Source organism: Paramagnetospirillum sp., assembly GCF_058402745.1.
Genome location: NZ_JBZVFI010000016.1, coordinates 1 through 57,671, shown reverse-complemented (window position 1 = coordinate 57,671; position 57,671 = coordinate 1). Strand labels below are relative to the sequence as shown.

The following is a 57,671-nucleotide window of genomic DNA, read 5'->3' as shown; positions in this document are numbered from 1 at the left end:
ACAGCGTGCGCAGCGGTACCCAGATTCAGGCGGATTCCCAGGCTATCCGGGGCGGTTCCCTATCGGGAAGTAACCTGCAGGGCTATTGGAATTTCAGCAACGCCAGCAATGGAGCCATTTCACCGACGGCCGGGACGGGCTCGGTAGCTTCGGTGAACAACGCCACGGCCTTCACCGAGGTGCTGACCGGCGCTACCGGCGCGGCGCTGACCGGCTCGGCCGCGGCTGAGACCCTGGACGTCGGCAGCGGATTCGCCACCATCAATGCCGGTGACGGCAACGATGTCATCAGGATGGGGGCCGCCGATCTTCAGGCTGCCTCTACGGTGATCGGCGGCCTTGGGTCAGACACCCTGGTCGTGACCGGCAGCGGCACCCTGGGGCCGAGCGAGTTCAACAAGCTGAGCGGTATCGAGCAGGTCGCCTTTACCGGGGCCGGCCCCTTCACCGTGCTGGGCGGTTCGGGCGCCGACACCATTTCCGGCAGCTCGGGCAACGACATGTTCAACGGCGCCGCCGGGGCCGACGGCATGGCGTATTCCGGCGCCATGGCCGGGTATCGCCTGGCCGTGTCCGGCAATTCGCTCAAGGTCACCGACGTCAACACCGTCGATGGCAATGACGGCACCGATTCGCTTCGCAATGTGGAGACGCTGCACTTCTCCGACGGTTCGCTTTCCATCTCGGGCGGCGTCTCGGTCAGCGCCACCGGCGCGGCCACCCTGGTCAACACCTTTGTCACCGACAACCAGTGGCGGTCGGCGGTCACCGGGTTGAAGACCGGCGGCTATGTGGTCACCTGGGACAGCGTCAATCAGAACGGGGACAGCCTCACCGGCGTCTACGGGCAGGTCTACAATGCCGACGGCACGCCGCTCGGCGGCGAGATCCACCTGAACACCCATTATACCGGCGAGCAATGGTCCGTCCATCTGGCGCCGCTCGACAATGGCGGCTTCATGGCCGTCTGGCACAGCAGCAGCCAGGACGGCGACGATTACGGCACCTATGGCCGGATCTACGGTGCCGATGGTTCTCCCGTCGACGGTGAATTCCGCATCAACGATCAGGCTTCTGGCTGGCAGGGCTGGCCCGAGGTGACGGAACTGGCCAACGGCAATATCGCCGTGGTGTTCTCGGCCGCGGACTCCTATGGCGGGCAGACCTTCACCGGCCAGAAGATGAGCTTCGTCAAGGTCTACGACCCGGACGGCGTGGTCGTGGTCAACGAGTTCCCGGTCTCGACCTCCAACCTCTGTTCCAGTGGGACCGATGCCACACCAGCCATCGCGGCGCTGTCCGATGGCGGGTTCGTGGTTTCCTGGACCACCGGCGGCGGTGCCACCGCGGACGTTTTCGCCCATCGCTTCAACGCTGCGGGCCAATCCCAGGGCGGCGACATCGCGGTCAATACCACCACGGCGTCCGACCAGTGGGCCCAGAAGGTGGTCGGGCTGGCCGGCGGCGGCTTCGCCGTGGTCTGGCACAGCTTGGGCCAGGACGGAGCGAGCAATTTTGGCGTCATCGGCCGGGTCTTCGACGCCAGCGGCAATCCGGCCAGCAGCGAGTTCATCGTCAACACCACCACCACCGGCTGGCAGGCCTATCCCGTCATCACGGCGCTGCCCGACGGCGGCTTCCTGGCGGTGTGGGACAGCACGACGGATAATGTAAACCACAATGTCTACGCCCAGCGTTTCGACGCCCTGGGCAACAAGCTGGGTGGCGAGATCGCCGTCACCAGCGATGCGTCCTACGCCGGCGAGCGCCATCCCGCCGTCACCACCCTGGCCGACGGCAGCGTGGAGATCACCTGGACCGGGGCGGATGCCAGTGGCAGCGGCACCTACTCCCGCCACTTCGCGGTGGACTATGCCACCATCACCGGCGGGGCCGGCAACGACACCATCTACCTCAATGGCGGCCATGTCGCCGTTCTGGACGGCGGGGCCGGCAGCGACCGGCTGGTGGGCGATGCCGGCGACAACCTGTTCAAGCTGACGGATCTTTCCAGCGGCGATACGGTAACCGGCGGGGCGGGCCACGACCTCCTGACGCTGAACCTGACGGCCGGCGGCACGGTGGCGGACAGTACCTTCGCCAATGTGAGCGGCATCGAGGAACTGAGTCTGTCCGCCATGTCGGCGACGACCCTGACCCTGGGCACCAACGCCACCGCCGCCGGCATCGGGCTGCTCGATGCGTCGGGCTCCAGCGGCAGCATCACCGTGAACCACGCCAGCGGGACCGATACGCTTTATGTCTACGGCGGCGCGGGCAACGACACCATCACCGGCTCGACCCTGGCGCCCGGCCTGGGCGACGTGGTGGATTTCAGCCATGCCTCCGGGGCGCTTACCGTCAACCTGACCACCGGGACCGCTTCGGGAATCGGCGTCGGCACCGACACGCTAAGCAACATCCATGCCGTGGTGGGCGGCAATTTCGGCAACACCCTGATCGGGTCGTCGGGGGCCGACATGTTCTTCCTGACCGGCGGCGCGGCGCTGGGGGCCAACAACACCTTCACCGGCGGCCAGGGCGCCGATCATCTGACCTTCGACGCCACCATGGACCTGCGGGGCGCCTCGGTGTCGGGAATCGAGGTGATCAATTCCCTTGGCGCCCTCGATCTGACCGTCGGCATGTCGCAACTGGTGGCCTGGAAGAACTCCGTCCTGGCCGAGGGGACCTCGTTGGCGGCCACGATTGATTTCGGCAGCTATGTCGGCGCCAAATCGCTGACCGTCACCGTGGACGGGGCGGGCAGCCTGAACGACATGGTGGCCTCGGGCCAGCTTGCGCTGAACAATCTGACCGTCACCGACCGTCTGGTGATCGATGGCTCGGCCATGGGGACCGGCCTGACCCTGGTGGAAAACGCCGGGATGGCTCTCACCACCATCCTGGGGGGCAGCGGTGGCGACACCCTGACCCTGGCCACCGCCTTTACCGCCCAGGCGGGCACCACGCTCAACGGCAATGCGGGCGCCGATACCCTGGTTCTGGGCGGCGGCGGAGGGGCCTACGACCTCAACCTGGCGGCCATCAGCAATTTCGAGACCCTGACCGCCGGGGCGGGCACCACCACCCTGTCCGTCGGCATGGGACAGCTGGCCGGTCTGGCCATCGACGGCGGCGGCACCGGCGCGGCGCTGATCCTGGACCTGCACCTGCCCAATGGCGGCGCCAGCTTCGACGCCAGCAACCTCAATCTGGTGAATTGGGGGGCGGAGGATACGCTGCGCATCACCGGCGGCGATGGCAACGACACCATTACCGGCTCGGCCCAGGGCGACGTCTTCAAGTTGAGCGACGGCACCGATACCATCAACGGCGGCGCCGGCGACGACATCCTGGACCTCTACGGCATGACGGCCGGCGTCACCGCCGACCTCTCCACCGGCACGGTGATCACCGGCAGCGGCACCACGGTGCTCAATTCGGTGGAAGAGATCGCCGACACCGGCTTCGTCGATAGCCTGACCGGCGGCACGGGCGGCGATGTGTTCCGCCTGCACGTCGGGACCCACGAGGCGGATACCGTCAATGGCGGTGCCGGCGGCGATACCGTGCAGATTCTGGGCAGCGGCGACCTGCGGGCGGTCCAATTCGACAGCATCGAGACGCTGGCCATCGGCGGCGGATACTCTACCGTGGTGACCCGCGCCGCCCAGTTCGGTGCCGGGCTGGCCACGACCCTGGCGCTGCAGGGCATCGGCCAGCCGACCGGCAGCCAGCTGGAGATCAACGTCACCACCGCCGGCTTCGACGCCTCGGGCTTCACCTTCGCCAATTGGGGGGCGCTGACCGACTGGACCCCCGCCGACGGCAATTACGTCAAGCTGAACGCCTCGGAGGCCAGCGGCGTGGTCACCCTGACGGGCGGCACCGGCGCCGATTACCTGTTCGGCTCCAGCTACAACGACACCCTGATGGGCGGCGTGGGCGTCGACAAAATGATCGGCGGCGACGGCAACGACGTCTTCAAGTTCATGGCCAATCACGCCGAGGCGGGCGAGATCATCGACGGCGGCGACGGCAACGACACCATCCTGCTGCAGGGCGGCAACAACCTGCGCGGGGTGAGCATCACCGGCGTCGAGACGCTCAGCCTCAACGGCTATACCGCCTTCATGAACACCGCCGACGTGCCGACCACGTCCATCTCGGTGGTGGCGGGTTCGGGGGTCGATACCTTCGCCCTTTACGGCGACGAGGTGATCGGCACCGATTTCCGGACCAAGCTGGGCTACCTCGCTTTCACCGGCTTCAACGGCGCCGGCGGGGACAAGATTTCCTTCATCGGCGGTTCCGGCGACGACGTCCTGAAATCCACCCTCAACATGGACGTCCTGTCGGCGGGCGACGGTAACGACACCCTGATCGCCACCGGCGGGGCCGACACCATGCTGGGCGGCGAGGGCGACGACGTCTTCGACTTCACCGTCGGAACCCTGAATGTGGGGACCAATTCCACCATCGAGGGCGGCAACGGCTACGATACCCTGCTGCTCAGCGGCACCGGCCTGTCGGGCATGGGGTATTATAATTTCGGCGGCAGCTATCTCACCCAGATCACCGGGATCGAGAAGGTCCAGCTGGGCACCGTCGCCAATTACTACTTCGACGGCGGCGTGCTCAATGGCCAGGCCATCGAGTTCGCGGGAACCAACGCCTATACCCTGAACCTTCAGGGGACGGCGACGGTGATGGATGCGTCGCAGTTCACCTTCACCGGCACCCAGCCGACCAAGGTGAACTTCACGGTCACCGGCTCGTCCGCCGCCGATTACACCCTGGTGGGTCATGACGGCGCCGACAGCATGTCCGTCGTCACCTCGCTGACCGGCAACCATACATTCACCGGCGGGCTGGGCAACGACACCATCACCGGCAGCACGCTGAGCGTCGGCGACATCGCCGTCTATGCCGGCCCGGCCGCCGGCTACCGCATCGTCGGCGGCACCTATCTGATGGTGACCGACACCGATACGGTCGGCTTGGACGAGGGCACCGATTCCCTGACCTCGGTGGATGTCCTGCGCTTTGGCGACACCACGCTGGGAATCGCCGGCAGCGACACCAACCTGACCGTGACCGGCGGCGTGGGGGGCGATACCTTCACCATCGGCGCGGGCGTGGTCTCGGTCGAGGGCGGCAGCGGCACCGACCGGGTGACCCTGGCCCATGCCACCAGCGCCAACACGGTGCTGGGCACCAGCGGCACCACGCTGACCGCCGTGGTGAGCGGCGTCACCACCACGCTCACCAATGTGGAGACGCTGGTTCTCTCGGACGGCGTCAGCATCCAGGCCGGCTCCACCTCCATCATGGGCGGCAGCGGCAACGACATCATCAATCTGGGCGACGGCTTCACCTATGCCGACGGCGGGCTGGGCAACGACACCATCACGGCGTCGGGCGCCACTCCCGTCACCCTGGACGGCGGGTCGGGCTCCGATACCCTGGTGGGCGGTTCGGGAACCGACCAGTTCCGCCTGGCCGATTTCAGCGCTTCCGATTCCATGGATGGCGGCCTGGGCGCCGATACCCTGACGCTCAGCTTCACCGCCGGCGGCGTGGTGGCGGCCTCCGCCTTCACCAACGTGCACAACATGGAAACGCTGATGGTGCTGGCGTCCGGCTCGCCGGTCAGCATCGAGTTCGGTTCGCTGGCCTCGGGGGCCGGGTTCAATACCCTGGACGCCCATCTGTCCTCGGCCGACGTGGCGGTGAACGCCACGGGCTTCGGCGGTCCGGTCAATTTCATGGCGGGCCTGGGCAACGACACCTTCGCCGGCGGAGCGGGCTTCGCGTCGGTGCATCTGGGCTACAGCCTGGCCGCCAGCTCGTTCGCCTCATCGGGCGGCACCCTGTCGCTGGTCAACGGCGGCCAGACGGACAAGCTGTCCGGCGGCACCCTGAACCTCACCTTCACCGACGGCGCGGTGACCGTGGTCAACGGCGCCACGCTGGTCGGCAGCGGCGGCAACGACACCCTGACCATCGGGACGGGAATCGATTGGGTCCAGGCCGGCTTCGGCAACGACAGGATCTGGTCCACCAGTGGCAACCACACCTTCCAGTTCGGCTGGAACGAGCTGGACCAGAACGACACCATCTCGGCGTCGGGCGGGACGAACACCATCATGTTCGTCGCGACCTCGGGCAATCTGAGCATCAGCGACATCCAGTTCACCGAGGTCACCGGCGTGCAGACCATGAAGGTCAATGCCGGGGCCAACAACGCCAGCCTTCTGTTGGGCAGCGAGGCCCAGGCGGCGGGCATCACCCGTGTGGATGCCTCGGGGACCAGCGGCACGGTCTCGCTCGATACATCGACCATGACCAACGGCCTGGTCCTGGACGCCGGATCGGGCACCACCAGCTTCATGGGCGGCACCGGCACCGACGCGGTCCAGTTCCAGACGACGGAGGCCTCCGCGGTCTTCAGCGGTTCGGCGGGCAGTCTGCACGTCAGCGGCGGCAGCCAACTCTACGCCACCGGCGTGGAGCAACTGCGCTTCGGCGACGGCAACACCCTGACGGTCAGCAATAATGCAAGCCTGCTGACCCTCACGGGCGGCAGCGGCAATGATGCCATCACGGTGCTCGACGGCATCGCCAGCATCGATGGCGGGCTGGGCAACGACACGATTTCGGCGGCCAGCGCGGTGACCGCCCTGACCATCGACGGCGGGTCGGGGTCCGATACCGTGATCGGCAGCTCGGCCTCCGATCAGATCCGTCTGTCCGATTTCACCTCGGCCGATTCGATCAATGCCGGTCTCGGCAACGATACCCTGACGCTCTCCTTCACCGCCGGCGGCGTGGTGGTGGATTCCGCCTTCACCAACGTGCAGAGCGTGGAAGCGCTGCGGGTGGCGGCGTCGGGCTCGCCGGTCACCATCAATTTCGGCGCGCTGGCCTCGGCGGCCGGCCTCAGTGCCGTGGACGCCAGCTGGTCCACCGCCAACGTGACGCTGGATGCCTCGGGCCGGGGGACGGGCGCCACCTTCACCGGCGGCAGCGGCGCCGACACCTTCATCGGCGGCGGCGGGATCAACACCTTCTCCATCCAGGGCGCGGCCAACACCACCATCACGGTGAGCGGCGGCACCACCACCGTCATGAAGAACGGCGGGCCGGCCGATACGCTGTCCGGCAGCAACATGTGGGTCGATTACGGCGCGGGCGACCACGTGTCGGTGAATTCCGGCGCCAGCCAGATCATCGGCGCCATGGCCGACGACAATCTGGTGGTGGGGGCCGGCGTGACCTATGCCGACGGCAGCTTCGGCAACGACACCGTGACCCTGATGAGCGGCGGCCGGACCCTGGCCGTCGATGGCGTCGAGACCCTGATCGGCGGCACCGGCGACGACAAGGTGACGCTCAACGGCATGTTCACCGGCGGCTCCATCGACATGGGCGCCGGCAACGATACCCTGATTCTCACCAACCTGAACGCCAACAGCCTGTCCGACAGTGCCTTCGCCAACGTCCACGGCGTGGAGACCCTGACCCTGGGCGGCGGCCTGTCCACGGCCACGCTGAGTCTGGGAGCCCAGGCGGCGGCGGCGGGCGTCGTCACCCTGAACGCCGTGTCGGTTTCCGGCACGGTGGCGGTGAATGCCTCGGCGATGACCTCGGGCCTGACCGTACAGGCCGGCAACGGCACCACCAGCCTGATGGGTGGCGCGGGCAACGACAGGCTTGCCCTGCTGTTCTCCGAGGGGGCGGCAACCATCAGCGCCTCGGCTGGCAGCCTCGCGGTGACCGGCGGCGGATCGCAGTTCGCCTCGGGTGTCGAGCAACTGACCTTCGGCGACGGCAAGACCCTGGGGGTGAGCACCAATGGCGCGGTCGTCACCCTGACCGGTGGGACCGGCGCCGACGTCATCCGGGTGGGCGGCGGCATCGCCACCATCGACGGCGGGACAGGAGCCGACACCCTGATCGGCGGCGCGGGGGCCGAGAGCTTCCGTCTGTCCGATTTCACCAACGGCGATTCCGTCAATGGCGGCCTGGGCAATGACACCCTGACGCTCAGCTTCACCTCGGGCGGCGTCATCGCCGATTCCGCCTTCGCCAATGTCCAGGGGATCGAGTTCCTGGCCGTGTCGGCGAGTGGCGTGGCGACCTCGCTGACTCTGGGCACAAATGCGTTCAACGCCGGGATTGTGGCCGTGGACGCCCAGTTCTCCACGGCGGCCGTCACCCTGAACGCCCTGGCCGACGCCACGGTGCAGACCCTGATCGGCGGGTCGGGCGCCGATACCCTGATCGCCGGCAGCGGCGGCGACACCCTGACCGGCAATTCGGGCGGCGACGTCTTCACCTTCAGCGCGGGCACCGTCTCGACGGCGGCGTCCACGGCGGTGGTCACCGACTTCGTCTCGGGGGCCGACAAGATCGATCTGTCGGCCGGCGGCGCGCTGACCTATGTGCAGACCATGCCCTGGCAGGGCACGACTTCGGCTACCACCGCGCTGTTGAACAGCCTGGGCGGCGGCACCATGGTCGGTTTCATGACCGATGGCACCGACGGCTGGCTGGCGGTGAAGGGCGGCACCCTGGACGGCACCCTGATCAAGCTGGCGGGCGTCACCACTCCTCCCGCCCAGACCGACATCACGGGGGTCACCGGCGTCTACGGCGGCGCCAATCCCACCCTGAGCGCCGAGCATCACGCGGTGGCCTTCAACGGCTACAACTATCTGTCCTCGCTGGCCAATATCAGCACCCAGACCGACAACGTCACCATGGAGGCGTGGGTCAAGTGGGACGGCACCAACCACGGCGCCGGCCAGTTCATCGCCTATACCGGTGACGGCTCGAGCCGCGGCTACGGCCTATACGCCAGCCCCAGCGGCGCGCTCGGCTTCATGGCCGGCGGCGTGGTGGTGTCGGCTCCCTCCACCGCCCAGCTGATCGCCGGGCAGTGGCAGCACGTGGCATTGGTGCGCACCAACGGCGTGTTCAGCATCAACCTGGACGGCACCTCCCATACCGTGCCCAGCTCCACCGCCTCGGTCGGCGCGATCAATGCCGGCTCGGACCGCACCTATGTGGGCAATGCCGGCATTGGCGGCAGCGAGGGCTTCCACGGCGAGATCGCCGATTTCCGCCTGTGGAACACCGCAAGGACGGACGCCGAGATCTCCGCCTCCATGAACGATGTGGTGACCAATACCGATCCCGATTGGACCGCCCTGGCCGCCTATTGGCGCATGAATGCCGGCAGCGGCGTCACCATCGCGGATTCCTCGGGCCACAATTATGTCGGCGTCTTCGACGGCGGCGGCCTGACCGGCCCGGCCCAGGCCCAGTGGATCGACGACGGGGCGTGGGCGCTGTCCAACACGGTGAGCGGCCACGTGCTGGTGGATTCGCCCCTGCCGGTCAGCCTGAGCATCGCCACCGGCACCCTGGCGCCCGCCAACGGTTCGGTGACCATCAATTCCACCACCGGCGTCTGGCAGTACACGCGCAGCAATTTCGGCGCGGCCAGCGACACCTTCGTCGTCAAGGCCGACAACGGCTTCGGCGGCGTCACCCAGCAGACCATCACCCTGTCGTTCAACGACCAGCCGGTTCTCAATGGGCCGAGCGTCAACGTGACGGCCATCGGCGAGGACCCGGTGAGCAATCCCGGCATGCTGGTGTCCGCCCTGCTCGCCGGTCAGGTGACCGACACCCATATGGCCTCCAGCCACGGCATCGCCGTCACCGATGCCTTCAGCGCCAACGGCACCTGGCAGTACAGCCTGGACGGCGGCGGGACCTGGGCGGCCATGGGCGGCAGCCTGACGGCGGATTCGGCGCGCCATCTCGACGGGGCCGCCAAGGTGCGCTTCGTGCCCAACGCCGATTTCAGCGGCAACGCCACCTTCTCGTTCAAGGCCTGGGACGGCACCAACGGCGCCGTCAGCGGCGGAATGCAAAGCACCAACGCCTATGGCGGAACGCTCAGCGCCTATTCCAGCACCCAGGCCACGGCCAATCTCATCATCGGGGCGGTGAACGACGCGCCGTCGGCGGCGCAGCCGGGCGGCTCCATCTCCTACACCGAGGGAGCCGTGGGCGTCAGCCCGTTCGGCTCGGTCACCATCACCGATATCGACAGCGCCTCGCTGAGCAGCGCCACCATCGCCATCAGCGGCGCGGCGGCGGGCGACACCCTGTCCTTCGCCAATCTGTACGGCATCACCGGCGCTTTCGCCAACGGCACCATGGTGCTGTCGGGCTCGGCCAGCCTGGCCAATTATCAGGACGCCATCCGCTCGGTAACCTATTCCAACGGCAGCGACACCCTCGGCAGCGGCCTGCGCAATCTCAGCCTGACGGTCAGCGATGGCACCGCGTCCAGCAGCGCGGTCTCCTCGACCATCACGGTGACCGGCGCCAACGACGCGCCGCAATTGGCGCCGCTGACCAATACCGTGGGAACGGCGGTGCAGCTCAACTCGGTCAACTGGGCCTATTCCGACCATCTCGCCCGTCTCAGCGACGGGTCCATGGTGGCGTCGTGGGGCGGCTCCATGGCCGGATTCCGCCTGATCGACCAGACCGGCACGCCACAGGGCACGAACATCCAGCTGACCGGCGCCATGGCGCCCTCGGCCAATTCCTGGGTGCGGGCCACGGTGGCGCCGCTGTCCGGCGGGCGCTTCGTGGTGGTGGCGGACAACGAGTTGCAGGTGGACGCCTTCATCTTCAGTTCGTCCGGAGTTCTGGAGGGCAGCCGCATCACCATCTCGGCGGCGGCCAGCAACACCAACCATCACCATCCCTCGGTGACGGCGCTTTCGGGCGGCGGCTTCGCGGTGTCGTGGCGGAATCTGGATTCCAACGGCACCCCCACCGGCAGCGTCTCGCTCAAGGTCTACAGCGACGCCGGCACCGGGGTGGCGAGCGTCTCCCAGGTCAACACCAATGCCGCGCTGGTCAATTATCCGACCAATTCCGTCATCGATCTCGGCAACAACAAGATCGCCGTGCTGTGGGCCACCTCCAACTCGACGGGGGGCAACGCCCAGGATATCGACGGCCAGATCTTCTCGCTGAGCGGCGGCTCGCTCACCCCCCTGGGCGGCGAGTTCCGCGTCAATTCCAATGTCGTCGGGGATCAGGTCGAGCCTCAGGCCACCGCGCTGGCCGACGGCAGCTTCGTGGTGGCCTATGCCGACGCGTCGCCCCATTTCCGCCACTTCACGGTGGACGGCAGCGGCAACGTGACCGGTGGGGCCGAGATCACCCCGACCGCGGCCATCTCCCCGGCGCCGTCCAATGTCGGTTTCCCGACCGTGCTGGGGCTGGCCGACGGTTCCTTCGTGGTCGCCTGGCGGGCCTATGTGAGCAGCCCGGCGGAAACCAAGGTCATCGTGCAGCATTTCGCCGCCAACGACGCCCAGATCGGCGACACCGTGGTGATCACTCCGCCGTCCAGCATCAATTGGGGCGAGCCGGTCGGCATGGTGCAGATGGCCGATGGCAAGGTGGCCCTGGTCTATCCGGGCGATGCCAACAGCAACGGCCACGCCGATGCGCTGTTCCGCACCATCGAGTTCGGCGGCCCGACGGTCAGCACCTGGACCATGGCCGAGGATGCCGCCCCGTCGGTTCATCTGGTCTCCGAGCTTCTGGCCAAGGTGACCGATCCCGATGGCACCGGGCTGCCCAAGGGCATCGCCATCACCAGCGCGAGCACGGTCAGCGGCCTTTGGGAATACAGCATCGACGGCGGCACCAACTGGGCGGCCTTCGGCACGGTGTCGGGGGCGGAGGCCCTGCTGCTGGCGTCCACCGACAAGGTGCGCTTCACGCCCAACGCCAATGCCTATGGCGGCGGCGTGACCTTCTCCTGGCGGGCCTGGGACCAGAGCGACGGCTCCGTCCACGGCACCAAGGCGAACATCACCCTCACCGGCGGCACCTCGGCGTTCAGCGCCGACACCGGGACGGCCAACCTCACCATCACCCCGGTGGAGGATGCCCCGGTGTGGCAGGGTGCGCTGGTCGCCGGTTCCACCGTGACCTCGTTCTCGGTGGCCAACGGCGGGACCGTCGGCGGCAGCCTGCTGGCGACCGATTCCGACGGCGACGTGCTGACCTTCGCCCTGTCGGGCGGCACCAAGACCGCCCACGGCACCCTGACGGTGACCGCCGGCACGTTCAATTACCAGGCCGATGCCGGCTATGCCGGCAGCGACACCTTCGTCGTCAACGCCAGCGACGGGCACGGCAACACCGTCGCCCAGACCTTCACCGCCAATGTGGGCTATGACGGCCACACCATCACCCTGGCGCCGCCTTCGCTGATCATGGGCCAGTCGGGGACCTTCACCCTCAACGAGGCCTATCTGCGTCCGAGCAACGGCATCCAGGTGGGCGATTCCAATCTGGTCTACACCCTGGGCTCCGTCCCCGGCTCGGGCACCCTGCTGAAGAACGGCGTGTCCCTGGCGGCCGGCGGCACCTTCACCCAGGCCGACGTCAACGCCGACCTGATCAAGTACGTGGCGGCGGGCACCACCGGCACTTCGTCGTTCAACTTCACCATCAGCGACGGCATCGGCGGCACCATGGCCACGGCCAGTTCGGTGTCGTTCACGGTGAACGCCACCAATGCCGATCCGGTCCTGACCCTGGGCACCGGCGTCTTCGCCGCCCGGGGCGCCGTCGCCAGCATCATGAGCGGCGGCATGGGGCTGAACGCCACCGATGCCGATGGCGGCCCGGCCGCCCAGCTCAGCTACATCATCACCGACCTGCCCGATCACGGCGTGCTGGTGAGCAACGGCCGCGTGCTGGCGGTGGGCGACGCCATCAACGCCGCCGACCTCAATGCCGGCGGCACCCTGGGCCTCAACTATTACAACGACGCCTCGGCCCACATGTCGGATTCGTTCCAGGTGCGCCTGAGCGACGGCCAGAACACCCTGGCGCCGCAGACCGTCTCCATCACCGTGCAGCCCATCAACCAGGCGCCGGTGGCGGGAGCGGGGGTGGGCTATGCCCTGTCCATGACCGGCAGCGATGCCGGCGCGCTGACCGTCAACGACGGCGGCAAGCTGGCCTTCGCCGACGCGGTGACCCTGGAAGCCTGGGTCAGGCCGCAAGCGGCCGAGGTGGCCGACCGGATGCATGCGGTGGTGGCGCGCGGCGTCACCGGCGGCGGCGTCGAATACGGCCTGTACATCAAGGAAGGTGTCACGGCCGGAACCTATACCCTGGTTCCGGTGGTGGGCGGGGTGGCCCTGACCGTTACCGGCGGCACCACCTTCACCGGCACCTGGCACCACGTGGCGGCCAGCTTCGACAGCGCCGGGGTGGTGACCCTGTACCTGGACGGTGCCGCCTACGGCACCGCCACCATGGCCGCCGCCCCGCTGCCGGTCAGCGACAACGGCAATCTTGGCATCGGCAAGCCCGTGGGCAATCTGGGCTATGCCTATAACGGCGAGATCGACGAGGTGCGGGTGTGGCATGGGGTGCGCACCCAGGCCGAGATCGCCGCCAACATGAACGCCACCCTGCACGGCTACGAGGCGGGCCTGTCGGGCTACTGGCGCTTCGACAGCGGCAGCCAGAATCCCATGGACCACAGCGTCAACGCGCTGCCGGCCACGGGCGGCGGCAGCCTCGCCTATACCTATGCCGAGCGCGGCGCCCCCACCTTCACGGTGAGCAACGACGGCGCCCTGACCGGCACCCTGACCGGGTCCGATCCCGACGGCCAGGCGCTGACCTATTCCATCCTCAGCGGCTCCATCAGCGGCCAGCCCAGCCACGGCGTGCTGACGCTCGATCCCGCCACGGGGCAATTCGTCTACACCCCCGATTACGGCTTCTACGGCACCGACACCATCAGGTACACGGTGCGCGACGGTTCGCTGACCTCGATTCCGGCGGTGGCCAAGCTGGTGGTGCAGAGCCCCGGCAACCACGCCCCCATGCTGCGCGGCCTGTCGGCGGCCAACGATGCCGCCTATCTGGACGGCACCAGCAGCTATGCCGCCGGATCGCTGCTCAAGGAAGACACCGGCAACTTCACCCTGGAAGCCTGGATCAGCACCCGCGACACCACCACCGGCACCCGGATCATCCTCGGCCAGGGCAATTCCACCGCCGGGACCTCCGGCACCTTCGCCCTGGCCCTGGTGGACGGCAAGCTGACCTTCCTGTCGCCGGACACCTGGAACGGCACCACCTGGACGCTGCAGGGCAGTACGGCCCTGAGCGACGGCCAGTGGCACCACGTGGCCGTGGTCCGCGATGGTGGCGTCTACCGGCTTTACGCCGATGATCAGGTGGTCGACACCGTGGTGGTGGCGACGCCCACCGCCCAGCCGGCGGCCACCGACCTGATGGTCGGCGGCATGCACGGTGCCGCCCAGGTTCCGGTGGAAACGGCGACGGCGTTCAGGGGCCTGATCGACGACGTCCGGGTCTGGGAAACGGCCCGTACCGGCGCCCAGGTGGTGACCGGCCAGAGCCAGCAGCCCGGCGGGTCCGAAACCGGCCTGCTGGGGGCGTGGACCTTCGACCATGTGGGCGGCTCCGGGCTGGTTCCCGCCGTCAACGCCGCCGGGCCGGACCTGGTTCCGGTGGGCAGTGCCAGCGTGCCGAACATCGTCGACAGCCAGGCCATGCATTTCGATGGTTCGGCGTCGGCTGCCATCACCATCGGCAATTCCATCGCCCAGGGCAGCGGTCCGCTCACCTTCGAATCCTGGATCAAGACCAGCTCCGCCACCAACCAGACCATCGTCTTCGTCGGCCAGGATGGCGTGAATACCGGGATGTCCCTCTACGTGGCGTCCAACGGCAAGCTCGGCGTCGGGCAATCCCAGAACGGCGCCATCACGCTTGGCACCGCGACCGTGGCCGATGGCCAGTGGCACCATGTGGCCGGCGTCGTCGCCAGCAATGGAGTGGTTACCTATTACGTCGATGGGCAACTGGACGGTACCGCCACCATCAATGCCTACAACCTGACCGGTCCGGTCTATCTGGGCAATTCGGCGGCGCCGGGCACCTCCGCCCAGAACTTCAACGGCGACATCGCCGGGGTGAAAATCTGGAGTGCGCTCCGCACCCAGGCCGAAATCCAGTCCGACATGGGACCGGCCCTGCCCGGTACCCAGACCAACCTGCTTGGCGCCTGGACCATGCAGGACGACCAGATCGTCAACCTGACCGGTCCGGTCCCCACGGCGATCGGCTCCGTCACCGCCACCGACGGGCCGCCCACGGATTCGCCCACCGGCGGCGACCATCTCACCACCCTGGCCGGTCAGGCCGTCCAAGGCAGCGTGCTGACCTACGACCAGGACGGCGGCAGCCTGACCCTGAGCGTTCAGCCGAGCGGCTCGCCGCTGCACGGCACCCTCAGCCTGGAGGACGGGCACGGCTTCACCTACACCCCCGACGCGGGCTATGTGGGAGCCGACACCTTCACGCTGCGGCTGACCGATGGCACCGCCACGGTCACCAAGACCTATTCGGTGGACGTCGCCAATCCCGTGACCGTGGAGGGCGCCGCCGATCGCACCGGTGTCCTGTTCGCCGAAGGCACCGGCAAGGCGGCCAGCATTCATCTGCCCGGCGAGGTCTTCGCCGAGCAGCAGATGAGCATCGAATTCGACGTCAATCTGAGCGCCGCCGGAACCCAGACGCTGTTCAGCCTGGGCTCTGGCGCCATGGCGGTGCTGAAGGCCACGGTCGATGCTTCCGGCCATCTGGGTCTTTACGTGGATCAGGATGCCAGCGGCAACGGCGCGGCCCCCATCGGCGGCGCGAGCATCACCGCCTCGTCCTGGCATCACGTGGCCATCAACTATGATTCCGGCGTGGCGCGGCTTTATGTCGATGGCGATTTCGCGGGCATGGCCGTCGATACCACGGGCGGGACATCGGCCCTGACCTCGCTGTCCTCCATGGTGGTCGGTGGCGAGCTGACCGGCGGGACCGTGTTCAGCAAGGGCATGTTCGACAACCTCAAGATCTGGAACACAACCCTCTCGGCCGCCCGGATCGAGGCCGGCAGCACGCTGGATTCCCCGCTCACCCCCGGCCTGATCGGCCAGTGGGACTTCGACAGCGACCACGGCAGCGGCACCGGCAACGACGTTGATTCCAACGCCTACCTGAACCTGGGCAGCAGTGGCCACGTGGCCGTGCCGCCCCTCAGGGCCGCCCATTTCGACGGCAGCGACAGCGTGGGCCTGACCGGGCTGAATACCGGCTCGTCGCCCATCACCTACGAGGCGTGGTTCCGCACCACCTTCAATTCGGCGGGCGTGGCCGAGACCATCCTGGAGATCGGCACCAGCGGCACCAACAACGGCGCGGCGTCGCTCTACGTCAAGGATGGCCTGGTCGGATTGCTGGTCCAGGGCGGGACCTGGACTCCGTCCACCAGCATCGTCAATGACGGGTTGTGGCACCACGTGGCGGCCACCGTGTCGGGCACCACCACCACGCTCTACGTGGACGGGGCGCCGGAAGCGGTCAACACGAGCGCCACCTACGGCGCCGGCGCGCTGGCCATCGCCGGCGGCACCGGGTCCATCGGCAAGAATCTGGCCGGCGCTCAGGCCTTCACCGGCGACATCGGCGAGGTCCGGGTGTGGAACGAGGCGCGCGGCGCCTCCGAGATCCAGTCCAACATGAACGCCGATCTCAGTGGGCACGAGCATAACCTGCTCGGCTACTGGAAGCTGGACGAGGGGACGGGCACCACCGCCTACGACCTGACCGGTCTGCACAACGGCACCTATGCCGCCGGGGCGAGCTGGATCACCAGCGCGCATGTGGACGTGGTCGACAGCGACCGCCAGACCCAGGCCTTCACCTTCGACGGCGCCAGGTACCTGTCGGCGGGCGACGCGCTCGACCCCGGCGCCGGCGACTTCACCATGGAAGCCTGGGTGAACCGCGATGCCGCGACCGGGACCGGCGATTTCGTCATCCTGGCCAAGGAAGGGGCGGGCTCGACCGAGCCGGGACTGGCGCTTTACCTGCACAACGGCGTTCCCACGCTGCGGCTCAACGGCGTCGATGTCCTGCAGGCCGGCACCACCACCGCCGGCCAGTGGAGCCATATCGCGGTCACCCGCGGCGGCGACCAGTACACCCTTTACATCGACGGCCTGCCGGTGAAGAGCGTCTCGGCGCTGCAATCCGACGTCGCCAACAATTACGATCTCACCGTCGGCGGCCGCAGCAACCTGAGCGGCATCAGCCTGGATACCGCCACCGCCTTCAAGGGGCAGATCGCCGATATCCGCCTGTGGAACGTCGAGCGCAGCGCCGAGGACATCTTCCAGGAGATGCCCGGCAACGACGCCATGGACGAGGGCCTGCTGGCCTCCTGGCTGGGGACCGGCCTCGCCGACGCCTCGGGCAACGGCAACGACCTGATCCTGCCCACCGGCGTCACCAACGTGGTGCAGAGCGCCGCCACCCTGCAGGTCTACGACGACGGCATCAACGTGCCGCGCGGCGGCCAGTATCACGGGGCCCTGGTGGCCCATGACGCCACCGGCGCGTCCATCACCTATTCCGTGGGGACCCAGCCCACCAACGGCACAGTCACCATCAGCTCTGACGGCAGTTTCGTCTTCACGCCCAACAGCACCTACGAGGGGCTGGACAGCTTCACCCTGGTGGCCACCGCCGGTGGCGTGTCCACCAGTCAGGTGGTGGCGGTGCGGATCGAGGACCCCACCGAGATTCTCGGCGCCCGCCAGCACATGGGCCAGCTGATCCTGGACGGCACCAACCACGCGCTGGTGGATAGCACTGGCGATCTGTCCGGCCTGGGCTGGGGTGATTTTACCCTGGAGGCGTGGATCGATCCGACCGCGGCGGCCCTGACCGGCGAGGCGGTGATCCTGTCCAAGCAGTACAACCAGGGCAGCTATATTTCCCAGATGCGGCTGATCCTGATGGACGGCCATCTGGCGTTCATGGCCAACGATACCGCCCATGACGGAGGGCTCTACCTTTCCGGCACCGGCTATCTGCTGCAGACCACCCAGACCGTGACCGCGAACAGCTGGAGCCACGTGGCGGTGACCCGTTCGGGCGACACCTTCACCCTGTTCCTGGACGGCGAGGCCGTGACGTCCTATTCCATGGCCTTCAACAACCTGTCCAACAACGCCGACCTGATGGTCGGCCAGGCCATGGCCTCCGGCAGTGCCACCAACGGCTTCGAGGGGGCCGTCAGCGACGTGCGGGTGTGGAGCTACGCCCGTTCCGCCTACGACATGGCAACCAATTACAACCAGGTGCTGGACGGCGACGAATCCGGCCTGATCGGCTACTGGAACGGTCTGGGCGGCGCCCAGGACCTGTCGGGCAACGGCCATGATATGATCCTGCCGTCGAGCAATCCGCCGGTCCTGGCCGTGGTGCCCGAGATGGCGGCCCATTTCGCCGGCAGCACCCGCATCAATCTCGGCTCCTCGGTCGGCCAGGGCGCCGGGCCGTTCACCTACGAGGCGTGGATTCGCACCACCGACGTCTCGCAGGCGCAGATGATCTTCACCGCCGGCTCGAACGTGGACGGACAGGGCTTCTGGATCTACTCCAGCGTGGACGGAAAGATTCATCTGGCTGCCGCCGGGGATGCCGGATCGGTCGCGGGCAACAGCGTGGTGGCCGATGGACTTTGGCATCACGTCGCCGTCACCCTGACCAACATCAGCGGCACCGCCGCGGCCTATACCATCTACGTGGATGGCGTCGCCGACGGGACGGGAACCATCGGCGACTACAATGTCTCCGGCGCCGTTCAGCTTGCCACGCGCTATGACGGCCCAACGGCGCAATTCATCGGCGACATGGCCGAGGCCCGCATCTGGAACGGCATTCTGTCTCCGCCCCAGGTCACCGCCGCCATGAACAACGAGCAGACCGGGGCGGAATCCAGCCTGGCCGGCTATTGGCGCCTGGATACCGCCAGCGGCGGCGTGGTGCAGGACGCCACCACCGCCAGCCTCAACGACGGCACGGTCACCGGCGCCCTGACCTTCGTGCGGACCGACGCGCCGCTCTACGACGACGTGGTGCTGGCCGCCTATGGCTCGCCCTATCACGGCACGCTGGAGGCCATCGCGCCGACCAGCACAAATGGCGACGTCACCTGGGCGGTGGCATCCGGCGGCACGCCGGCCCACGGCACCCTGGCGCTCAATTCCGACGGCAGCTTCACCTATACCCCCAATGCCGGCTGGCACGGCGTGGACACCTTCAAGGTGGACGCGGTGGGCAGCGACGGCAACCACACCGTCAAGACGCTGACCATCCGCACCGGCAGCCCGGTGGACTTGGTTGGCGCCAGCGCGGCGGGCAAGGCGCTGCAGTTCGCGGGCGACGATTATGCCCAGGCGTCGGGCATCAGTCTGATGAACCAGTCGTTCAGCTGGGAATTCTGGACCAACAAGGACGCCCAGGGCGGTTCGCCCACCGCGCAGGTGGCCCTGGCCATGGGGACCGGCGGCAATGGCGGCCAGATTTTCGTCGGCTTCGATTCCAGCAACAACATCCGCTTCTCGCTGGACGGCAACAGCGGCGGCGTGACCTACAACGCCGGGGGCGATGTGGGCGCCTGGGTCCACTGGGCCGGCACCTACGACAAGGACGGCAACCAGCTGATCCTTTACCGCAACGGCTTCGAGGTCGGCCGGGTCACCGCCGGTTACGACTTCACCGGCAGCGGCACCCTGGAACTGGGTGGGGTTTCCGGAACCGGCAGCTATGTGGGCCTGATGGATCAGGTGCGCCTGTTCAGTGACGTGCGCACGCCGTACGAGGTCCTGCGCAGCGCCATCCGGGATCAGGCCTCCTCCGCCGACAACCTGATCGCCGAATGGGACATGAGCGCCCTCAAGACCCTGTCCGGCACCACCACGTCGCTGGTGATGGATTCGTCGGGCTTCAACCACAATCTGACCCTGGGCACCGGCGCCTTCGCCCCCGCCCTGGCCGACGTGGCCGGCAAGCCGCCCATCTACGCCGAGGTGGTCACCACCGCCGAGGACACCGCGCTGCAGGGAACCCTGTACGACACCTTCGGCGGCTCAACCTCCAGGCCCACCTGGGCCAGCATCGCCCAGGGGCCGCAGCACGGCACCCTGACCCTGAACGGCACCCAGACCCTGGGGACCCTGTCTCTCACCGGCGGCACCTACTTCCTGAGCGGCAGCGGGCTGGCCACGCCCGGAAGCTACACCTACACCCCGGACGCCAATTACTTCGGCTCGGACTACTTCGTGCTGGCCATCGACGACGGCAGCGGCAACCTGACCTACGGTACGGTGGGCGTCGGGGTGACCTCGGTGCGCGACGCGCCGGCCCTGTCCGGCCTGGCCGATTTCAGCGTGGCCCTGAACGGCAGCCACACCCTGGGCCTGCAGGTCTCCGACGAGGTGGGCGCCCTGGCCGGCGAGACCCTGTCCGTCACCCTGGCGGCCAATCACGGCGGCATCGAGCTGGTGCGGACCGGTGGTCTCACCTTCTCCACCAATACCGTCAACGGCGACCACACGGTCACCGTCACCGGCACGCTGGACCGCATCAACGTGGCCCTGCAGAACGCCGTCTACCATTCCGATCCCCTGTGGAGCGGCGGCGACACCATATCGCTCAGCGTCACCGACGCCTATGGCGGCCAGACCCTGACCTCCACCGGGACCATGGCGGTCAGCCTGTCGGGTTCCGGCAACATGGCACCGGTGATCATGCCGGTGCGCGGCTTCGCCACCCTGAGCAGTTCCAGCGCCCACATCACCGCCGGAACGGTGGCCAGCACCGCCGTCAGCAACGTCACCCTGGAAGCCTGGGTCCGCGAGGATTCCGGCTCGGCCACCAATGATCAGGCGATCATCGCCAACGGCAATACCGATACCAACGGCTACGGGCTGTTCATCAACAACGCGACCGACAAGCTGATGCTGATTGTCGGCAACAATGGCTATCACGAATTCGATGTCACCCTCAGCCACGGCAAGTGGCACCACGTGGCGGCGGTCCTGGAGGGTACCACCACCTGGAAGCTCTACGTGGACGGCGCCCTGGCCGGGACCTGGACGGGGGCGCCGGTGGCGACCGTTCCCGCCGGCAATTTCTACATCGGCAGCGACGTCACCACCACCAACGCCCTGCAGGGCGCCATCAGCGACGTGCGGGTGTGGAACACGGCCCGCAGCCAGTCCGAGATCGTCGGTTCCATGAGTACCTACCTCACCGGCGGCGAAGCCGGTCTGGCCGGATGGTGGAATTTCGAGAACGGCACCACGGCCGTGCCCAATCTGGCCTCGGCCGGGACCTCGGGCGGCGTCGCCCTGACCGGCGGCGCGGCGGTGACGTCGGGCAGCGCCCTGCAGGCCATCGCCGGCGGCGGTGCCGTCACGGGAACCCTGGCGGCCTTCGACGCCGAGGGAACCGCCCTGACCTACCACTTGAGCGGCAGCCCGACCGTGTCGGGCGCCACCGAGACCCTGGTCAGCAGCTATGGCACCATCGCGCTGAACACGACCACCGGCGCCTACAGCTATACCGCCACCTCGGGGCAGACCGGGCTGGACGTCCTCACCTACACGGTGACCGACGCCGCCGGGCGGGTTTCCACCCGGAACATCCGGGTCGCGGAGTACGACCACACGCGGACCTGGACGGGCTCGGCCACCCAGGCCTGGGACAACGCCGCCAATTGGGGCGGCACCCTGGCGGATTCCGGCGCCCTGGCCATCATCAGCGGCGGCACGGTCTACCATGTCGGCGGCAGCGACACGGTGGGCGGCCTGCGGCTGTCCGGTTCGACTCTTGGGCTGTATGGCGGCACCGTGGGTCTGAGCGTGGCCGGCGGGGCCGATTCCACTTCGACCCTCGACATCGCCGGCGGCACCCTGGCGCTGAACAACAGCGCCATGGTGTTCAAGGATTTCGGCGGCTTCAACTTCACCTCCGGCGGCCTGACCGGCGGCGGGACCATGATCACCTACGGCTCCGCCACCCTGGCCGGCAGCGGCATGACCGACCGCCTCGACGCCAAGCTGATGCTGACCAAGGGTGCCAACATGAACGGCGGCACGCTGACCGGCAGCGGCACCCTCAACCTGGCCGGCGGCACCATGGCGCTGTCCGGCATCGGCAACAATATCGGCGTGGCCTTCCAGAACGCGGCGGCGACCTTGCTGCTGGTGTCGGGCAATGCCTTGGACACCACGGCCTCCATCGAACACGCCTTCGAAAATCGCGGCACGGTCGAATTGCTGGGAACCGGCGGCGGGTCGGCTTCGCTGGCGGTTCACGACACCCTGACCAATTACGGCACCATCCAGGCCGACGCCGGGGCGACCTTCACCTATGGCCTGTCGGCCGAGGAGCTGATCAATTACGGCGTGATCAAGGTGAACGACGACCTGAGCCTGACCACGGGAACCTTCGACAACCACGCCACCCTGACCCTGGGCGGCACATCGTCGCTGACGGTGGGCGACGGGGGCGGCATCGGCCATGCCGTCTTCGACAACACCGGCAAGATCGAGGGCAGCGGCACCCTGCACGTCTGGGACGCCGACTTCGTCAACCACGGCTACCTCACCCCCGGCACGGCGGGGGCGGCGGGCACCATGACGGTGGCCGGCGACCTGACCCTGGCCGACGATTCCCATCTGCTCTTCGATCTTTGGAACGGCAGCGCCGACCGGCTGTCCATCTACGGCTCGCTGACCCTGGACGGCGTTCTGGACCTCAACAGCCACGGGCTGATGTCGGGCACGCAGACGGCCATGACCCTGATGAGCTGGGGCAGCGGCAGCGTGTCGGGCGCCTTCGACGTGATCCAGGGCATCGATTACGTGGACGGCAACGGCAGCGGCTGGATCTGGGATCCGGTGATGACCTCCACCAGCCTGACGGTCACCGGTCATTCCGCCACGCTGCTGGGCAGCAGCGGCTATTACAACGGCAGCGCCGGGGCCGATTACATCATCGGCAGCGGCGGCAACCAGATCGTCCATCTGAACGGTGGCGACGACGTCTATGTGGGCCGCGGCAGCTACAACACGGTCGGCGTCTCGGACATGAACTTCGACTTCCTGGACGGCGGCGCCGGTGGCGGCAACACCCTGCTGTGGGAGAATTTCAACGGCAACCAGTTCGACCTCTCGTCACTGTGGGCCAACGCCCTGCAGAATTTCGACGTCCTCGACCTGAGCGGGGCCAGCAACAACAGCGCCGTCCTCGACCTCGCCCATCTGCAATCCATGCTGAACGGCACCAACGCCATCACCGGCACCGCCAACGCCCTGGTGGTGATCGGCGCCGACCGGCTCAGCCTGAGCGACAGCGGATGGCAGGCCAGCGGTACCGCCCAACTGACCGTCAACGGCCAGCAGGACAGCTATACCCAGTATTCCAACGGCGACACCCACGTTTACGTGGAGAGCCACACCCACGTCGGCTGAAGCCGGCATCAGGCGCCGCCCGGTTTCAACGGGCGGCGTTTTTTCTGTCCTGAATCCGACAAGCGTTGCTTTTTGGCAACGGTGCGGCGCATTGCGCACGGTGTGGCCGCCATGCGGCGGAATCAGGGTTGCCTGCCTAATAATCACTCATGTATGACAGTCCTGCTTACGAATTCGGCATGGTGCCGGCGCGGTGAAGCGCGAAGGCTAGGCAATTCGGGCGGATATGGTTTGGCATGAGGGTTGCTACATTCCCGGCAACTCTGACAGTTCATCGAGGGGGTCAATGATGTATCGACACAATCTTCGTCGCCGTTCCCTGGTTTCGGGCGCGATTCTTTCGGCGGTTCTCGGTCTGGCGGCGACGCCGGCCTCCGCCGATTTCTCGCTGTATGAGCAGGGTGGCCTGAAGATTGACGGCGCCTTCGCCGGCGGCGTCACCCTGTTCACCAGCCCGGGCGCCCAGTTCGGCGCCGGTTCGTGGACCAACAACGGCGGTGTTCCCGGCAAGCGCATCACCGGGCATTCCAACTGGTCCGAGACCTTCCTGCATCCCGAGCTGAAGGCCTCCTACACCACCGAGAAGTACGGCACCTTCTACGGCGACGTGTCGGGCCAGTTCACCATGACCGGCGGCCATGGCGAGCCCTCGCTGATCTCCACCACCTACGGCCATCCCTGGATGGTCGAGCTGGAGAACCTGTACGGCGGCTGGAAGTCGGGCACCACCCTGACCGGGCTGGGCCTGGACGAGAACGGCCTGGACCTGTCGGGCGGCCGTCAGAGCTTCCGCGTCGCCGACGGCTTCCTGATCAGCAACGGCACCAACAACATCGGCAAGCGCGGCATGTTCTGGACCCAGTCCCGGACCGCCTTCGCCCAGACCGGCGTGGCCAAGTTCTCCTCGGGCCAGCTGCGCGGCGACGTGTTCTATCTGAAGAACAACGCCTCCAATACCGTGATGCTGCCCAGCCTGTACGAGAATGCCCAGACCTCGGTGGTCGGCGGCAATATCGAACTGTTCGGCAATGCCGATCAGGTCGAAGGCAAGGCCGCTCCCGATGGCGCCGCCAATTACGCCGACCGCAAGTGGTATGGCGGCATGACCGTGTTCCGGGTGGCCTCGGCCGACAGCCGTGGCGTCTACGGCTTCAACAACGGCATCGCCAACACCACGGTGACCAACACCCTGTCGTCGGCCCGTGACGGCATGACCGTGTTCTCCTTCCACGTGGGCGGCAATCCGCTGCCCTTCCTGCCGGACTTCTCGCTGTACGGCAACGCGGTGAAGGAAAACAACAACACCCGCAATGCCAAGGTGGACGCCAACGCCTACTACATCGAGCCGGGCTACCAGCTGTCGGATGTGGCCTGGACTCCCAAGCTGTCCTACCGCTACGCCCACTTCTCGGGCGACAAGAACCCCAACGACGACAAGAAGGAGGCCTATGATCCCTTCTTCTACAACGCCATCACCCGTGGCTTCGGCACCTGGTTCATCGGCGAGATCGTCGGCAATTACGTGATCTCCAACTCCAACGTGAACATCCACCAGCTGACCTTCAGCATCAACCCGCGTGATGACCTGAAGCTCTCCGTCCTGGCCTTCAACTACCAGTACGATGCCAAGCAGCAGCAGGGCAGCGCCGCGGTGACCTCCAACGATCTCGCCCGCGAGATCGACGTCACCGCCGAGTGGACCATCAGCGACAACGTTCTGCTCTCCGCCGCCTTCGGCGCCGCCAAGGCCGGTCGTGGCTACAAGCAGAACATCAACGCCAACTCCAACCCGGCCGGTCTGCCCATGGACAAGACCTGGCTGCTGGGCGAGACCTCGCTGGTCGTGAAGTTCTAGGCTTCGAAACGCTCGGCCCCCGGTTCCCTTCCCGCGCGGAAGGGGGCCGGGGGCCTTGCCGTTTCAGAGGGCTGGAAAGTTCGTGCCCGCCGCGTCATAGTAACATAGCACTATGAGGTTTGGCGGGGAGGGATGTGTTGGCACCCGACAACGGCGCGGCAGGCGGCAACAAGCGCCAGTTTGCCAGGCAGAATTGCGGCACGGAATGCACCTTCGTGCTGGACGGCATGGAAAGCCGCGTCTATCTGCTGGACGCGTCGCGGGGCGGATTCAAGCTGCGTTTCGAGCAGGCCGAGACCGCCATGGCGGCCATGGCGCCCTTGCCGCGCGACATGACCATCGCCGACCAGTTCTCCAAGATGCATGCGACCATCATGTGGGCCAGCGGCGATCTGGCCGGATGCCGCTTTTATCAGCACCTGTCGCTCGACGACGTGGTGCGCATGATGACCGGCCACTTCCGCCTGCAACTGGCCCCGCCGGCGAAGCCCGAAACGGGGGCCTGAGGCCCCGTCGCCGGCTTGACTCCGCCTGGATTGGGCGGGTGTTCGGGCTATCAATTGTCACTCTCGTGACATATCATGGAACCGGTGAAACGCTTGTGAGGTTTGGTCGTGCCATCCGACGATCCGACGGAGCATGAGAACCGGCGCGAATTTACCCGGTTGCGCAGCAGCGCCGAGTGTATATGCGTCTTTGGCGGCAAGGAGAGCCGCGCGGTCCTGATGGACGCCTCCCGCGGCGGCTGCAAGCTGCGTTTCGAGGAACCCGATGCCGCCATGGCGGCGATCCTGCCCGTTCCCTGCGACATCGTCATCCGGGATGAGGAATCGTCCATGCCCGCGACGGTGATGTGGGCGAGGGGTGATCTGGCGGGTTGCCGGTTTCAGCAGCCTCTTTCCCTGGACGAGGTCTCGCGGATGCTGGGCGGCAGGTTCCGCCTCGAGGTGTTGAGGCAAGTGTCCCAGGGCACGTCCGCCCCTCGGCCGCATATCGAGAGCCGTGCCGAGGCCGAGGCCCGTCAGGAGGCGGAACTGGCCGCCAGGATTCTCATGATGGTCGAGGCGGAGGAGGAGCCGCCTAGCCGGCCTTCCTGACCTGAGTCCGCGCCAGATCGCGATAAGCCGCCACTTCCTTGCTGATGTGGTGGAAGAGAACTTCGTCCACCATCTGGTAGATCTCCAGGGCGCACTGACGGGCCTGCTTTTGGGTCTTGATCTTGGGGATCAGCTTGCGGCACAGGTCCACGAAGGCCATGGTCAGGGCCGCGTGGTTCATCTGGTGGCGTTCGGCCGCCTCGCCGCCATGGGTCTGGAGGACGGCCTCCTCGGTGGCGAAGGCCGCCTTCATGGCTTTGTAGATGGCGCCGGTATGGCCCGCCAGGATGCTCTGATTGAGGGCGGGGTCGTCCATGCCCTGGAAGAAGTCGGCCATGGCCCCCAACAGGCGCTTGCGGCCCTGATCCACTTCGGGAATGCCGGTTTCCAGGGACATGTTCCAGAGAAACATGTGATTCTCCGCCAAAGACGATGCGTTGCCGCAATCAAGACATAGTGATCAGGGGATTGGATGTCAAAGGCTTGAAACAACTTGCTTTTTCTTCTCACACTTGTTCACCTCCGCGTCAGGAAGCGTTACCCTGATCATCCAATGGGCACTCTCTGAATTGACCTGATCCCGCATTGGTCGCCGCCATCTCCGGCCGTGACACGGGCGGTGTTTTTGGCTAAACCCCACCTTCCTGTCGTAACCGAGCGCGAGCGAGCATGACCTCCACTCTTCCCGTCGCCACCCTGGCCCTCATCACCAACCGGATCGCCCGCGAACTGGGCGTGCAGGCCACCCAGGTGGCATCGACGGTACAGATGCTGGACGAGGGCGCCACGGTGCCGTTCATCGCCCGCTACCGCAAGGAGGCCACCGGTGGCCTGGACGATACCCAGCTGCGCACCCTGGAAGAGCGCCTGGGCTATCTGCGCGAGCTGGAAGACCGCCGCGCCGCCATCCTGCGCTCCATCGAGGAGCAGGATAAGCTGACTCCCGAGCTCAGGGGCCAGATCGAGGAGGCCGACAGCAAGGCGCGGCTGGAAGACCTCTATCTCCCCTACAAGCCCAAGCGCCGCACCAAGGCCCAGATCGCCCGCGAGGCGGGGCTGGAGCCCCTGGCCGACGCGCTGCTGGGCGATCCGGCCAAAGTGCCCGAGGCGGCCGCCGCCCCCTATGTGGATGCGGAAAAGGGCGTGGCCGACGTCAAGGCCGCCCTGGACGGGGCGCGCCAGATCCTGATGGAGCGCTTCGCCGAGGATGCCGAATTGCTGGGCAACCTGCGCGACGCCCTGTGGGACGGCGGCGTCCTGGTCTCCACCCTGGCCGAGGGCAAGGCGGAGGCCGGGGCCAAGTTCTCCGACTATTTCGACTACCGCGAGGCCATCAAGGCCATTCCGTCCCACCGCGCCCTGGCGCTGTTCCGGGGGCGCAACGAAAACGTTCTCAATCTGAAACTGTTGACGCCTGACGAGGCCGCCCGGCCGGAAGGCCAGGTTTCTCAAGGCCCTGGCGAGTTCGAGGCGCGCATCGCCCGGCGCTTTTCCATCCGCGACCTGAAGCGCCCGGCCGATCAGTGGCTGGCCGAAACGGTTCGCTGGGCCTGGCGCATCAAGATTCATCTGCATTTGGAGTTAGAATTGATGGGCCGGCTGCGCGAGGCGGCGGAAGCAGAGGCCATCCGCGTCTTCGCCCGCAACCTGCGCGCCCTGCTGCTCCAGGCCCCCGCCGGGGCGCGGAACTGCATCGGCCTCGACCCGGGTATCCGCACCGGCGTCAAGGTGGCGGTGACCGACGCCACCGGCAAGGTGGTGGAGACCGCCACCATCTATCCCCACCAGCCCAGGAACGACTGGCAGGGGTCGCTGGCGGTGCTCGGCCAGCTGGCCCGCAAGCACGGCATCAAGCTGATCGCCATCGGCAACGGCACCGCGTCGCGCGAGACCGACCGGCTGGTCATCGACCTGATGAAGCGTCACCCCGAACTGGGACTGGAAAAGCTGGTGGTCAGCGAGGCCGGCGCCTCGGTCTATTCGGCCTCCGAACTGGCGGCCAAGGAATTCCCCGATCTCGACGTCAGCTTGCGCGGCGCGGTGTCCATCGCCCGGCGGCTGCAGGATCCCCTGGCCGAACTGGTCAAGATCGACCCCAAGGCCATCGGCGTCGGCCAGTACCAGCACGACGTGGATCAGGTGAAGCTGGGCCGCACGCTGGACGCCGTGGTGGAGGATTGCGTCAACGCGGTGGGTGTCGAGGTCAACACCGCCTCGGCGCCGCTGCTGGCCCGTGTCGCCGGCCTTTCCCCCACCGTGGCCCGCAACGTGGTGGAGTTCCGCGACCGCTTCGGCCCCTTCGCCAGCCGTGAGGCCCTGAAGCAGGTGGAGCGCCTGGGCGCCAAGGCCTTCGAGCAGGCGGCCGGCTTCCTGCGCGTGGTGAACGGCGTCAATCCCCTGGATTCGTCCGCCGTCCATCCCGAGGCCTATCCGGTGGTGGAGCGCATCGTCAAGGCGACGGGCCGTCCGGTGAAGGCGCTGATCGGCGATTCCGCCTTCATCCGCTCGCTGGACCCCAAGGACTTCACCGACGAGCGCTTCGGCGAGCCGACGGTGAAGGACATCCTGAAGGAGCTGGAGAAGCCCGGCCGCGATCCCCGCCCCGAATTCAAGACCGCCGCCTTCAAGGAGGGCGTGGAGACGCTCAACGACCTCAAGCCCGGCATGATCCTCGAAGGCGTGGTCACCAACGTCACCAATTTCGGCGCCTTCGTCGATATCGGCGTCCACCAGGACGGCCTGGTCCACATCTCGGTGCTGGCCGACCGCTTCGTGCGTGACCCGCACGAGGTGGTCAAGCCCGGCGATCTGGTCAAGGTCAAGGTGCTGGAAGTGGACATGAAGCGCCAACGCATCGCCCTGTCCATGCGCATGGACGCCCAACCCGCCCCGGCCAGGAAGGACGAACCCCGCCGTGACGACCGCCGGCCGGCGTCGCCGCCCCAGCGGCAGGCCGCGCCCAAACCCGACGAGGGCGGCGGGGCCTTCGCCGCCGCCTTCGCCAAGGCCAAGCAGAAGAAGTAGGGGCACTTCTCTTCCCGTCGTCACCGGGCTTGACCCGGTGATCCATATGGCGCCGCTGGAAAAGCGTGGATGCCCGGATCAAGTCCGGGCATGACGGCCAGGAAGACACGCATCCCATTCCCCCAATTCCCAAACGGAATAGCGCCGGCCGCATTCCCCCTATGCGTCGGTACAACTAGACTCACCGGTTCAGTTTCCTATACCGTCCAGCCGGTACAGTGATGCTGTCATGCTGAGCGACAGCGAAGCATCTTTCAGCCGCAGGCGTCCGCCGTCATCGCGTGAAAGATCCTTCGGCCAAGCCTCAGGATGACAGCGGCGGCTGAGTGACGAGGACTGATTGCCCATGAGCACCCGCGAGAGAATCATCGATTCGGCCATGGCCATCGTCCGCGACCAGGGCGTCAACAAGCTGACCCTGGACGCCGCCGCCAAGGAGGCGGGCGTCAGCAAGGGCGGCGTGCTCTATCACTTCAAGAGCAAGGACGACCTGATCCGCGGCATGGTCCAGCGCCTGATCGACCAGTGCGACCAGCTCAACCGCGAACATTACGAGCGCCAGCCCGAGGGGCCGTACCGCTGGGCGCGGACCCTGGTGCATGCCTGTTTCGATCCCAACGGCCCGGCCTTCGATCCGGTGGGCGGCGCTTTGCTCGCCGCCGTCACCGTCAATCCCGACCTCGTCGCTCCCATCCAGTCCATGTACGACCGCTGGATGGAGCGCATCCAGAGCGACAGCCCCGACCTGGAGCGGGCCGGTCTGATCTGCACCGCCATGGACGGCGTCTATTTCCAGCGCCTGATGGGCATCAACCTCAGCGATTCCGAGGGGGCCGAGCGCCTCAAGCGGCACGCCCTCGACCTTTTGAAGTAACGGAGCCTCGTCATGAAAGCCAAACGGATGATCATCATGCTGGCGGGCTCCGCCATCGTGTTCGGGGGGGTGTTCGGCTTCGTCGCCTTCAAGAACCACATGATCAAGCAGTTCTTCGCCACCATGCCCAAGCCGGTGGTGGCGGTGACGGTGGCCAAGGCCGGACTGACCGAGTGGCGCAACGTGGTGCCGGCGGTGGGCACGCTGCAGGCGGTCAACGGCGTCGACATCTCCGGCTCGGCGGCCGGGCTGGTCAAGTCCATCGCCTTCGAATCCGGCCAGGAGGTCAGGAAGGGCGCCGTCCTGGTGCAATTGGACACCGACGTGGAGATGGGCGACCTTCGCAGCGCCCAGGCCGAACTGGTCCTGGCGCGCACCAGCTACGACCGCAGCGCGGCGCTGTTGAGGTCCAACACGGTCAGCGTCTCGGCGCTGGAAAAGGCCGAGGCCGAGCTGAAGGTGAAACAGGCCAAGGTGGCCGGCCTCCAGGCCCAGATCGCCAAGAAGACCATCACCGCCCCCTTCGACGGGCGCCTCGGCGTGCGCAAGATCGATCTGGGCCAGTACGTCCAGCCGGGGCAGATGGTGGTCAACCTGCAGGACCTGTCGCTGATGCTGTGCGACTTCACCGTGTCGCAGAAGGAGCTGTCCCTGGTCGGCGTCGGCCAATCGGTCCGCATGACCACCGACGCTTGGCCGGGCGTGGTGTTCGAGGGCCAGGTGGCCGCCATCGAGCCGCTGGTGGACGCCAGGACCGGCATGGTCTCGGTCCAGGCCCGCTTCCCCAACGCCGACGGGCGCCTGCGCCCCGGCATGTTCGCCCGCATCGAGATCGAGCGGCCCCTGGGCGCGCCGGTGGTGACGGTGCCCGCCTCGGCGGTGGCCTACAACCTGCACGGCGACGCGGTGTTCGTGGTCAGGGAAGAGGCCGGGGCCGACGGCAAGACGGTCGCCAAGGCCGAACGCGCCGTGGTCAGCGTCGGCGAGCGCAAGGACGGTCTGGTGGTCATCAAGTCGGGAATCGCCGCCGGCGACACCGTGGTGACCTCGGGTCAGGTCAAGCTGGAGCACGGCTCCCTGGTGAGCGTGGCCGCCAGCGATCCCTTGAAGACGGCGGCGGCCGACGCCGTGCGGTAACCCCGCCGTCATTCCGAGCGGAGCGAGGAATCTCCGCCCGGACGATGGCGCCTTTTGAAATTCCGCCGGAACAGGCCGAGATCTCTCGCCTGCGGCTCGGGATGACAGTCAAGTGAGGTGGCGCAAGCCGCCGGAGAGGACCGGGATATGTTCGACATCTTCATCAAGCGGCCGGTCCTGGCCGCGGTGGTCAGCCTGCTGATCCTGTTCATCGGCCTTCGCGCCCTGATGAGCCTGCCGGTGCGCCAGTATCCCGAGATGACCAATACGGTCATCACCATCACCACCACCTTTCCCGGTGCCGACGCCGACATGATCCAGGGCTTCGTCACCCAGCCGCTGCAAAAGGCGGTGGCCACGGCCGAGGGTATCAACTACCTGACGTCGCGCTCCATCCAGGGCCTGAGCGAGATCAAGGCCTTCATCCGCCTCAACGACGACCCGGAAACCGCCATGACCGGGGTGATGAGCAAGGTGGCCGAGGTCAAGAGCCTGCTGCCCAAGGGCATCAACGATTCCATCATCAAGAAGGAGACGGGGCAAAGCTTCGCCTCGGCCTATCTCGCCTTCTCGTCGGACCGTTTGAGCCAGCAGCAGATCACCGATTACGTCATGCGGGTGGTGCAGCCCAAGCTGGCCGCCGTGCCCGGCGTCGCCAATCCCGAACTGTACGGCGGCCAGAAATTCTCCATGCGCGTCTGGCTGGACCCGGAAAAGCTGGCCCAGCACGGCATGGGGCCGGACGACCTGAAGACGGCGCTCACCAGCAACAACTTCACCTCGGCCTCGGGCTCCACCAAGGGCGCCTATGACGTGGTCAACACCCAGGCCTCCACCGACCTGAAAAGCGTCGAGGAGTTCCGCCAGCTGGTGGTCAAGCATGACGGCTCGCGCCTGGTGCGGCTCGGCGACGTGGCCAATGTGGAGCTGGGGCCGGAAAACGACGACATGAGCGTGTTCGCCGGCGACGAGCGGGCCATCTTCGTCGGCATCTACACCACGCCGGAAGCCAATCCCCTGTCGGTGATCCGTCAGGTGCGCGAGGAAGCGCTGCCCGCGCTGCAGGCCCAGCTGCCGCCGGGGCTCACCGCCAAGATCGCCTACGATTCCACCCTGTTCATCGACGCCGCCATCACCGAGGTGGCCAAGACCATCGCCGAGGCCGCCATCATCGTCATGGTGGTGATCTTCTTCTTCATGGGCTCGGTGCGCTCGGTGGTGATTCCGGTGGTCACCGTGCCGCTGTCGCTGATCGGCGTGGCGGTGCTGCTGCTCTCGCTGGGGTTCTCCATCAACCTCCTGACCCTGCTGGCCATGGTGCTGGCCATCGGCCTGGTGGTGGACGACGCCATCGTGGTGGTGGAAAACGTCCACCGTCACATCGAGGAGGGCCTGACACCCTTCAAGGCCGCCCTGGTGGGCACGCGGGAAATCGCCGGGCCGGTCATCTCCATGACCATCACGCTCGCCGCCGTCTACGCCCCCATCGCCTTCATGGGCGGCCTCACCGGTTCCTTGTTCAAGGAATTCGCCCTGACCCTGGCCGGGTCGGTGGTGGTGTCGGGAATCATCGCGCTGACCCTGTCGCCCATGATGTGCTCGAAGATCCTCAGGCACGACGACGACAAGAAGGGCCTGACCGCCCTGATCGACCGCACCTTCGACCGGGTGCGGGCCACGTACGAGAGATGGCTGGCGGCATCGCTGGCCGACCGGCCCACCACCCTGGTGTTCGCCCTGATCGTGCTGGGCTCGCTGCCCTTCCTGTTCCTGGCGGTGCCCACCGAACTGGCGCCGGAAGAGGACCAGGGCGTGGTGTTCACCGCCTATAACGGCCCGGCCTCGGCCAACACCGACTTCATGGAAGTCTTCTCGCACCAGATCTCCACCAAGCTGAAGGCCTTCCCCGAAACCGACGAGACCTTCCTGATCAACGGCATGGGCGCCATCAGCCAGGGCTTCGGCGGCGCGGTGCTGACGCCGTGGGAGGACCGCAAGCTCTCGGCCAAGGCCCTTACCGCCGCCATCCAGCAGGCCCTGAACGAGGTGTCGGGGGTCAAGGCCTCGGTGTTCCCGCCGCCGCCGCTGCCCGGCGTCGATGGCTTGCCGGTGCAGTTCGTGCTGTCCTCCATCGCCGATTACCAGCAGCTCAACGAGATCCAGGGCGAGCTGGTGAAGCGGGCCCAGGCGTCGGGCATGTTCGCCTTCATCGACGCCGACCTGAAGATCGAAAGCCCCCAGACCCAGGTGATCATCGACCGCGACAAGGCGGCGGCCTACGGCATCTCCATGCAGCAGATCGGCGACGCGCTGGGCACCATGACGGGGGGCAATTACGTCAATCTGGTCAACCTCCAGGGCCGCTCCTATCAGGTCATTCCCCAGGTGCCGCGCGAATTCCGCCTGGACCCCGCCCAGCTGGGCCGCTACCACGTGCGCTCGTCGTCGGGGGCGGCGGTGCCGCTGTCGTCGCTGGTCAGCCTGGGGGCCTCGGTCCGTCCCGTGTCGCTCAACCAGTTCAACCAGCTGAACTCGGTGACCATCCAGGCCTTCCCCATGCCCGGCGTCACCCTGGGACAGGCGCTGGACCTGCTGCGCGGCCTCGCCGACGAATTGCTGCCCCAGGGCACCACGGTGGATTACGCCGGCCAGTCGCGGCAATACGTGCAGGAGGGCAACGCCCTGGCGATGACCTTCGTCTTCGCCCTGATCATCATCTTCCTGGTGCTGGCCGCCCAGTTCGAAAGCTTCCGCGACCCGCTGGTGATCATGGTCTCGGTGCCGCTCTCCATCTGCGGCGCCCTGATCCCCCTGGCTCTCGGCGTGGCCAGCATGAACATCTACACCCAGGTGGGTCTGGTCACCCTGATCGGCCTGATCACCAAGCACGGCATCCTGATCTGCGAGGTGGCCCGTGAACGCCAGGAGGCCGAGGGTTTGAATCGCGCCCAGGCGGTGATGGTCGCCGCCGGCCTGCGTCTGCGGCCCATCCTGATGACCACGGCGGCCATGGTCACCGGCCTGATCCCGCTGCTGTTCGCCAGCGGAGCGGGGGCGGCGTCGCGCTTCTCCATCGCCGTGGTGATCGTCGCCGGCATGACCATCGGCACCGCCTTCACCCTGTTCGTGCTGCCGGTGATCTACACCTTCGTCGCCGCCGAGCGCCGCACCCAGCCTGAAAGCGTGCCCGAGGGAGCCCCCGCCGAGTGAGCATGGACCTTGCCGCCCGCCTGCTCCATCGCGATCCGGCGGTCCTGATCATCGACAAGCCGGCCGGTCTGGCGGTGCATGCCGGACCCAAGGGCGGCGAGCATCTGGGACTTTACCTCGACACGCTCCGCCTCGGCCTGCGGCGTCCCCCGGAACTGGCCCACCGGCTGGACCGCGAGACTTCGGGCTGTCTGGTGCTGGGGCGAACCCGCCAGGCCCTGGCGGCCCTGGGCAGCCTGTTCGCCAAGGGCCTCGTCGACAAGACCTATTGGGCGGTGGTGGTCGGCCGCCCGCGCGAAGACTCCGGCACCATCGACTACGCCCTGAAGAAGCGCGAGAAAAAGTTCGGCTGGCGCATGGAGGTGGACCGCACCGGCCTTCCCTCGGCCACCCGATGGCGGCTGCTGGGCAGCGACGGACGGCTGGCCTGGCTGGAATGCAAGCCGCTCACCGGGCGCACCCACCAGATCCGCGCCCATTGCGCCGCCATCGGCCACCCCCTGGTGGGCGACGCCATCTATGGCCGCGGCACCGGCACCATGGCCGGCGACCGGCTGATGCTTCACGCCCGCTCCATCGTCCTGCCGCTGGAGCCGGGCAAGCCGCCCATCACCGCCGAGGCCCCCGTCCCCGAGCACATGCGGGCCGCCCTGGAAGCCTGCGGCTGGCGGGAGTGATAAATAAGCAAACCAATACCGATTTGCTTATTTTCTCTTGACGCGCGGCCCCGCTGCGGGTGAACTATCCTTCCGGCGAAACCAACGGACCGGACAAACAGGGTGGGGGCCATGAAGATCAAGGACATTCTCGTCCATCTGGACGGCGACAACGTCGATAGCGGTACTCTCGCCCTGGCGGTGGACCAGGCCAGGCGTTTCGGCGCCCGGCTGACCGGCCTGTTCGCCCGCAAGGAGGTGAGCCAGACCGCCATGGTCGCCCGCCATCCCAGCAACACCCTGCTGGCCCAGGCCGACGCCGCCCGCAAGGCGTTCGAGACCGCCACCGCCGGCCTCGACACCCGCTGGTGGCAGATCGTCCACGGGGCCGAGACCGACCTGCTGGGCGAGGCGGTGTTCTGCAGCCATTACGTGGATCTGGTGATCGTCTCCCAGCCCGCCGCCTATGGCAAGAACGTGCCCGAGACCATGGTGGAGCAGATCATCCTCAATTCCGGCCGCCCCATCCTGGTGGTGCCGGTGGAATACACCCACCGGCCGCTGGGCAAGCAGGTGGTGATCGGCTGGCGCTCCGCCAAGCAGGCGGCCCGGGCGCTGCACGACTGCCTGCCCCTGATCGACGGCGCCGAACAGGTTCTGGTCGCCTCGGTGCGCGGCTTCTCGCCCATGGACAAGACCCTGCCCCAGGTGGACATCATCGACCACCTGCGCGTCCACGGCCTGCCGGTCACCGGCGAGCGGGTCAACACCGAAGGCCTGGGCGTCATGGACTCGCTCCTGTCCCGGGCCTACGACATCGACGCCGACCTGCTGGTCATCGGCGGCCATCCCGGCCGCTCGCTGTCCTTCTCCGGCAAGGCGGGCGCCGGCACGCGGCACATCCTGGCCCATGCCAGCATTCCGGTGCTGTTCAGCTGCTGATGCCATAACTCGAAGGGATGCGCGAAGGGACCAGTCCCTTCGCGTTTTCTTTTCCCGATCTCCCAAAGAAAAGGCCCCCTTCCCGACCGGGAAGGGGGCCTTTGGCGTCAGAGCGCCGGCGCCGGTCCTACTTCTCGAAGTAGATTTCGACGCGGCGGTTCTTGGCTTCCTTGGTGTTGGCCTTGGTGGGCACGGCCAGCTTGGAGAAGCCGAAGGACTTGGCGTCCACCGACTTGATGCCCTGCTTGGCCAGCTGCTTCTCGACCGCGGCGGCGCGGGCGCTGGACAGCTTGTCGTTGTACTTGGCATTGCCGACGGTGTCGGTGTGGCCGGCCACGTAGATGGTGGTGGGCTTGATCTCGGCGGCGGCGGCCTCGACTTCCTTCAGGGTCTTCAAGGCCTCCTTGGTCAGGTTCGACTTGTTGAAGTCGAAATAGACGATGAAGGTCTTGACGATCTTCTTGGCGGGCACGGCGGCCTTGACCTGCAGTTCGGGCTCGACCTTCAGGAAGGCGGCGCGGCAATCGGAATTGGTGTCGCCCTCGGCCTCTTCCTCGATCCAGCAGTCGAACATCACCTGGGCCTTGGCGGCGGCGGCGGGGACGCGCTCGCGGGCGCCGTTGCCGAAATAGCCGACCAGACGGGCGCGGGCGGCGTCCAGTTCCTTGACCCGGTCGGGCATCAGCGGCCAGTCGGCGGTCACTTCCGGATCGGTGATCTTGCCCTGGTGGGCGGCCATGCCCTTGCGGGCGAAGACGACGGCGTGATCCCACTCGTGCTCGACGGTGGCCTCGTGCTTGGCGTAGCCCTTGTACTCGGTGAACAGCGCCTTGGTGAAGGGCGAGCCCATGGTCGGGGCGGGCGCCTCGAGGATCTCGTTGACCTCGGCCACTTCCCAGGGAGTGGCGCAGGCGCCCAGCAGGGCGGTCATGCCGATGGCGGCGGCCAGATGCAGGAACTTCATTGTCATCGTCTCCGGTGGTGTCGTTGCTTGGTGAAAGAATCAGCGTCCGAAAAGCTTCAGCGGGTTCAACCCCTCGGCGGGGGACTTGCCGCCCCCGGTTCCGGGAATCAGGCTTTCCACCGCCTTGCCCACGTTCTGGACGTTCTGCTTCAGCAGGGCTTCCAGGTCGGGGCGGTAGCTCAAATTGTCCCAGGGGCCGGTGACCAGCACCGGCACCACGATTCCCGCCGCGCTGCCGCCGCCCTGGCCTTCCAGGCTGGCGACCACCTTGGGATCGATGCGGTAGTTCACCGTGCGCTGGGGCAGGTCCACGTTGCCCTTGCCCTCGACGCGCAGCAGCGGCGATTTCAGGGCAAGGTCGTTGTTGGTGAGGATGCCCCTGGCGATGGTGAAGGTGCCGCCCAGCTCGGCGAAATCGGTCTTTTCCGTGGTGCTGGACCCGCCGGTAAAGGCGGTGGCCACATTGCGGACCATGGCGGCGAGATTGATGCCCTTGATGGCGCCGTTGAGGAAGGTGAGCGCCCCCTTGCCGTTCAGCGACGAGACGATCTGGCGCTGGGTCTTGCCCTGGCCCGTCACCGCCACGTCGAAATTGCCGGTGCCCGACAGGCGGTCGGTATCGGCGGCGTCGGAGAGGAAGGGCTCGGCCTGCAGGCCCTTCAGCTGGAACGAGGCGTCAAGCCCCACGCCGGGCTGCGAGCCGTCCAGGGCCACGCGGCCCTTGCCGGCGCCCTGATAGAGCGCCAGTTCGGTGAGATCGGCGGCGAGGCGGCCGTCCTTGATCGCCAGACGCAGCGCGCTTTTGCCCACCTTGATCTTCCTGACCAGGATGCCGGCGCAGGTCAGCGAGAAGTCCACGTCGGCGGCCTTGAGGCCCGAGGCGTCGATGGGATCGTCGCTCCAGCCCTGCTGCGCTTTGGCCGGCTGCGCTCCGCCGCCACCCGTGGCGGCCTTGCCGTCGCCGCCCTTGGCCGGAGCGCCCTCCGGCGGCAGGTAGGGGTTGACGTCCAGCATGTCCACGTCCAGGCGGCCCTTGATGTTGGGCTTGGAACCGCTGGTGTTGACGGTGACGTCGCCCTTGGCCTTGATGGCGTCGATGGCGATGTTGGCCTGGGTGAAGGCGATCTGGCCCGGCGCGGCGGCCAGCCTGCCGGTGATGGCCAGCGGCCCGAGGCCGTTGCCGGCCATGGTGATGGGCGAGCCGGCCCAGGCGGCCAGATTGCGGATGGACGGCACGGTCAGGTCGAGCATGCCATCGACGCCGGGCTTGGCGCCGCCGGTGGCGTTGCCCTTGAGACCCAGCTTGACCGGCTCGGAGGTGACGGCGATGTCCAGCGCGCTCGACTGGCCGTCCATCAGGGCCTTCAGGCTGGCGACGCCCAGGGCGAGTTCGATCTTCTTGCCGTTCCATACCAGGCTGCCCTTGGCCGACAGCGGCTCGGACAGGCTTTTCAGCGCCACCTGGAGGTTGATGTCGCTCACCTCCTGCCTGGCGCCGGTCTTGCCGTCGATCTGGGTCAGCTTGCCGCCGGTGATGCGCACGTCGCCCAGGCGGATGTCGCTGGGGCCCGAGGAGGCGGCCGCCGGCTTGTCGGCGGGCTTGTCGGCGGGTTTGGCGGCGGTGGCGGCCTTGTCGCCGGGCGGGCTGTCGAACACCCAGTTGCCCTTGCCCTGGCGGTCGGTCTCCAGCGTGATCACCGGATCCACCAGGACGAAGCTGTCCACCTCGACCTTGCCGCCCAGCAGCGGCATCAGCTTGAGGCGCACATCCACGGCGCCCAGGCGGATCAGGTCCTTGGTGGAGAAGCCGGGCGGATTGGCCAGGGCGACGTTGCCCACCTGCACCGACAGCGAGGGGAACACGGACACCGACACCTTGCCCTGGATGGACAGGTCGCGGCCGGTGGCGTTCTTGACCCCGGCGACCACTTCGCTCTGGATTCGCTCGGCGGGAATCAGGGACGGAAGGGCGATCAGTGCGCCGATGATCACGAGGATCAGGGCGCCGACGGCGATCAGGACTTTCTTCATGTGCATCCCCCGATGCCCGAGGACGCCGAAATCCAGCCATAAGGGGCTTGGTCGGCTCCTTCCCATAGGACATTCAGCTTATACCCATGGACGAATTTGTCCAGCTACCCTATGGAATCATTCCGAAGCGAGGTGTGACGTCCTGAACCGGCAGGATATTGCCTATGTGGCGGCGCCGGGGCCGTAGCGCAGGACCTGAACCTTCTCCAGGGTGATCAGCCCCCTGTCGCCCATCATCACGTCGAGGATGGGCAGGAAGGCGTCGACGCGGTCGGGGGCATCGACGATCTCGATCACCACCGGCAGATCCTCGGACAGGGCCAGGACCTTGGCGCTGTGCAGGCGCGACGAGTGACCGAAGCCCAGCGGGCCGCGCAGCACCGTGGCGCCCGCCAGGTTGCTTTGGCGGGCCTCGAGGACGATGGCCTCGAACAGGGGCCTGCCGTCGTGGCGGGCCTGCTCGCCGACGAAGATGCGGAGCAGGGCGGCGTCCTTGGGAATGCGCATGATCGGACTCCTAGCGATTGAGCACCATGGCCGCCGCGTGCCCCAGCCACACGGCCAGCAGGCACAGCGCCACCGATCCCATGACGTTGAGGCCGGCGGCCAGCCATTCGCCGCCCTCGGCCAGGGCCAGGGTCTGCAGGCTGAAGGACGAGAAGGTGGTGTAGCCGCCGCAGATGCCCACCATGAAGAAGGTGCGCCACTCAGCGGGAACGTATAGGCGGCCCTCGGTGGCGGTCAGGGTGGCGAACAGGCCGATGGCCGCCGAGCCGGTGACGTTGACCACCAGGGTGCCCCAGGGGAAGGTTCCCGCTCCGGCATTGGAAATCACCGCCGACAGCCAGTAGCGCAGCGTGCCGCCGATGGCGCTTCCCAGAGCGACCAGGGCATAGGTGAACATGCGCCGCAATCCGAATGGTTGGCCGATGGCTCCGACTATGCCCCGTCCTCCCGCCCGGTCAACCGGAAACGCCGTCCGCGAATATTGCGTATAGGTTTCAGTCCCCGACTCGCCCTATATTGGGGCGGGTTCGGGATGAGCATTCCCATCGGGCGAGAGCCCGGGGCTCCGGGGGGAGCCGATAAAGGGGGGAGACCATGCGTCATCGTGATTCTCGGTTGTTGCCATGACGGAGCTTGACCCAGCCGGCCTGGCCGGGGTGCTCGAGGACAGCCCCATCGGCGTTTCCATCTCGCGCAAGCGCGACGGGGTGATCGTCTTCGCCAACCATACCTTCTGCGAACTGATCGGCGTGCCGCGCGCCAAGGTGGTCGGCTCCAAGGCCCGCGACTACTACGTGGACGACCAGCAGCGCGCCACGGTGATCAATTACATGAAGCGCCACGGCAGCGTCGATCATGCCGAGGTGCAGTTCCGCCGCTCGGACGGCGCGCCGTTCTGGACGCTGCTGACCATCCGCGAATCCCTGTTCGGGACCGAGCCGGTCAACCTCGCCTGGGTCTACGACATCACCGACCGCAAGAATTCGGAGGAACGGCTGCAACTGGCCGCCAAGGTGGTGGAGACCGCCAACGAGGGCATCATGATCACCGGCCCCGACGGCACCATCGAGGCGGTCAACACCGCCTTCACCCGCATCACCGGCTTTTCCCTGGACGAGGCCATCGGCAAGAAGCCCAGCATCCTGAAGTCGGGCCGCCACGACAACGACTTCTACCGCGACATGTGGCGCTCCATCCTGGATACCGGCCAGTGGCAGGGCGAGGTGTGGAACCGGCGCCGCACCGGCGAGGTGTTCATCGAGTGGCTGTCCATCGCCACGGTGCGCGACGCTTTCGGCGAGGTGTCGCACATGCTCGGCATCTTCAGCGACATCACGGCGCGCAAGGAAGACGAGGAGCAGGTGTGGCGCCAGGCCAATTTCGACGCCTTGACCGGCCTGCCCAACCGCTCGCTGTTCCTCGACCGCCTGGGCCAGGCGGTCAAGGCGGCCAAGCGCGACAAGACCCGCTTCGCCCTGCTGTTCATCGACCTGGACGGCTTCAAGAAGGTCAACGACAGCTTCGGCCACGCGGTGGGCGATCTGCTGCTGCAGGAGGCGGCGGCGCGGCTTTTGCTGTCGGTGCGCTCGTCGGACACCGTGGCGCGCCTGTCGGGCGACGAGTTCACGGTGATCCTTCACGACGTGGAGGGGCGCAACGAGATCGGCAACGTGGCGGCCAAGGTGGTGGCCCGCCTCGCCGAACCCTTCGAGCTTGACGGCCACGACGCCAACGTCCAGGCCAGCGTCGGCATCGCCGTCTTTCCCGACGACGCCGACGACGCCGCGCTGCTGATCCGCCTTGCCGACCGGGCCATGTACACGGTCAAGGGATCGGGCAAGAACAATTTCGGCTTCCATGAGATGCCGGAACGGCTTGTCTATCCGCTGGATGCGTGACGTCCCGCCGGGAGGATGTGGCCGGGACGGCCGCGCTCCGGATCGCGACCTGTTTTCCGGAGCGCGGGCATCCTGCCCGCCCTCTTCCCGCTGATCGGCCGTTGACGGGCGGCACGGAAATGTCATCCTGAGCATGGCGAAGGATGACGGCCCCCCTTCGCCATCTGGACGGAGAAAGCCATGTTCACCCTGACGCCGCTCGAGACCGAGGCGCTGCGCCTGTCTCTGCTGGTGTCGTTCTGGGCGGTGGCGGCGTCGCTGCCGCTGGGGGTGGGCTGCGCCTGGGTTCTGGCCCGCCTCGACTTTCCCGGCAAGAGTCTGGTGGACGGCATCATCCACCTGCCGCTGGTGCTGCCCCCCGTGGTGGTGGGTTACGGCCTGCTGGTGCTGCTGGGCCGAAGGGGCGTGGTCGGCGCCTGGCTCCACGATTGGTTCGGCATCACCGTGGCCTTCACCTGGAAGGGGGCGGCGGTGGCCTCGGCGGTGATCGCCTTTCCCCTGATGGTGCGTGCCATCCGCCTGGCCCTGGAAGGTGTCGACCGCGGCCTGGAGCAGGCGGCCCGCACGCTGGGCTGCGGCCCCATCCGCACCTTCTGGTCGGTGACCCTGCCCCTGGTGGCGCCCGGCCTGCTGACCGGGGTGATCCTGGCCTTCGCCCGTTCGCTGTCGGAATTCGGCGCCACCATCACCTTCGTCTCCAACATTCCGGGCGAGACGCGGACGCTGCCCATCGCCCTTTATGCCCTGACCCAGGTGCCGGGGGGCGACGAGGCGGCCTTCCGCCTGTGCGTCATCTCGGTGGTGGTGGCCTTCGCCGCCCTGCTGGCCTCGGAAGTCCTGGCGCGGCGCGTCCAGGCCCGGCTGAAGGGATAGGGCCGCCCGTGCTGGAAATCGACGTCCGCCGCCGCCAGGGCGATTTCAGCCTCGACGTCCGCCTGTCGGCCGGGTCGGGGGTGACGGCGCTTTACGGCCGCTCGGGCTCGGGCAAGACCTCGGTGATCAACATGGTGGCCGGGTTGTCCCGGCCCGACGACGGCGTGATCCGCGTCGACGGCCGCGTGCTGTTCGATCGGAAGGCGGGTATCGACCTGGCGCCCGAGGCGCGCCGCCTGGGCTACGTCTTCCAGGAGCACCGGCTGTTTCCCCATCTGTCGGTGCGCGGCAACCTGGAATTCGGCCAGAACCTGCTGCCGGCCGCCGAGCGGGTTCAGTGCTTCGACACGGTGGTGGAGTTGCTGGGCATCGCCCACCTGCTGGACCGCCGCCCCGCCAAGCTGTCGGGCGGCGAGAAGCAGCGCGTCGCCATCGGCCGCGCCCTGCTGGCCAGCCCCCGCATCCTGCTGATGGACGAGCCGCTGGCGGCGCTGGACCCGTCGCGCAAGGCCGAGCTGCTGCCCTTCATCGCCCAGCTGGCCCGGCGCTTTGCCATCCCCATCCTGTACGTCAGCCATTCCATGGACGAGGTCATGCGCCTCGCCGACACGCTGGTGCTGATGGATGGCGGCAAGGTCGCCGCCTCGGGACCGCTGGAAAGCCTGATGGGCGATCCGACGTTGCGGCCGCTCACCGGCCGCTACGAAGCCGGAGCGGTGATCTCCGCCGTGGTCGCCAGCCATGATGCCGGCTACGGCGTCAGCCGTCTGGCCTTTGACGGCGGCACCCTGATCGTCAGCCGCTCGGAATTGCCGGTGGGAGCCCGGGTACGTATCCGCATCCACGCCCGCGACGTGGCCATCGCCATCGAGCCGCCGGAACGGGTCAGCATCCGCAATGTGCTGCCGGCCAGCGTGGTCTCGGTGGCGGCCGCCGGTTCCTTCCTGGTGGACGTGGTCCTGGCCTGCGGCGCCACCCGCCTGTGGGTGCAGATCACCGCCCTGGCCCAGGCTCAGCTGAACCTGATGCCGGGCATGCGGGTTCATGCCCTGATCAAGGCCCTGACCATCGCCCGGGGCGACATGGCCTCTGTGGATTAGCTCCTATACCGATCGGCAGATTTGTCCTAGGCTTTAGTCCTGGCTGTCGAGGAGGAGGGTGTTGATGAAAGCCTGGGTGCTGCTGGTTCCCCTGATGTTGGGCATGGCCGCCGGTCACGCCTCGGCCGCCGATGGTGGTGGCCTGGGGACCATTCTCAAGGATGCCGCCACCGACGCCGCCGGCCAGGCGGCGCGTGACACGATCGACAAGGCCGCGCCGCGCCGGGATGACCGCGACCGGGACGTCCGCGACAGGGACCGCGATCGCCGCGACCGCGACGCGCGCGACCGGGATCGTGACCGCCGTGATGACCGCGACCGGGACCGCGACCGGGATTACCGGGACCGCGACCGTGGCGAGGGGCCGGGCAAGTCCTACGAGCACCGCCGCGACGGACGGGGCGCCCAGGACAATCCGGGACGCGGCAAGAAGAACCGCGACGACTAGACGGGACTCCGCTGCCGGCCATGAACCCCGCCCATATCCTGGTGGTGGACGACGATTCCACCACCAGATCGATTCTCGATGCTCTGCTTCGCGCCCAGGGCTACCGCGTGACGTCCTGCGCCGGCGGCGAGGACATGTGGGCGGCCTTGGCGGCCGGCCCCGCCGATCTGGTGATTCTCGACGTGGAGATGCCGGGCGAGGACGGCTACACCCTGCTCCACCGCCTGCGGGAACGCTCGGCGCTGGGGGTGATCCTGCTGACCAGCCATACCGCGCTCGAGCACAAGCTGCACGGCCTGGAGCTGGGCGCCGACGAATTCCTGAGCAAGCCGGCCGACCGCCGGGAATTGCTGGCCCGCATCAAGTCCCTGCTGCGCCGGGCACGGCCGGCCGCCAAGCCTCCGCCGTCGCGCCCCGCGTCGTGCCCGTCCTGCGGCAGCCGGGTGCGCTATTCCCTGCAATCGGACGCCGGAGCCATCGGTTCGTGCCCGGCCTGCGGCTGGTCGAAATTCTACTCGGCCTGATGGCGGCAGTCGCAGCCCCGCCCGGCGGCGATCCAGCGCCCCACCAGCCGGGCGGCCCAGCGACGGGGCAGCAGGGGGATGAAGCGGTCGGGCGCGGCCAGCACGCCGCAGACGTAACGTCCGCCTTGCCACTCCAGAGCGGGGCAGGGGCCTTGCCGGCGGCGGAACAGCACCATTCCCAGCGGGCAGGCCTCCACCGCGCAGCACAGGCCGCAGCCGTTGCAGGGCGCGCCCAAAGCCGGCTTGTCCGGGGCCTCGGCGCGCAGTTCCACGTTCATTGAGTGATGCGGGCGGGACGCCCGCGCTCCATGATGTTCCATGTTCAGGGAGTGATGCGGGCGGGACGCCCGCGCACCACGAGGGCTGCTCCTTTCGGAGCGCGGGCGTCCCGCCCGCAATGCCCGCAGAAAGGCGTCACAGCGTCACTTCGTGCTCGAAGTAATCCTTGTTGCGGATGTCGGCGCCCGACTTGGTGCGGTCGATGTAGACGACGCGCCAGCCGGGCATTTCCTCCTTGATGCGCCGGGCGATGTTCAGCGCCCGGGTCTGGAAGGCCTCGATCACCGCCGGAGTCACCGCCTCGATGCGGTCGACGGATTCCTTCCACGCCACGATCTCGGATTTGAGGCCGGGCGACAGCAGCACGGGGGCGGGTTCGGCGGTGTCGTCATCGCTGTTCCACACCCCGTCCGAGCCGTAATAGCACATCAGGCGCACCCAGATATGGCGGTCGCCGCCCCGCCCCGGCGCGCCGGTCACCGTCATGGACGACAGCCGCGAATTCTCGGCCCTGAGGCGTCCGATCTCGGCGGCCGCCTCGGCCAGCAGCCCGGCCAGGCAATTGCGCTCGTGGCCTCCCTCGCCGCAGCGGCAGGCGGGGGCGGGAAAACCCTGCAGGCGGGAAATCAGGTCGGACTCGGACATGGCGAATTACCCCTGTTGGCGCGTGCCGCAACAATAGACCTCAACCCGCCGGCGGACCCGCGCTCTGTGGTGCGGTCGGCCATGCAGGGAACGGATTTCCCAACCCTTTCAGGCGGGACGGGATGCGGCCGGGACGGCCGCGCTCCATGGTTCCCGTCATGGAGCGCGGGCATCTTGCCCGCATGGCAGGGTCAGCCACTCCCTGGTCCAGGCCAGGGCGGCGTCCAGATGAACCTTTGCCGCCGGACTCAAGGGTTCCCCCAGTTCGAAGGCCTCGCCGGCGATGGCCAGCAGGGTGCAGGGCGGCGGCGCGCTTCCCTTGATCTCGGCGTAGACGTGCATGACGCCCTGGGGCGACAGGGCATGGCTGGTGAACGAGCCATCCCTGGCAGGTTGGATGGGTTCGGCCCGGAACGGCGCGTCCGCCGCCGCCGCCGAGGCATCGACGAACAGCACCCGGTCGCGCCCCTCCAGGTCGAGGGCATGCTCCACCTGCAGCTGGAAATCGGTCAGGAGATCCACCTCGCCCCATTGGGGATGGCTGGCCCGCAACGCCTCGACGGCGTCCAGCAAGGCCGGCCCCAGGGCATCGTCGCCCCGCGACGGATTGCCCCAGCCGAAGATCAGGGTGGGGGCGGTCATGCTTTCGTCCCGTTCAGGCGTGTCATCCTGAGCGTAGCGAAGGATCTTTCAGGCAATCGCGGCGCCGCTTTCGGCTGAAAGATGCTTCGCGCTTGCTCAGCATGACATTCCAGGAACCTCACTTGCCCACCCGCCCCTCGGAATCCTTGGTCATGCGGTCGATCTCGCGGCCCGAGGCATCCACCAGCGACACCTCCAGCGGCATCTTGCCCAAAGCGTGGGTGGCGCAGGACAGGCAGGGGTCGAAGCAGCGGATGGCCACCTCGATGTGGTTGAGCAAGCCTTCGGTGATCTCGTGGCCCTGCAGGTAGTTCTTGGCCACGTCCCGCACCGCCACGTTCATGGCGGTGTTGTTGTTGGTGGTGGAGACGATCAGGTTGGCATAGGTCACCACGTCGTTCTCGTTGACGCGGTAATGGTGGAACAGGGTGCCGCGCGGCGCCTCGATGACGCCGATGCCTTCCTCGCGGCGCGGCCCCGTCGCCATCAGCTCGGCGCCCATGATGTCGGGGTCGAGCAGCAGGTCCTTGATGGTCTCGGCGGCGCACAGCATCTCGATCATGCGCGCCCAGTGGAAGCCGAGAGAGCCATGAATCGGCTTGGCTCCGCCATAGGCGACGAACTCGACCCGCTCCTCCTCCGCCTGTGGCGTGGGGATGCGGTCGCAGTTCTGGATGCGGGCGAGCGGGCCGACCTTGTACCAGCCCTTCTCCTCGCCCAACGTGGTGATGTAGGGGAACTTCATGTAGCTCCAGGGCTTGACGCCCTCGGTCAGCAGGGTGTTGTAGCCCTGGTAGCTGACCTGATCGAAGATCACCTCGCCGTCCCTGTCCCGGGCGCGGAGCGCACCGTGGTAGAAGTCCAGGGCGCCCTTGTCGTCCACCAGGCTCATCATGGTGGTGGGAACGTTGCCGAACACGTCGTAAAGGGCCGGGTTGGCCTTGTGCAGCTGCTTGATGATGCGCACCGCGTCGCGGCTCCAGGCGATCATCTGGTCGGCATCCTTCAGGAGATAGTCGCGCTCTTCCTGGGAGAGCGACTTGTTGACGCCGCCGGGGATGGAGCCGGTGCCGTGCACGCGCTTGCCCGAGGTGACGCGGATCACCTCCTGGCCGAATTTCCTGAGCAGCACGCCCATCTTGGCCACGTCGGGGTTGGCCGCCGCCACGCCGACGATGTTGCGCTTGGCCACATCCGAGTCGAAGCCGAACAGCAGGTCGGGGGACGACAGGTGGAAGAAGTGCAGGGCATGGCTCTGCAGCATCTGGCCGTAATGCATCAGGCGGCGGATCTTTTCCGCCGTTGGGGTCAGGACGCCGCCATTGACGATCATGTCCATGGCCTTGGACGCCGCCAGATGGTGCGACACCGGGCAGATGCCGCACAGGCGCTGGACCAGCACCGGCACTTCCCAATAGGGGCGGCCCTCGATGAACTTCTCGAAGCCCCTAAACTCGACGATGTGCAGGCGCACCTGATGCACCTGATTGTCGTCGTCGAGCAGGATGGTGACCTTGCCGTGCCCCTCGACCCGCGACACGGGCTCGATGACGATGCGCTTCAGCGCGTCGGGGTTCTTGGCGGTTTCCAGTTCGAATTGGTGCCTCATCGCGGGCGTTCCTTCAGTCGTAATGGATCAGGCCGTGGCCCAGGGTGGGCGTGCGGCCGGCCAAGAGATCGGTGAGAAACTTCCAGATGGCGTCGCCGCTGGGCGGGCAGCCGGGCAGGAAGTAATCGATGCGCACCACCTCGTGCAGGGGATGGACCTCGTTCAGGAGCAGCGGGATTTCCGGATCGTTGGGAATGTGCACGCCGCGTCCCGGCCGGGCGTAGACGGCGGCCAGGATGTCCCTGATATCCAGCGAATTGCGCTGGGCGGGCAGGCCGCCGTTGATGGCGCAGGCCCCCATGGCGATCAGGATCTTGCAGTTCTTCCTGAATTCGTGGAGCACATGCACGTTCTCGGCATTGCACACGCCGCCCTCGATGATGCCGAGGTCGCAATCGGGGCTGCAATGCTTGATGTCGGTGATGGGCGAGCGGTCGAATTCCACCAGCTCCACCAGATCGAGGATGCGCTCGTCGATGTCGAGGAACGACATGTGGCAGCCGAAACACCCCGCCAGCGAGGTGGTGGCGACCTTGAGCTTGCGCTTCGGCAGGGGAGCGTTCATCACACCTGCTCCTTGACGGGGGCGTATTGCGCCGGGTTGTCGCTGATGGGGGCCTTATCGAAACGGCGCTGGCCGTAGGGCACCTCGAAACCGTGGCGCTTGTGCAGGATCACGCCCACCGGACAGACATTGGCCGCCTTGTCGGTGGCCGCCAGGTTGGTGTCGCCCAAGCGGCCACTTTCGGAATTGCAGATCAGGTGCTTGGTGTTGCCCCGCCCCGACAGGGCGAAGACGTTCTTCTTGTCCACCTCGGCGCTGGCCCGCACGCACAGCTCGCACAGGATGCAGCGGTTGAAGTCCAGCAGGATGTCGGGGTGGCTGGAATCCACCTCGCGCTTGGAGAAGTATTGCGGGAAGTGCGGGTCCATGACGCCCAGGTCGTAGGCCAGGCCCTGTAGTAGGCACTTGCCGCTCTTCTCGCAGGAGGGGCAGTAATGGTTGCCCTCGACCAGCAGCATCTGCACCAGGGTGCGGCGCAGGTCGAGGATTTCCGGCACCTCGCTCTCCACGTGCTGGCCTTCCTGGGCCGGGGTGGTGCACGACGCGGCGGCGCGGCCGGGGATCTTGACCACATTGCCGTCCTCGGTGGTCACGGTGCGCGAATCGATGCGCACCGTGCACAGCTTGCACGAGCCATGGGGCTTGAATTCCGGGTGGTAGCACAGATGCGGGATGTACTTGCCCGCCGACAGCGCCGCCTGGATGATGGTCTGGCCTTCCTCGAAGGGGATTTCCTCTTCATCGAGGAAGAAGGTCTTGGGATCGCTCATGAGGGGTCTCCCGCCTTGGTGCCGAGGCCGGCCCGGGATTTACGGTGGGCGATGTGGAAGTGGGCGCCGGGATCGTCGCGTCCCGTCACCTCGCGCATCTTGGACAAAGCCTTGTCCAGGTCGAAGGCCGGCTCGAAGTCGCGGACGTTGAGCCGCAGCTCGTAGCTGGGCCGGAACTTCTGCAAGGTGTCGGCGGCGCAATTGCCCGCCGTCTGGCCCAGGCCGCAATGGCTGGCGGTCTTGAGCGTGCGGATCACCCGCCAGATGTCGTTGATGTCGTACTCGCCGCCATGGCCCTCGTCGATCTTGTCCATGGCGTTGGCCAAGAGCGTGGTGCCCACCCGGCACGGCGTGCAGAAGCCGCAGCTTTCGTCCTTGAAGAAATGGGCGAAGTTGCGCGCCACCTGGAACATGTCGCGGGTGTTGTCGAACACCATGAACGAGCCGCCGGTGGGGATGTCCTCGAAGGCGATGCGCCGGCCGAACTCGTTGGGCGCCACCGTCAGGCCCGAGGCGCCGGCGATCTGGCAGGCCTGGGTGTCCCGCGCGCCGCAATCGGCCAGGATCTGGCTGACCTTGACGCCGTAGGGATACTCGTAGATGCCCGGCCGCTGGCAATCGCCCGAGATGGACAGGATCTTGGTGCCGGCCGATTTGGGTGTGCCGATGGATTTGTACCAGGCGGCGCCCTTGGCGGCGATCAGCGCCGCCGAGGCCAGGGTCTCCACGTTGTTGACGGCGGTGGGCTGGCCGAGATACCCCGAGGTGACCGGGAAGGGCGGGCGCTTCCTGGGCACGCCGCGCTTGCCTTCCAGGCTTTCCAGCAGGGCGGTCTCCTCGCCGCAGACATAGGCGCCGGCCCCCAGGTGAATCTCGATGTCGAAGTCGAAGCCGGTGCGGCCCAGGATGCTGTTTCCCAGCAGCTTGGCGGCGCGGCGCTTCTCCAGCACCGCGTTCAGGGGCTCCAGCAGGTAGCGGTATTCGCCGCGCAGATAGACGAAGCCCTTCTTCGCCCCGATGACGTAACCCGAGACCGTCATGCCCTCGAACACCATGTCGGCGTAGGAGGACAGCAGGACGCGGTCCTTGAAGGTTCCGGGCTCGCCCTCGTCGGCGTTGCACACCACGTAATGGGCGGGATGAGCCCCGCTGCCCACGGCGTTGCGGCAGAACTCCCACTTCTGCCCGGTGGAGAAGCCGGCGCCGCCCCGGCCGCGCAGGCCGGATTCCTTGACGGCCTCCAGCACCTCCTGCGGGCTCCTGAGAGCCTTCAGCGCGTCGCCGGGCTGGAAATCGGCGCCCAGCAGGGCGTCCTTGCGCTGGATGTTGTCCTCCACCCGGAAGAACTCGGCCGGCCATTCGGCCAGCGGCGTCCTGTGGCGGATCAGTTCGACCATCTGGTCCACCCGCTCCGCCGTCATGCGGGTGACGGGGCGGTAATTGACCAGCAGGGCGGGGCCCTGATCGCCCAATCCGGTGCACGACGTGGTGTCGACGCTGACCAGCCCGTCCTCGGACACCCTTCCGGGCTTCAGCCACAGCTTCTTGCACATGCGGGCCATCAGGTCGGCGTTGCCGGCCATGCGGTCGGTGATGTTGTCGCTCCACAGCACGCGATAGCGGCCCAGGGGCTCGGTGTGGAAGAAGTGGTAGAAGCCGGCCACGCCCTCGACCCGGCCGCGGGGCAATCCGGTGCCCTCGGCCACCCTGGTCAGGATGTCGGGCGACAGCCACTCGGTCTCTTCCTGGATTTCGCGCAGAATCTGCATCAGCCGGGTGCCGTCCGACCCGTGGCGGGCCAGAACCTCCCGGATCACGGCGCCTTCATCGACGCCGTTGGAATTGACACCAGGCATTGACGATCTCCCCAGCCGTTCGTGGCCACCTTGCATTGGGCAAGGCTTGAAAAGCCTACACCCGGCGAGGGCATCCGCCAACCCGGGACATGGCCGTTCCTCCTTCCGCAGGATCATGGCTGGAAGGACGACATGGCACGGCTTCAAGGTGGATGGTTAGAAATGGCGTTGTAATCGCCGTAATGCTGCAGTAGAACGGTTATATCAGTACTGAAGGCGGTCTCGATGGCAAATCCACAGGCTAGGCAGTCCGAAAGAAAATGTACCGTCCGCCTCGCCAAGGTGGCAGACATTCCACAAGTGATTGCTATCGATACCGAGAATACTGGTCTATCCAAGGCCGAGTATTGGGAGGATTTGTTCGAGCGCTACAATAACCGCTCGACTGATGTGGATGATGATACCCAGCCGAAATCCGTAAAACGGTACCGATTTTTCTTGGTGGCCTGCGATGGTGATACCGTTCTTGGATTCATCATCGGTGAAGTGCGCGCCTGGGAATTCGGTTCGCCGCCCTGCGGCTGGATCTTCGCCGTGGGCGTGCGCAACAACATCCGCCAGGGCGGCGTCGGCCACGTGCTGCTCGAGGCGCTGAACGACCGTTTCCGCAAGGCGGGGGTCAACAAGGTGCGCACCATGCTGGCCCGCGACGATACCCTGATCATGAGCTTCTTCCGCAGCCAGGGCATGATGGCCGGCCCCTTCATCCAGTTCGAGAAGGATCTTTGATGAAGCTCCAGAAAGCCACGCGCTGCGCCCTGTTCGCCATCCTGGAGCTGGCCTCGGGCCAGGACCGCCAGCTGTCGGCCAACGAGATCGCCGAGAAGTACGGCATCTCCACCAACCATCTGGCCAAGGTGCTGCGTTCGCTGGGCCGGGTCGGGCTGGTGGAGGCGGTGCGCGGCGCCGGCGGCGGCTACCGCTTTTCCGGCAACCGGCGGCGCACCACCCTTCTCGACATCATCCAGCTGTTCGAGACCATCGATCCCATCCGCAACGGCGAGCGGGAAGACGGCGACGACACCGCCGAGGGCAAGGGCCTGTGCCAGGTGCTGATGGAGATCGAGGACACGGCGCGAGCCACCTTCGCCTCCATCACCCTCGACACCATGCTGAAGCTGGTGGAAAAGCACCGGTAGCAGGGCAGGCCACTTATAGCAGCCGGCCTTTGAGGTGACTCGTTCTGTCATCCTGACGCCCAAAGGGTGGAAGGATCTTTCAGCCGCAGGCGGAGCCGCTTGCACCTGAAAGATGCTTCGGCTTCGCCCACGGGTGTCCGGTTTAATTCGGCCAGCACTGGTCTCTTGCCTGGTTTGAGATGGCTCCACCGGAATGGGGATACGGAAAAGCCTCTTCAACCACCAAGACACCAAGGACACCAAGAGGACGGAGCTGATCGCCCCGCCCAACCTCACCGTCATGGCCGGGCATCGTCCCGGCCATCCACGCGGATCCGCTGGAATGCCTTATGAAACAATAGTCCCTGCCGATGGGCGTGGATGCCCGGAACAAGTCCAGGCACGACGCACCTGGAATGTCCTCTTGGTGTCTTGGTGGTGAAAAAACCCGTCCGCCAGAACCCGGGCAATTGAACCGGACAGCCGTGGGCTTCGCCTCGGCATGACAGGTCAGTTCATTGGCCGGCCGGTATTATACCAGCCTGCGCTGACCGCGACTCACGAAGGGGATTCCCAAGAAGGGCAGAATGTGAGTCACTCTGGCAAACAGCCGGAGATTTGCCGTGGCAGCGCCGATCCCCCTTCGCCTCGATTATGATGGTCCCGTCCTTCGGGCTCTTGCTCGTCGGTCGAGGGATGCTGACCAGACGCGTCGTCTTCTGGCGCTGGCGTCAATCTACGACGGTGGCAGCAGGAGATCGGCGGCCAAGCTGGGCGGGGTTGGCCTGCAAATTGTCCGGGATTGGGTTGTTCGGTTCAACACGCACGGCCCGGTTGGCCTGATCGACCGCAAGGCTCCTGGTCCGGTGTCGAAACTGAACACCGCCCAACGCCAGACCTTGGTGGACAAAGTGGAGCGCGGCCCGATCCCGGCGGTGGATGGCGTCGTCCGCTGGCGGCTCAAGGATTTGGCCCTGTGGATTCTCGAGGATTTTGGCATCTCGCTGGATGAGACGACGCTGGGGCGGGAGCTGAAGGCCCTGGGCTTCCGCAAGCTGTCGGCCCGCCCCCGCCATCATGCCCAGAACGGCGATGCCGTCGAGGATTTTAAAAAAGTTTCCCCTCCGAGCTGGCGGCGATCCGGGCCAAGCTGCCTCACGGAACCGACGTAGAGGTCTGGTGGCAGGACGAGGCCAGGGTCGGGCAGAAAAACAAGATCACGCGGCGGTGGGCCAAGCGGGGAACACGCCCCTCGGCTCCCCATGACCAGCGCACCCAGTCCGCCTACATCTTCGGCGCCATCTGCCCCGAGCGCGGCGTCGGTGCCGCCCTGGTCCTGCCGCGCTGCGACACCCTGGCCATGCAGTGGCACCTGGATGAGATCGCATCCCAGGTGAGGCCGGGAGCCCACGCCGTCCTCATGCTCGATCAAGCGGGATGGCACACCACCGACAAGCTGACCGTGCCGGACAACATCACCATCCTACCTTTGCCGCCCCGCTCGCCGGAACTCAACCCGGTTGAGAACATCTGGCAGTTCATCCGCCAGAACTGGCTCTCCAACCGTGTCTTCGAATCCTACGATCAGATCATCGCTCTGTGCTGCCATGCCTGGAACAAGCTCATCGACCAGCCATGGAAAATCATCTCCATCGGTCGGCGCCAGTGGGCCCATGGGTTTTAATCAATGCAGGTTGGTATTACTGCGTCGGTCGTGCCTGTCCCGGCGCTGCGGGGGCCGGCGCCTTCGGCTTGGGCTTGGGCTGCTGCTGGGGCGCCGGGGGCGCGCCCGGCTTGGCGCCGCCGGGGGCGGGCTCCTCGGCCCAGCGCATGGGGCACAGGCCGGAATCGCGGCTGTGCCAGTCCCTGATCAGGGTGGAGCGCAATTCCTCGGTGGGGCGGCCCTTGGCGTCCTTGGTGGTGCGGCGCAGATAGACGTTCACCGAGGGGAAGTGGTTGTTGTCGAAGCGGAACGTGCCCCGCAGCGAGGGAAACTCGGCGCGCCGCAGCGCGTTGCGCACCGCCTCGCGGTCGCTGGTCCGGCCCCCGGTGGCGCGCAGCGCGGCGTCCAGCATCTGGGCGGTGTCGTAGCCGTGGGCGGCCCAGCCGGTGACGGGACGGCCGAATTCCTGCTCGAAATCGGTGGTCATGCGCCGGCCCAGCGGCGTATCGAGGTCGGGGCTCCACGGCGCCACGTTGAGCACGTCCATGCCCGCCTCGGTCATGGCGGGCAGCATGGGGCGCTCCCAGCCTTGCCAGATGCCGATCATGGGCAGGTCGGACTTCAGGCCCGAGGCGGCGAATTCGCGGGTGAAGGCCAGCCCCATGCCGCCGGTCAGCAGATTGACCACGGCATCGGGGTTGGCCCGGCGCAGGGCGGTGATCTCGTCGGTGAAGCGGGTGGTGCCGTGGCGGGGCCGCAGCACCTCGACCACCTCGCCCGGCCAGGCGCGGCCGATGGTGCCCACCGCCTGGTCGGTGGCGGGGGCATCGGTGCCGATCACCATCACCCGGCGCATCTTCTCGGCGGCCAGATGGGCGCCGATGGCCTCGTGGATGGCCTGGACCGGCGTGGAGACCTGGAAGAACCACGGCGAGCAGCCGGCTCCCGCCAGACCGGCCGGGGCGGCGTCGAGATTGAGGACGAAAGCGCGGGAATCGGTCAGCGTCCTGACCATGGCCGACATGGAAGGCAGGGTCACCGCCGTCACCACGAAATCCACCTTTTCGCGTTCCAGCAGCTTGCGGGCCACCGCCAGGGCGGTATCGGGCGAGCTCTTGTCGTCCTGGACGACGACGCGCACCTCCTGGTTGGCGAAACGGCCGCCCAGATGGCGCATGGCGATGGAGAAGCCATCGACGCTGTCCTGGCCGGCCATGGCGCCCGGCCCCGACAGGGTGGCGATCACCGCCACCACGATGGTGGGATTGGACACGCCGCTGGCGGCGGGCAGCGCCGGAGCGGCGGCCGGGGCCAGCAGGAGCGGAAGGCAGAGAAGGGCGGCGCGAAGGGGGCGCATCACGGCCTCAGGCGTTCGGCCACCCGTTCGAAGCCCTCCACCTTGCCCAGCGGCCCGATGGCGGCGAAGGTGGGTTGGCCCGCGAACAGGCGCCGCGCCACCCGGGCGCAATCCTCGGCGGTGATGGCCTCGACCTTCTCCACCACCTCGGCCACCGGGACGGGGCGGCCGTAGATCACCACCTGGCGGGCCAGCTGCTCGCAGCGCGACGTGGTGCTTTCCAGGCTCATCAGGATCGAGGCCTTGAGCTGGGCGCGGGCGCGCTGCACCTCGGCCTCGTTGACCCCGCCGGTGACCTTGACGATCTCGTCGCACATGACGGGAATCAGTTCCGCCACCTCGTCCTCGCCGGTGCCGGCATAGACGCCGAACAGCCCGCCATCCGCATAGGACGAGGCGAAGGAGTAGATGGAATAGACCAGCCCGCGCTTTTCGCGCACTTCCTGGAACAGCCGGCTCGACATGCCGCCGCCCAGCAGGGTGGACAGCACCGAGGCCGAATAGTAGTCGGGGTCGTCATAGGCGACGCCGTCGAAGCCCACCACCACGTGGACCTGCTCCAGCTCACCGCGCTCCTCGCGGAAATCGCCGCCCATGTAGCGGGCCACGTCGGTGACCGCCGCCTGATGGGGCGGCAGTTGCGAGAACGCCGCCTGGGCCGAGGCCACCAGATGGTCGTGGTCGATGCGGCCCGAGGCCGACAGCACCATGCGCGGCGCCGAGTAATTGCCGCGCAGGTAGCCCAGGACCTGATCGCGGCTCATGGCGCGCACCAGTTCCTCGCTGCCCAGCACCGGCCGGCCCAGGGGCTGGTCGGGATAGGCGGTGGCCTGGAAGTGGTCGAAGATGATGTCGTCGGGGGTGTCGATGGCCTGGTTGATCTCCTGGACCACCACCGCCTGCTCGCGGGCCAGTTCCTCGGCCTCCAGCGTCGAGTGCTGCAGGATGTCGGCGATGATGTCCAGCGCCAGGGCGGAATCCTCCTTCAGCACCTTGGCGTAATAGGCGGTGTGGTCCCGCGCCGTGTAGGCGTTGAGGTGGCCGCCCACCGCGTCCATCTCCTCGGCGATGTCCAGCGCCGAGCGCCGCGCCGTGCCCTTGAAGGCCATGTGCTCGAGCAGGTGGGAGACGCCGTTGATCTCCACCGGCTCGTGCCTCGTGCCGGCATCGACCCAGACGCCCAGCGACACCGTCTCCACCGTGTCCATGGGATCGGTGACGATCTTCAAACCGGAGGGCAGGCGGGTCTCGCGGATGGTGCTCATGCGCTTGTCCGCGCGGCGAAGGTCCGAACATAGGCCTTCAATGCCTCGGCATCGTTGCCCAGGCGGTCCAGACGCTCGGTCCGTTCGAACAGATCCGCCATGTGGGGCGGCAGGCCGGGGCGCGTGCCCGTGGCCTTTTCCACCGCGTCGGGGAACTTGGCGGGATGGGCGGTGGCCAGGGCCACCATGGCGGCGTCCTTGCGGTGATGGCCCTTGAGGCCGGCGGCGACCCCGATCACCGAATGGGGGTCCAGCGTCTCGCCCGTCGAGCGCTTGAGCGAGCGCATGGCGGCCAGGGTCGCCTCGTCGTCGAAGCGATAGGCCTCGAACACGTCCCGCATGGCGTTCCACGCCCCCTGGGGCATGACCATGGCGCCGTTCTTGCGGAAATCGTCCATCAGCCGCGCCACGGCGGTACCGTCGCCGCCGAGGCTCAGGTACATCAGCCGTTCGAAATTGGACGACACCTGGATGTCCATGCTGGGCGAGAGCGTCGGGACCACGCCGTCGGTCTTCATCACGCCGCCCTCGAAGAAGCGGGTCAGGATGTCGTTGGTGTTGGAGCCGACGATCAGCCTGTCCACCGGCAGCCCCATCAGCTTGGCCCCATAGCCGGCGAAGACGTTGCCGAAATTGCCGGTGGGCACCGAGAAGCTCATGGGGACGTCGGGCGCGCCCAGGGCCACGCCGGCGGCGAAATAATAGACGATCTGGGCCATGACGCGGGCCCAGTTGATGGAGTTCACCGCCGACAGGTTCATCTCGTCGCGGAAGGCGGTGTCGTTGAACAGCGCCTTCACCAGATCCTGGCAATCGTCGAAGGTGCCGTCCACCGCCACGTTGCGCACGTTGGCCGACAGCACGGTGGTCATCTGGCGGCGCTGCACCTCGGACACCCGCCCATGAGGATGCAGGATGACGATGTCGACGGCGGCGCGGTCGCGGCAGGCCTCGATGGCGGCCGAGCCGGTATCGCCCGAGGTGGCGCCGACGATGGTGACGCGCTGACCCTTCTTCTTCAGCACGTGGTCGAACAGGCGGCCGACCAGCTGCAGGGCGTAGTCCTTGAAGGCCAGGGTCGGCCCGTGGAACAGCTCCATGACCCACTGGTTGTGGCCCAGCTGCTTCAGGGGCGCCACCGCCGGATGGGTGAAGGAGCCGTAGGATTCGGCGCACAGCTTGGCCAGCTCGGCGTCGGAAAGACAGCCCTCGACGAAGGGGCGCATGACGCGCGCCGCCAGTTCGGCATAGGACAGGCCGCGCATGGCGCGAA

33 protein-coding genes (1 of these 33 running past the window's edge) are annotated in these 57,671 nt (G+C 67.1%); 18 read left to right on the top strand and 15 right to left on the bottom strand.

Annotated features, from left to right (window positions below):
* The 4 genes from ACV4UZ_RS13705 to ACV4UZ_RS13690 form a co-directional block, all read left to right on the top strand.
* On the top strand, positions 1 to 23,489 hold the 3' portion of the coding sequence (locus tag ACV4UZ_RS13705; protein WP_491601366.1) for a LamG-like jellyroll fold domain-containing protein. The gene continues 12,664 nt to the left of window position 1, outside the view; the window shows 23,489 of its 36,153 coding nt (coding positions 12,665–36,153); its start codon lies off the left edge, out of view; it ends in the stop codon at positions 23,487 to 23,489.
* 286 nt (positions 23,490 to 23,775) lie between these two features.
* On the top strand, positions 23,776 to 25,344 hold the full coding sequence (locus tag ACV4UZ_RS13700; protein ID WP_491601365.1) for an alginate export family protein: 1,569 nt from the start codon (positions 23,776 to 23,778) through the stop codon (positions 25,342 to 25,344).
* 137 nt (positions 25,345 to 25,481) lie between these two features.
* Entirely contained in the window at positions 25,482 to 25,850 is a 369-nt protein-coding gene (locus tag ACV4UZ_RS13695) for a PilZ domain-containing protein (RefSeq protein WP_491601364.1), read from the top strand.
* Between the two features lie 159 nt (positions 25,851 to 26,009).
* Complete coding sequence (locus ACV4UZ_RS13690; RefSeq protein WP_491601431.1) at positions 26,010 to 26,441, top strand: PilZ domain-containing protein; 432 nt, start codon at positions 26,010 to 26,012, stop codon at positions 26,439 to 26,441.
* Here the strand turns inward: ACV4UZ_RS13690 and ACV4UZ_RS13685 are convergent.
* Positions 26,425 to 26,853 (bottom strand): bacteriohemerythrin, encoded by a 429-nt coding sequence (locus tag ACV4UZ_RS13685; RefSeq protein ID WP_491601363.1) that lies wholly within the window; start codon positions 26,851 to 26,853, stop codon positions 26,425 to 26,427. The two genes, ACV4UZ_RS13690 and ACV4UZ_RS13685, sit on opposite strands and share 17 nt — an antisense overlap.
* Positions 26,854 to 27,110: 257 nt before the next feature.
* Between ACV4UZ_RS13685 and ACV4UZ_RS13680 the strand changes: the two genes are divergently transcribed.
* The 6 genes from ACV4UZ_RS13680 to ACV4UZ_RS13655 all read left to right on the top strand — a co-directional run bounded on the left by ACV4UZ_RS13680 (position 27,111) and on the right by ACV4UZ_RS13655 (position 36,284).
* Positions 27,111 to 29,465 carry a Tex family protein gene (locus tag ACV4UZ_RS13680; protein WP_491601362.1) on the top strand — a complete coding sequence of 785 codons (2,355 nt, stop codon included), beginning with the start codon at positions 27,111 to 27,113 and terminating at the stop codon, positions 29,463 to 29,465.
* Between the two features lie 346 nt (positions 29,466 to 29,811).
* Entirely contained in the window at positions 29,812 to 30,339 is a 528-nt protein-coding gene (locus tag ACV4UZ_RS13675) for a TetR/AcrR family transcriptional regulator (protein ID WP_491601361.1), read from the top strand.
* Between the two features lie 12 nt (positions 30,340 to 30,351).
* Complete coding sequence (locus ACV4UZ_RS13670) at positions 30,352 to 31,476, top strand: efflux RND transporter periplasmic adaptor subunit (protein WP_491601360.1); 1,125 nt, start codon at positions 30,352 to 30,354, stop codon at positions 31,474 to 31,476.
* A gap of 147 nt (positions 31,477 to 31,623) precedes the next feature.
* Complete coding sequence (locus ACV4UZ_RS13665; protein ID WP_491601359.1) at positions 31,624 to 34,686, top strand: efflux RND transporter permease subunit; 3,063 nt, start codon at positions 31,624 to 31,626, stop codon at positions 34,684 to 34,686.
* A gap of 2 nt (positions 34,687 to 34,688) precedes the next feature.
* Entirely contained in the window at positions 34,689 to 35,363 is a 675-nt protein-coding gene (locus ACV4UZ_RS13660; RefSeq protein ID WP_491601430.1) for an RluA family pseudouridine synthase, read from the top strand.
* Positions 35,364 to 35,474: 111 nt separating this feature from the next.
* The gene (locus ACV4UZ_RS13655) at positions 35,475 to 36,284 is read left to right on the top strand and encodes a universal stress protein (protein WP_491601358.1); all 810 of its coding nucleotides are present in this window, start codon (positions 35,475 to 35,477) and stop codon (positions 36,282 to 36,284) included.
* A gap of 127 nt (positions 36,285 to 36,411) precedes the next feature.
* On the opposite strand, the gene ACV4UZ_RS13650 is transcribed toward ACV4UZ_RS13655, so the two are convergent.
* From ACV4UZ_RS13650 to crcB, 4 genes are all read right to left on the bottom strand, one after another.
* Positions 36,412 to 37,248, bottom strand: a complete 837-nt coding sequence (locus tag ACV4UZ_RS13650) for an OmpA family protein (protein WP_491601357.1) — start codon at positions 37,246 to 37,248, stop codon at positions 36,412 to 36,414.
* A 39-nt stretch (positions 37,249 to 37,287) separates the two neighbouring features.
* Complete coding sequence (locus tag ACV4UZ_RS13645; protein WP_491601356.1) at positions 37,288 to 39,279, bottom strand: AsmA family protein; 1,992 nt, start codon at positions 39,277 to 39,279, stop codon at positions 37,288 to 37,290.
* Between the two features lie 162 nt (positions 39,280 to 39,441).
* Positions 39,442 to 39,786: a DUF190 domain-containing protein gene (locus ACV4UZ_RS13640; protein WP_491601355.1), complete on the bottom strand. Its 345-nt coding sequence runs from the start codon at positions 39,784 to 39,786 to the stop codon at positions 39,442 to 39,444.
* 10 nt (positions 39,787 to 39,796) lie between these two features.
* Positions 39,797 to 40,183 carry a fluoride efflux transporter CrcB gene (gene crcB, locus ACV4UZ_RS13635; RefSeq protein ID WP_491601354.1) on the bottom strand — a complete coding sequence of 129 codons (387 nt, stop codon included), beginning with the start codon at positions 40,181 to 40,183 and terminating at the stop codon, positions 39,797 to 39,799.
* Positions 40,184 to 40,409: 226 nt separating this feature from the next.
* Between crcB and ACV4UZ_RS13630 the strand changes: the two genes are divergently transcribed.
* The 5 genes from ACV4UZ_RS13630 (at position 40,410) to ACV4UZ_RS13610 (ending at position 44,629) form a co-directional block, all read left to right on the top strand.
* Positions 40,410 to 41,684: a diguanylate cyclase domain-containing protein gene (locus ACV4UZ_RS13630; protein WP_491601353.1), complete on the top strand. Its 1,275-nt coding sequence runs from the start codon at positions 40,410 to 40,412 to the stop codon at positions 41,682 to 41,684.
* 180 nt (positions 41,685 to 41,864) lie between these two features.
* On the top strand, positions 41,865 to 42,557 hold the full coding sequence (gene modB / locus ACV4UZ_RS13625) for a molybdate ABC transporter permease subunit (RefSeq protein WP_491601352.1): 693 nt from the start codon (positions 41,865 to 41,867) through the stop codon (positions 42,555 to 42,557).
* Between the two features lie 8 nt (positions 42,558 to 42,565).
* Complete coding sequence (modC, locus tag ACV4UZ_RS13620; RefSeq protein ID WP_491601351.1) at positions 42,566 to 43,657, top strand: molybdenum ABC transporter ATP-binding protein; 1,092 nt, start codon at positions 42,566 to 42,568, stop codon at positions 43,655 to 43,657.
* Positions 43,658 to 43,721: 64 nt separating this feature from the next.
* Positions 43,722 to 44,105, top strand: coding sequence for a Prostatic spermine-binding protein precursor (locus tag ACV4UZ_RS13615; RefSeq protein ID WP_491601350.1), 384 nt, complete (start codon positions 43,722 to 43,724; stop codon positions 44,103 to 44,105).
* A gap of 20 nt (positions 44,106 to 44,125) precedes the next feature.
* A complete protein-coding gene (locus ACV4UZ_RS13610; protein WP_491601349.1) occupies positions 44,126 to 44,629 on the top strand; it encodes a response regulator transcription factor in 504 nt (167 codons plus the stop codon).
* Here the strand turns inward: ACV4UZ_RS13610 and ACV4UZ_RS13605 are convergent.
* From ACV4UZ_RS13605 to ACV4UZ_RS13575, 7 genes are all read right to left on the bottom strand, one after another.
* Positions 44,617 to 44,907 (bottom strand): hypothetical protein, encoded by a 291-nt coding sequence (locus ACV4UZ_RS13605; RefSeq protein WP_491601348.1) that lies wholly within the window; start codon positions 44,905 to 44,907, stop codon positions 44,617 to 44,619. The genes ACV4UZ_RS13610 and ACV4UZ_RS13605 overlap by 13 nt on opposite strands.
* A 136-nt stretch (positions 44,908 to 45,043) precedes the next feature.
* Complete coding sequence (locus tag ACV4UZ_RS13600; protein ID WP_491601347.1) at positions 45,044 to 45,553, bottom strand: hypothetical protein; 510 nt, start codon at positions 45,551 to 45,553, stop codon at positions 45,044 to 45,046.
* Between the two features lie 156 nt (positions 45,554 to 45,709).
* Positions 45,710 to 46,195: a hydrogenase maturation protease gene (locus tag ACV4UZ_RS13595; RefSeq protein ID WP_491601346.1), complete on the bottom strand. Its 486-nt coding sequence runs from the start codon at positions 46,193 to 46,195 to the stop codon at positions 45,710 to 45,712.
* 118 nt (positions 46,196 to 46,313) lie between these two features.
* On the bottom strand, positions 46,314 to 47,804 hold the full coding sequence (locus ACV4UZ_RS13590; RefSeq protein ID WP_491601345.1) for a Ni/Fe hydrogenase subunit alpha: 1,491 nt from the start codon (positions 47,802 to 47,804) through the stop codon (positions 46,314 to 46,316).
* A gap of 13 nt (positions 47,805 to 47,817) precedes the next feature.
* Positions 47,818 to 48,369, bottom strand: a complete 552-nt coding sequence (locus ACV4UZ_RS13585; RefSeq protein WP_085371854.1) for an NADH-quinone oxidoreductase subunit B family protein — start codon at positions 48,367 to 48,369, stop codon at positions 47,818 to 47,820.
* Entirely contained in the window at positions 48,369 to 49,139 is a 771-nt protein-coding gene (locus ACV4UZ_RS13580) for a 2Fe-2S iron-sulfur cluster-binding protein (RefSeq protein ID WP_491601344.1), read from the bottom strand. Before ACV4UZ_RS13580 ends, ACV4UZ_RS13585 begins: the two co-directional genes overlap by 1 nt.
* Positions 49,136 to 50,995 (bottom strand): NAD(P)H-dependent oxidoreductase subunit E, encoded by a 1,860-nt coding sequence (locus tag ACV4UZ_RS13575; RefSeq protein ID WP_491601343.1) that lies wholly within the window; start codon positions 50,993 to 50,995, stop codon positions 49,136 to 49,138. The genes ACV4UZ_RS13580 and ACV4UZ_RS13575 overlap by 4 nt, the downstream gene beginning before the upstream one ends.
* A gap of 225 nt (positions 50,996 to 51,220) precedes the next feature.
* Here ACV4UZ_RS13575 and ACV4UZ_RS13570 point away from each other — a divergent pair, with 225 nt between their 5' ends.
* The 3 genes from ACV4UZ_RS13570 to ACV4UZ_RS13560 all read left to right on the top strand — a co-directional run bounded on the left by ACV4UZ_RS13570 (position 51,221) and on the right by ACV4UZ_RS13560 (position 53,797).
* A complete protein-coding gene (locus tag ACV4UZ_RS13570; protein ID WP_491601342.1) occupies positions 51,221 to 51,724 on the top strand; it encodes a GNAT family N-acetyltransferase in 504 nt (167 codons plus the stop codon).
* A complete protein-coding gene (locus tag ACV4UZ_RS13565) occupies positions 51,724 to 52,134 on the top strand; it encodes an Rrf2 family transcriptional regulator (RefSeq protein WP_491601341.1) in 411 nt (136 codons plus the stop codon). Before ACV4UZ_RS13570 ends, ACV4UZ_RS13565 begins: the two co-directional genes overlap by 1 nt.
* 602 nt (positions 52,135 to 52,736) lie before the next feature.
* Positions 52,737 to 53,797, top strand: a protein-coding gene (locus ACV4UZ_RS13560) for an IS630 family transposase (RefSeq protein WP_491601340.1) whose coding sequence is annotated in 2 segments (ribosomal slippage) — positions 52,737 to 53,229 and positions 53,229 to 53,797 — 1,062 coding nt in all. Because the reading frame shifts where the segments join, the coding sequence is not laid out codon by codon here.
* Positions 53,798 to 53,813: 16 nt separating this feature from the next.
* Here the strand turns inward: ACV4UZ_RS13560 and ACV4UZ_RS13555 are convergent.
* The 3 genes from ACV4UZ_RS13555 to thrC form a co-directional block, all read right to left on the bottom strand.
* Positions 53,814 to 55,133 carry an ABC transporter substrate-binding protein gene (locus tag ACV4UZ_RS13555; protein WP_491601339.1) on the bottom strand — a complete coding sequence of 440 codons (1,320 nt, stop codon included), beginning with the start codon at positions 55,131 to 55,133 and terminating at the stop codon, positions 53,814 to 53,816.
* Entirely contained in the window at positions 55,133 to 56,398 is a 1,266-nt protein-coding gene (locus ACV4UZ_RS13550) for a M16 family metallopeptidase (protein ID WP_491601338.1), read from the bottom strand. Before ACV4UZ_RS13550 ends, ACV4UZ_RS13555 begins: the two co-directional genes overlap by 1 nt.
* Positions 56,395 to 57,671, bottom strand: a 1,277-nt coding sequence (thrC, locus tag ACV4UZ_RS13545; protein ID WP_491601337.1) for a threonine synthase, incomplete at its 5' end; no start/stop codon positions are given. The genes ACV4UZ_RS13550 and thrC, both read right to left, overlap by 4 nt.

Bases quoted from the DNA above. Each gene is read 5' to 3' on its own strand.
- modB (WP_491601352.1), top strand. From the start codon at position 41,865: ATGTTCACCCTGACGCCGCTCGAGACCGAGGCGCTGCGCCTGTCTCTG.
- ACV4UZ_RS13660 (WP_491601430.1), top strand. From the start codon at position 34,689: ATGGACCTTGCCGCCCGCCTGCTCCATCGCGATCCGGCGGTCCTGATC.
- ACV4UZ_RS13615 (WP_491601350.1), top strand. From the start codon at position 43,722: ATGAAAGCCTGGGTGCTGCTGGTTCCCCTGATGTTGGGCATGGCCGCC.
- ACV4UZ_RS13610 (WP_491601349.1), top strand. From the start codon at position 44,126: ATGAACCCCGCCCATATCCTGGTGGTGGACGACGATTCCACCACCAGA.
- ACV4UZ_RS13570 (WP_491601342.1), top strand. From the start codon at position 51,221: ATGGCAAATCCACAGGCTAGGCAGTCCGAAAGAAAATGTACCGTCCGC.
- ACV4UZ_RS13550 (WP_491601338.1), bottom strand. From the start codon at position 56,398: ATGAGCACCATCCGCGAGACCCGCCTGCCCTCCGGTTTGAAGATCGTC.
- crcB (WP_491601354.1), bottom strand. From the start codon at position 40,183: ATGTTCACCTATGCCCTGGTCGCTCTGGGAAGCGCCATCGGCGGCACG.
- ACV4UZ_RS13585 (WP_085371854.1), bottom strand. From the start codon at position 48,369: ATGAACGCTCCCCTGCCGAAGCGCAAGCTCAAGGTCGCCACCACCTCG.
- ACV4UZ_RS13605 (WP_491601348.1), bottom strand. From the start codon at position 44,907: ATGAACGTGGAACTGCGCGCCGAGGCCCCGGACAAGCCGGCTTTGGGC.
- ACV4UZ_RS13655 (WP_491601358.1), top strand. From the start codon at position 35,475: ATGAAGATCAAGGACATTCTCGTCCATCTGGACGGCGACAACGTCGAT.
- ACV4UZ_RS13565 (WP_491601341.1), top strand. From the start codon at position 51,724: ATGAAGCTCCAGAAAGCCACGCGCTGCGCCCTGTTCGCCATCCTGGAG.
- ACV4UZ_RS13645 (WP_491601356.1), bottom strand. From the start codon at position 39,279: ATGAAGAAAGTCCTGATCGCCGTCGGCGCCCTGATCCTCGTGATCATC.
- ACV4UZ_RS13685 (WP_491601363.1), bottom strand. From the start codon at position 26,853: ATGTTTCTCTGGAACATGTCCCTGGAAACCGGCATTCCCGAAGTGGAT.
- ACV4UZ_RS13555 (WP_491601339.1), bottom strand. From the start codon at position 55,133: ATGCGCCCCCTTCGCGCCGCCCTTCTCTGCCTTCCGCTCCTGCTGGCC.
- ACV4UZ_RS13640 (WP_491601355.1), bottom strand. From the start codon at position 39,786: ATGCGCATTCCCAAGGACGCCGCCCTGCTCCGCATCTTCGTCGGCGAG.
- ACV4UZ_RS13595 (WP_491601346.1), bottom strand. From the start codon at position 46,195: ATGACCGCCCCCACCCTGATCTTCGGCTGGGGCAATCCGTCGCGGGGC.
- ACV4UZ_RS13675 (WP_491601361.1), top strand. From the start codon at position 29,812: ATGAGCACCCGCGAGAGAATCATCGATTCGGCCATGGCCATCGTCCGC.
- ACV4UZ_RS13630 (WP_491601353.1), top strand. From the start codon at position 40,410: ATGACGGAGCTTGACCCAGCCGGCCTGGCCGGGGTGCTCGAGGACAGC.
- ACV4UZ_RS13680 (WP_491601362.1), top strand. From the start codon at position 27,111: ATGACCTCCACTCTTCCCGTCGCCACCCTGGCCCTCATCACCAACCGG.
- ACV4UZ_RS13580 (WP_491601344.1), bottom strand. From the start codon at position 49,139: ATGAGCGATCCCAAGACCTTCTTCCTCGATGAAGAGGAAATCCCCTTC.
- ACV4UZ_RS13600 (WP_491601347.1), bottom strand. From the start codon at position 45,553: ATGTCCGAGTCCGACCTGATTTCCCGCCTGCAGGGTTTTCCCGCCCCC.
- ACV4UZ_RS13665 (WP_491601359.1), top strand. From the start codon at position 31,624: ATGTTCGACATCTTCATCAAGCGGCCGGTCCTGGCCGCGGTGGTCAGC.
- ACV4UZ_RS13575 (WP_491601343.1), bottom strand. From the start codon at position 50,995: ATGCCTGGTGTCAATTCCAACGGCGTCGATGAAGGCGCCGTGATCCGG.
- ACV4UZ_RS13650 (WP_491601357.1), bottom strand. From the start codon at position 37,248: ATGAAGTTCCTGCATCTGGCCGCCGCCATCGGCATGACCGCCCTGCTG.
- ACV4UZ_RS13590 (WP_491601345.1), bottom strand. From the start codon at position 47,804: ATGAGGCACCAATTCGAACTGGAAACCGCCAAGAACCCCGACGCGCTG.
- ACV4UZ_RS13670 (WP_491601360.1), top strand. From the start codon at position 30,352: ATGAAAGCCAAACGGATGATCATCATGCTGGCGGGCTCCGCCATCGTG.
- ACV4UZ_RS13700 (WP_491601365.1), top strand. From the start codon at position 23,776: ATGATGTATCGACACAATCTTCGTCGCCGTTCCCTGGTTTCGGGCGCG.